Genomic DNA, 56200 nt, shown 5'->3' on the forward strand with positions numbered 1-56200 from the left:
GATTGTGAGTGAAAACGCGCTGGTGGCGTCCCCGGAAAGCCTGGATGACGCTGAGGCCAGCACGCTTCCTTGCGCGGGGCTTACCGCATGGTTCGCGCTGGTGGAGCGCGGTCATTTACGCGCCGGGCAATCGGTGCTGGTACAAGGGACGGGCGGTGTGGCGCTATTCGCTTTGCAGATAGCAAAAGCGCACGGCGCAGAAGTTATTGTTACGTCGGGGAGTGATGAAAAACTGGCGCGGGCCAAAAAGCTGGGGGCCAGCCAGGGCATCAACCGACTGAAAGGCGACTGGGCTGAAAATACGCTGGCACTGACGCAGGATCGCGGCATCGACCATATTATCGAAACGGTGGGTGGGGAGAACCTGAGACATTCCCTGCGCGCCGTTGCCGTTCATGGGCGGATATCGGTCATTGGCGTGCTGGCCGGGACAGAAATTTCTCTGCCTGCAAGCGAGCTGTTGCTGAAATCTCCCGTCATTCAGGGGATTGGGGTTGGACACCGCCGGGCGCTGGAAGATTTTGTCCGTGCTGTTGATGTCACGGAGTTAAAACCGGTGATTGAGCATCGCTACCGCTTTGACGAGCTGGAACAGGCGCTTGAACATCTGGATCGCGGTGCGTTTGGCAAAATCGTTCTCACCCGCGAGTGAGTTCGCGTTCCCGGGATAAACGTAAAAGGGGCTTTTTGTTGCGCAAGGTAGCTCTATTTTTGTGTGCTTAATCGCGTTAGCATGAGGTAGCACTCATTTATCCCGGGGACCTCATGGCTATCAAACTCATTGCAATCGATATGGACGGCACGCTGCTGCTGCCAGACCACACTATCTCTCCTGCCGTTAAAAATGCGATCGCCGCCGCACGCGAAAAAGGCGTGAACGTGGTGCTCACCACCGGACGCCCGTATGCCGGGGTGCACAGTTACCTGAAAGAGCTGCACATGAACCAGCCTGGCGATTACTGCATCACCTATAACGGCGCGCTGGTGCAAAAGGCAGCCGATGGCAGCACGGTGGCGCAAACTGCACTGAGCTATGATGACTACCGTTTCCTGGAAAAACTCTCCCGCGACGTGGGCTCTCACTTCCACGCGCTCGATCGCAATACGCTTTACACCGCCAACCGCGATATCAGCTACTACACGGTGCACGAGTCCTACGTTGCAACCATTCCACTGGTGTTCTGCGAAGCGGAGAAAATGGACCCGGCGACCCAGTTCCTGAAAGTGATGATGATTGATGAACCTGCGGTTCTCGACAAAGCCATCTCACGCATTCCGGCTGAGGTAAAAGAGAAATACACCGTGCTGAAAAGTGCGCCGTACTTCCTCGAAATCCTTGATAAACGCGTCAATAAAGGCACGGGCGTCAAATCGCTTGCCGATGCGCTGGGCATCAAGCCTGAGGAGATCATGGCGCTGGGCGACCAGGAAAACGATATTGCGATGATCGAATATGCGGGCATGGGCGTGGCGATGGATAACGCCATCCCGTCGGTAAAAGAAGTGGCGAACTTCGTGACTAAATCTAACCTGGAAGACGGCGTTGCCTGGGCGATCGAGAAATTCGTTCTGTCGTAACAAGTGCTTTGAAAGATTAGCCCCGGTTATTAACCGGGGCTTTTTTTGGCCCTGAATTTATCAAATTGTTCTTTTTGTGATCTGGATTGTAGTACAACATTAACTGATTGTACTACATTGTCACCACGGCAAAGACGAAAGGCCTCACGTTTGTACTGCAAAAGTGAGGCGAAATTCAGCGGTCGCGGTAAAGTAGTGATGGACTTACAGAGCACAAGGACTCTCCATGACACTCAATAAAACCGATCGCATTGTCATCACGCTGGGCACTCAGATTGTGGGTGGCAAATACGTTCCCGGTTCGCCGCTGCCAGCAGAGGCGGAACTGTGCGAGGAGTTTGAAACCTCGCGCAACATCATTCGGGAAGTGTTCCGCTCGCTCATGGCGAAGCGGCTGATTGAAATGAAGCGCTATCGCGGCGCGTTTGTGGCGCCGCGTAACCAGTGGAACTACCTCGATACCGATGTTCTGCAATGGGTGCTGGAAAACGACTACGACCCACGGCTTATCGGCGCGATGAGCGAAGTCCGAAATCTGGTGGAACCGGCTATCGCCCGCTGGGCGGCTGAGCGCGCAACGTCAGGTGACCTGGCTCAGATTGAGTCGGCTTTAAATGACATGATCGCCAATAACCAGAATCGGGAGGCGTTCAACGAAGCGGACATTCGCTACCACGAAGCGGTATTGCAGTCGGTGCATAACCCGGTTTTACAGCAGCTTAGCGTGGCGATCAGCTCGCTACAGCGAGCAGTATTTGAACGTACCTGGATGGGCGATGAGGCCAACATGCCGAAAACGCTTCAGGAACATAAAGCGCTGTTCGATGCGATACGGCATCAGGACGGCGATGCGGCAGAGCAGGCGGCGCTGACCATGATCGCCAGCTCGACACGAAGGTTGAAGGAAATCACATGACATCACGCTACATCGCAATTGACTGGGGATCGACCAATCTGCGCGCCTGGCTCTACCAGGGTGAGCAGTGCCTGGAAAGCAGGCAATCAGAAGCAGGTGTGACGCGCCTGAACGGTAAATCCCCCGCAGCGGTGTTAGCAGAGGTGACACAAAACTGGCGCGACGGTACAACGCCAGTGGTGATGGCCGGAATGGTCGGCAGTAACGTGGGGTGGAAGGTCGCGCCTTACCTGTCAGTTCCGGTGCATTTCACCGCCGTTGGCGAGCAGTTAACGTCCGTTGGCGACAATGTCTGGATTATTCCCGGTTTATGCGTCTCTCGCGACGATAACCATAATGTGATGCGCGGCGAAGAGACGCAGCTGCTCGGGGCGCGCACCCTTTCTCCTTCTTCTGTCTACGTCATGCCCGGGACGCACTGCAAATGGGTCCAGGCGGATGCTGAGCAAATTCATGATTTCCGCACCGTGATGACCGGCGAACTGCACCACTTGCTGCTTAAGCATTCGCTGGTGGGGGCCGGTTTGCCGGAGCAGACCCCTTCGCCGGAAGCGTTTGCCGCCGGGCTTGAGCGCGGGATCGCATCCCTTGCCGTTTTGCCGCAACTTTTTGAGGTTCGCGCCTCGCACGTGCTGGGAAATCTTCCGCGCGAACAGGTCAGCGAATTTCTGTCCGGCCTGCTGATTGGCGCAGAAGTCGCCACTCTGAGCGACGCGTTCGCCGGGCAGCAGGCCATCACGCTCGTCGCGGGTTCATCGCTGACGTCTCGTTACCGCCAGGCGTTCCACGCTATCGGACGGGATGTTGCTGCGGTGGAAGGCGACACGGCATTTCAGGCAGGCATAAGGAGCATCGCTCATGCAGTGGCAAACTGAACTTCCCCTGATCGCGATTTTGCGCGGTATCACGCCCGGTGAGGCCTTAGCGCACGTTGGCGCGGTGATCGACGCCGGGTTCGACGCGGTGGAAATCCCGCTCAACTCCCCGGAGTGGGAAAAAAGCATTCCGGCAATTGTGAAGGCGTTTGGTGATAAGGCGCTGATTGGCGCTGGCACCGTATTACAGCCGGAGCAGGTGGATGAACTGGCGAAGATGGGCTGCAAGCTTATCGTCACACCGAATATCAACCCCGAGGTGATCCGCCGGGCGGTGGATTACGGCATGACCGTCTGCCCGGGTTGCGCCACGGCCACAGAAGCCTTTGCCGCCCTCGATGCGGGCGCACAGTCTCTCAAAATTTTCCCGTCGTCGGCCTTTGGTCCGGATTACATCAAAGCGCTGAAAGCGGTCTTACCCGCCAGCGTGCCGGTCTTTGCCGTGGGCGGCGTCACGCCGGAAAACCTGGGCCAGTGGATGAGCGCGGGCTGTGTGGGCGCGGGGCTGGGCAGCGATCTCTATCGTGCCGGTCAGCCCGTTGAGCGTACCGCACAGCAGGCGGCAGCATTTGTGAAAGCGTATCGAGAGGCAGTGCAATGAAAATAACCAAACTCACCACGTACCGTTTACCCCCGCGTTGGATGTTCCTGAAAATCGAAACCGACGAAGGCGTGGTTGGCTGGGGCGAGCCGGTGATTGAAGGCCGTGCGCGCACCGTTGAAGCCGCGGTGCACGAGCTGGGCGAATACCTGATTGGCCAGGATCCGGCGCGCATCAACGACCTGTGGCAGGTGATGTACCGCGCGGGCTTCTACCGCGGGGGGCCGATTCTGATGAGCGCCATCGCCGGTATTGATCAGGCGCTGTGGGATATCAAAGGCAAAGTGCTCAATGCCCCGGTCTGGCAATTAATGGGCGGCCTGGTGCGCGACAAAATCAAAGCCTACAGCTGGGTGGGCGGTGACCGCCCTGCGGAAGTGATCGACGGTATCCGGCAACTGCGCAACATCGGTTTTGACACCTTCAAACTCAACGGCTGCGAAGAAATGGGCGTTATCGACAACTCGCGCGCGGTAGACCGGGCGGTGAATACCGTGGCGCAAATCCGTGAAGCCTTCGGCAACGAGATTGAGTTTGGTCTGGATTTCCACGGCCGCGTCAGCGCGCCAATGGCCAAAGTGCTGATTAAAGAGCTGGAGCCGTATCGCCCGCTGTTTATCGAAGAGCCGGTGCTGGCCGAGCAGGCGGAATACTATCCGAAACTGGCTGAACAGACGCACATTCCCATCGCGGCGGGGGAACGCATGTTCTCGCGCTTCGAGTTTAAACGCGTGCTGGAAGCGGGCGGCATTGCGATCCTGCAACCGGACCTCTCCCACGCGGGCGGCATCACCGAATGCTACAAAATTGCCGGAATGGCAGAAGCCTACGATGTGGCGTTGGCGCCGCACTGTCCGCTTGGGCCGATTGCGCTGGCGGCCTGCCTGCACGTCGACTTCGTCTCCCGCAATGCGGTGTTCCAGGAACAAAGCATGGGCATTCACTATAACAAGGGCGCGGAGCTGCTCGACTTTGTGAAAAACAAAGAAGACTTCAGCATGGAAGGTGGTTTCTTTAAACCGTTAACGAAGCCGGGCCTTGGCGTGGAGATCGACGAAGCCAAAGTCATTGAGCTGAGTAAAAGTGCGCCGGACTGGCGTAACCCACTGTGGCGTCATGAAGACGGTTCCGTAGCCGAGTGGTAAATCGCCGGATGGCGCTACGCTTATCCGGCCTACTCTCTCGTAGGCCCGGTAAGCGAAGCGCCACCGGGCAAAAAAAACGTACATAGAAAAAATATAACCCTCTGTAAATTACAGGGCATGGTGAGCGGCTTCGCTATGCCCAAAATCTGGAGACAGATTGCGATGGATATTCCAGTTACTGCTGCAAAAACCGGGCGTCGTCGTTACCTGACGCTGATCATGATCTTTATTACCGTGGTCATCTGTTATGTCGACCGCGCCAACCTTGCCGTGGCATCGGCTCATATTCAGGAAGAGTTTGGCATCACCAAAGCGGAAATGGGCTACGTCTTCTCGGCGTTTGCCTGGCTGTATACGCTCTGTCAGATCCCTGGTGGCTGGTTCCTTGACCGCGTGGGTTCACGTCTGACCTACTTTATCGCTATTTTCGGCTGGTCCGTGGCGACCCTGTTCCAGGGCTTCGCGACCGGGCTGATGTCGCTGATTGGCCTGCGCGCCATCACCGGGGTGTTTGAAGCGCCGGCGTTTCCGACCAACAACCGCATGGTGACCAGCTGGTTCCCTGAACACGAACGCGCTTCCGCTGTTGGTTTTTACACCTCCGGGCAGTTTGTTGGTCTGGCGTTTCTGACGCCGCTGTTAATCTGGATCCAGGAGCTGCTGAGCTGGCACTGGGTGTTTATCGTCACCGGCGGGATCGGCATTATCTGGTCGCTCATCTGGTTTAAGGTTTATCAGCCGCCGCGCCTGACCAAAAGCATCACCAAAGCCGAACTGGACTACATCCGCGACGGCGGTGGCCTGGTGGACGGCGATGCGCCGGTGAAAAAAGAGGCGCGCCAGCCGCTGACCAGAGCGGACTGGAAGCTGGTCTTCCACCGTAAGCTGGTGGGCGTATATCTGGGCCAGTTCGCAGTGACCTCCACGCTGTGGTTCTTCCTCACCTGGTTCCCGAACTATCTGATGCAGGAGAAGGGCATTACCGCGCTGAAGGCGGGCTTTATGACCACCGTACCGTTCCTTGCGGCGTTTTTCGGCGTGCTGCTCTCGGGCTGGCTGGCGGACAAACTGGTGAAAAAAGGCTTCTCACTGGGCGTTGCGCGTAAAACGCCAATTATCTGCGGACTGCTGATCTCTACCTGCATCATGGGAGCGAACTACACCAACGATCCGGTGTGGATCATGACCCTGATGGCGGTAGCGTTCTTCGGAAACGGTTTTGCCTCCATCACCTGGTCGCTGGTGTCGTCCCTGGCGCCGATGCGTCTGATCGGCCTGACTGGTGGCGTGTTTAACTTCGTTGGCGGCCTGGGCGGGATCACCGTACCGCTGGTCATCGGTTACCTGGCGCAGGACTACGGCTTTGGTCCGGCTCTGGTGTATATCTCTGCCGTGGCGCTGATCGGGGCGCTCTCCTACATCCTGCTGGTCGGCGACGTTAAACGAGTAGGCTAATCCCTTCGGATGTTTTACCCTGATGCGATAACCGCGCATCAGGGTATTTTCATGAAACAAATCACCTTCGCTTCCCGCAACCACCAGCTCACCAACATCAACACCTGGACGCCAGACAGCCAGTGGCTTGTCTATGATGTCCGCCCGTCCGGCGCGTCGTTTACCGGTGAAACCATTGAGCGGGTCAATGTTAGTACGGGCGAGGTTGAGGCGATCTACCGTGCGACTGACGGCGCGCATGTCGGCGTGGTAACCGTTCATCCGGCGCAGGACAAATATGTTTTTATCCACGGCCCGAAAAACCCGGATGCAGACTGGCAGTATGATTTTCACCATCGTCAGGGGGTGATTGCGCACAATGGTCAGGTGAGCAATCTTGATGCGATGGATATCACCGCGCCTTACACCGCAGGCGCGCTGCGTGGCGGCAGCCACGTCCACGTTTTTAGCCCGAACGGGCAGTTCGTCAGCTTTACCTACAACGACCATGTGCTGCACGCGCGCGATCCGCAGCTGGATTTGCGTAACGTCGGGGTGGCGGCGCCTTTTGGCCCAGTAAACCCACAGGGGAACCATCCGCGGGAATATGCCGGCACCTTCTGGAGCGTACTGGTAAGCCGTACAACGCCGAACCCGAAACCGGGCAGCAATGAGGTAAACCGCGCCTATGAAGAGGGCTGGGTGGGCAACGACAGGCTGGCGTTTATCGGCGATACGGTGTCTGCGAAAGGCGAGAAAGTGCCCGAACTGTTTATTGTGGACCTCCCCAAAGACGAGCAGGGCTGGAAACGGGCGGGCGATGCGCCGTTGCAGGGAACGCCTGAAACAATGCCCGCGCCGCCTGCGGGCGTAACGCAACGTCGCTTAACCTTCACCCATCAGAAGGCGTATCCGGGGCTGGTGAACGTACCGCGCCACTGGGTGCGCAGCAATCCGCAGGGGACGCAGATTGCGTTTTTAATGCGGGACGATAACGGCGTTGTGCAGCTGTGGCTTATCTCCCCTGAGGGCGGCGAGCCGCGTCAGCTAACCCACACTGAGCGTGATATTCAGTCGGCCTTTAACTGGCATCCTTCCGGCAACGGGCTGGGATTTGTGCTTGCAGGCCGTATTGCCTGCTGCGATGCGCAGACCGGAGAGGTGACGTTTTTGACGTCCGATCACGGCAATCCGCCGTCTGCTGACGCTGTGGTGTTTTCCCCGGACGGACGATTTATTGCATGGATGGAAGAGAAGGACGGTTTCCGCCAGCTGTGGCTAACGGAAACCGCACAGAATTAGCGTGGAGGCATCTCTGCGGGCGGGATGACGGAATTGGTCGCCAGCTTTTCCTGCTCGCTTTTCTCAACGCGCGAACGCACTGAGCTGTCGGTGCGGAACATATCCCACGGCAGCAGAAGCGTATCGGCAACCGCCGTAAACGGCATATCAAGAATCGCCAGAGATTTGGTACCCCAGTTTGTCTCATCATCAGAGATCATTGCGGCACTGGCGCGCGTCCCCGGATATGTTCCTTCTTTACCGCCGGTGTGCGACATCACGCTCGAACACCCGCAAAGTAAAACAACCCCGCTGAACGACGCCAGCTTAATCAGAACATTTCTCATCATCACTCAGTCATCTTTAGTAGCACGGCATTGACCTGCAACTCAGGGTTATAGCGAGGCGCGTCCAAAATGGATAGCTCAAAACTCCCGCACTGTGGTCGTCATCGCAATTTAACCCTTTGTGCTGTGCCCCTGAGTCTATGCGACAACCAGCAAAGTGCAAAAAAATCTCACATCAACAGTCTTGAAAAGGCCGTATCCAGACCCATTTTAAGAATGTAACCCGATAACGGACACGCCTGATGGGTGTTCGGGGAAGCAGAAGCCTGTCCATGGTGGAAGGCTACATTTTCTCGCTGATTTCAGGAGCATTTATCCATGCGTAATTTCGATCTCTCTCCGCTATACCGTTCTGCCATTGGTTTCGATCGTCTGTTCAACCACTTAGAAAACAACCAGAGCCAGAGCAACGGCTATCCTCCTTACAACGTTGAACTGGTTGACGAAAACCACTATCGCATTGCGATTGCTGTTGCCGGTTTCGCAGAGAGCGAACTGGAGATCACCGCGCAGGACAATCTGCTGGTGGTGAAAGGCTCCCATACGGCCGAGCAGAAAGAACGAACCTACCTCTACCAGGGCATCGCAGAGCGCAACTTTGAGCGCAAGTTCCAGCTGGCTGAGAACATCCACGTCAAGGGCGCGAACCTGGTGAACGGCCTGCTGTTTATCGAACTGGAACGTGTGATTCCGGAAGAGAAAAAACCGCGTCGTATCGAAATCAACTAATTACGCGGGTCGCGTGAGCGGCCCACCCGAACTTGCTTGCCGTAACGGGAGCATATGCGAATCCGCAAGGGTTTGCAGGTACAACTGTGCACAAAATTAAACTGTGCCGAACTCGCTTCTCAGAAGGAGATTTAGTATGCGTAACTACGATTTATCCCCCCTGCTGCGTCAGTGGATAGGTTTTGACAAACTGGCTAACGCGCTGCAAAGCGCAACCGAACAGCAGACCTTTCCGCCGTACAACATCGAAAAAAGCGATGATAACCACTACCGCATCACGCTTGCGCTGGCCGGGTTCCGCCAGGAAGATCTCGACATCCAGCTTGAGGGTACGCGCCTGACCGTGAAAGGGTCACCGGAAAAACCAGACACCGAGACCAAATGGCTGCATCAGGGGCTTGTCACTCAGCCGTTTAGCCTGAGCTTTACCCTGGCAGACCATATGGACGTTTCTGGCGCGACGTTCACTAACGGGCTGCTGAACATTGACCTCACCCGTAACGTGCCGGAAGCCATTGCGCCTCAGCGCATCGCCATTAGCGAACGCCCGGCGTTGAACAGCTAATACACATTTTTGCCGCGAGGCAAACCTGCCGATCCTGTAGGTCGGGTAAGGCGCAGCCGCCACCCGACTCGCTCACAGATGCCATGAAGCCCTGCCCCGGCAGGGCTTTTTTGTGCGCCATCGCCCATACAACCGCCGTCAGCTCTGAGAGAATCCTTAGCATAACTATGGTTATACACAGGATGTGGATCATGAGTGATATCGCGTTAACCGTTAGCGTGTTGGCCCTTGTCGCGGTAGTGGGGCTATGGCTGGGGAATATCAAAATCCGCGGCGTCGGATTTGGCATCGGCGGAGTGCTGTTCGGCGGGATTTTTGTCGGCCATTTTGCCGACCAGCTTGGGTGGGTGCTCAGCGCCGATATGCTGCATTTCATCCAGGAGTTCGGCCTGATCCTCTTTGTGTATACCATCGGTATTCAGGTGGGGCCGGGCTTCTTCGCTTCCCTGCGCGTCTCCGGTTTACGCCTTAATCTCTTTGCCTTCGGCATCGTCGTGATGGGTGGGCTGGTTACCGCCATTCTGCATAAACTCTTCGCGATTCCGCTGCCCGTTGTGCTGGGCATCTTCTCCGGCGCCGTCACGAATACGCCCGCGCTCGGGGCGGGCCAGCAAATTCTGCGCGATCTGGGTATCCCTGCTGATGTCGTCGATCAGATGGGGATGAGCTACGCCATGGCCTATCCGTTTGGCATTTGCGGTATTTTGCTCTCGATGTGGCTGGTGCGCGTGCTGTTCCGCGTTAACGTCGAGCAGGAGGCAAAAGAGCATGAAAGCACGCTGACCAACGGCCATGCGCTCATTAAAACTATCAATATTCGCGTCGAAAACCCTAATCTGAACAATATGGCGATTCAGGATGTTCCCATTCTGAACAGCGCGACCATTATCTGTTCCCGCCTGAAACGTGATGAAACGCTGATGGTACCTTCACCGGATACCCTTATTCAGCACGGCGATCTCCTGCATCTGGTAGGGCAACCGGCGGATTTAAACAATGCCCGGCTGGTGATTGGTCAGGAGGTGGATACCTCACTCTCAACCCGTGGAACGGACATGCGCGTGGAGCGCGTGGTAGTGACCAATGAGAAGGTTTTGGGCAAGAAAATACGCGATTTGCAGGTTAAAGAGCGTTATGACGTGGTGATCTCCCGGCTTAACCGCGCCGGTGTCGAGCTGGTAGCCAGCCAGGATGCCAGCCTGCAATTCGGTGATATTCTCAACCTCGTCGGGCGTCCCTCATCCATTGATGCCGTAGCGGACATGTTAGGCAACGCCCAGCAAAAACTCCAGCAGGTGCAGATGCTGCCGGTCTTTATCGGCGTCGGGCTTGGCGTCATGCTTGGCTCCATCCCCCTGTACGTGCCCGGCTTCCCGGTAGCACTGAAGCTGGGTCTGGCAGGCGGGCCGCTCATTATGGCGCTGATCCTCGGGCGTATCGGCTCCATCGGTAAGCTCTACTGGTTTATGCCGCCGAGTGCTAACCTGGCGCTGCGGGAGTTGGGCATCGTGCTGTTTCTGGCAGTGGTGGGGCTGAAATCCGGCGGCGATTTTGTCGATACTCTGGTCAACGGCGAAGGGATGAGCTGGGTAGGATACGGCATATTTATTACCGCTATCCCACTGATAACGGTCGGATTACTGGCACGTATCTTCGCTAAAATGAACTATCTTACGCTGTGCGGCATGCTGGCCGGTTCCATGACCGATCCGCCCGCGCTGGCGTTCGCCAACAACCTGCACGCCACCAGCGGCGCGGCGGCATTGTCCTACGCCACGGTTTATCCGCTGGTGATGTTTCTGCGCATCATCACCCCGCAGCTACTGGCGGTGCTGTTCTGGGGGATGGGCTAACAAGTCTTCCGGGTGGATACGCCGTAAATGGTAGTCCACCTGGTAATCGCTGGTGTTCCGGAACATCACGGAATAATTGAGGAACTCGCCGCTGTCGCTGTAGGAAAGGGAGGTGATGCGCAGCAGCGGCGTCTGTTCCGGCACATTCATATAACCGGCCAGCTGTTTTATCTGCCAGCACCGGCGTCAGGCTCTCGTAGTTGCCGCTGATGGTGATCCCGCATTCCTTCTCGATGTAATCAAACTTAGACCCTTCGAGATGCGCCAGGGAAAGATTGCGGAACAGCTTCACCGGCATAAAGCTGTCCTCCAGCATCAGCGGTTTTCCGTCCACGTAACGCACCCGCCTTGAAAAATAGATCCGCTCATCAACCTGAATCCGCAGCTGGCTGGCGATGGCGGGCGGCGCGGGCATCACTTCAAACTGCAACACCTTGCTCTGCACTTCTTTCCCCTGCTGGCGCAGCACCTCCACCAGCCCGGTCAGATTAGTCGTTTCATGATGAACGTCTTTGCGCGCCACGAACGTCCCGCTGCCGTGTCGACGTTCAACCAGCCCCCAGCTTACCAGCAGATCCAGCGCCTTGCGGATGGTCATCCGGGCTACGCCAAACTCCTTTGCCAGCGCTTTTTCTCCGGGTAACGGACTGCCAATGTTGTAGTCCGAGGAATTCAGCCGCAGCCGTAGCCGATCGGCAATTGATTTGTAGATCACCAGTAGACCTCTCTGCGCACATCATGGCGTGGATTACGTCTTAACTTGTCTATGTTTAGTTTAAAAAGTAGACCTGATTGGTCAAATTAAAACCATGAATGCGATCACGAATCGCAGCGGCATACCATGTTGCTGCATCAGTAAGTTCTTATGCTCACCTCAGGCCAGTAAAAAACCATAAAGGCCTCTATCCCCTACAGGTTGTTTCATGAGGATTTAAAAATGCTCAGTCAAATACAACGTTTTGGCGGCGCCATGTTCACCCCGGTTTTGCTGTTTCCCTTTGCCGGGATCGTGGTTGGGATCGCCATCATGCTTCGCAATCCGCTGTTTGTCGGTGAGGCCTTAACCGCGCCGGATAATCTGTTCGCGCAAATTGTTCACATCATCGAAGAGGGCGGCTGGGCGGTGTTCCGTAATATGCCGCTGATTTTTGCTGTCGGCTTACCGATTGGCCTGGCAAAGCAGGCGCAGGGCCGCGCCTGTCTGGCGGTGCTGATTAGCTTCCTGACCTGGAACTACTTTATCAACGCGATGGGGATGACCTGGGGTCACTTCTTTGGCGTCGACTTCTCTGCTGAACCCACTGCCGGCAGCGGGCTGGCGATGATTGCCGGAATCAAAACGCTTGATACCAGCATCATCGGGGCGATTATCATTTCCGGGCTCGTCACCGCCATCCACAATCGATTTTTCGACAAGCCGTTGCCGGTCTTTCTGGGGATTTTCCAGGGCACCTCGTTTGTCGTTATCCTCGCGTTCTTCGTCATGATCCCCTGCGCCTGGCTGACGCTGCTGGGATGGCCGAAAGTGCAGATGGGCATTGAGTCGTTGCAGGCCTTTCTACGTACCGCTGGCGCGCTGGGCGTATGGGTTTATACCTTCCTGGAACGCATTCTGATCCCAACCGGATTGCACCACTTTGTCTACGGCCCGTTTATCTTCGGCCCGGCTGCGGTAGAAGGCGGCATTCAGGTCTACTGGGCACAGCACCTTCAGGAATTCAGCCAGAGCACTGTGCCGTTGAAAACGCTGTTCCCGGAGGGCGGATTCGCGCTGCACGGCAACTCTAAGGTGTTTGGCTCAGTCGGTATTGCGCTGGCTATCTGGTATACCGCGTCGCCGGAGAACCGCGTCAAAGTGGCAGGTCTGCTGATCCCGGCCACGCTTACCGCCGTGCTGGTGGGCATTACCGAACCGCTGGAGTTCACCTTCCTGTTTATCTCGCCGTTGCTGTTTGCCATCCACGCCGTGCTGGCCGCAACGATGGCGACGGTGATGTATACCTTCGGGGTGGTGGGGAACATGGGGGGCGGTCTGCTGGACCAGTTCCTGCCGCAAAACTGGATCCCGATGTTCCATAACCACGCCTCGACGGTATTCACCCAGATTGGCATCGGCCTCTGCTTCACCGCTCTCTATTTCGTGGTCTTCAGAACGCTTATCGAACGTCTGAATCTCAAAACGCCGGGCCGGGAAGAGAGCGAAATCAAACTCTACAACAAAGCCGACTATAAGGCCGCGCGCGGGCAAACCACCGCCCCGGCGGCAGCCAGCCAGCAGGTCGGGCAGGCTGCTGGGTTCTTACAGGCGCTCGGCGGCGCAGCAAACATCGAAAGTATCAATAACTGCGCCACCCGCTTGCGTATCGCCCTGGTGGATATGACGAAAACCCAAAGCGACGACGTCTTCAAAGCCCTGGGCGCACACGGTGTGGTGCGGCGCGGCAACGGCATACAGGTGATTGTCGGTCTGCACGTTCCTCAGGTGCGCGACCAGCTGGAATCGCTGATGAAAACCCCTTTAACAAACGAACAAACCACTCTGACAGAGGCTATATCATGAAAAAATTCTCAGTTGTTATTGCAGGCGGCGGCAGTACATTCACGCCTGGTATCGTCCTGATGCTGTTAGCCAACCGTGACCGTTTCCCACTGCGTGCGCTGAAGTTCTATGACAATGACGGAGCACGTCAGGAGATCATCGCCGAGGCGTGCAAAATCATCCTTAAGGAGCAGGCGCCGGAGATTGAATTTAGTTACACCACCGATCCTGAAGCGGCCTTTACCGATGTGGATTTCGTGATGGCGCATATTCGCGTGGGCAAATACCCCATGCGTGAAAAAGATGAAAAAATCCCGCTGCGCCACGGCGTGCTGGGCCAGGAAACGTGCGGGCCGGGCGGCATCTCCTACGGCATGCGCTCCATCGGCGGCGTGCTGGAGTTGGTGGATTACATGGAGCAGTACTCCCCGAACGCGTGGATGCTGAACTACTCCAACCCGGCGGCGATTGTCGCGGAAGCCACGCGCCGCCTGCGTCCGAACGCGAAAATTCTCAACATCTGCGACATGCCGATCGGCATTGAAGGACGTATGGCGCAAATCGTCGGTCTGAAAGACCGCAAAGAGATGCGCGTGCGCTACTACGGTCTGAACCACTTCGGCTGGTGGACGTCGATTGAAGATCTGAATGGCAACGATCTGATGCCGAAACTGCGCGAATACGTGGCGAAAAACGGTTATGTTCCGCCTTCGGAAGATGCGCATACTGAAGCGAGCTGGAATGATACTTTCGCCAAGGCTAAAGACGTACAGGCGCTGGATCCGGACACCATGCCGAACACCTACCTGAAGTATTACCTGTTCCCGGACTATGTGGTCGCCCATTCCAACCCGGAGCGTACCCGCGCCAATGAAGTGATGGATCACCGTGAGAAGCATGTATTCAGTTCATGCCGGGCGATTATCGAAGCCGGTCATTCTTCTGCCGGTGAACTGGAAATCGACGAACATGCGTCGTACATCGTCGATCTGGCGACCGCGATCGCCTTTAATACCCAGGAACGTATGCTGCTGATTGTGCCTAACAATGGGGCTATCCATAATTTTGACGCCGACGCGATGGTAGAAATTCCGTGTCTGGTCGGCCACAACGGACCGGAGCCGCTGACCGTGGGTGATATTCCGCACTTCCAGAAAGGGCTCATGAGCCAGCAGGTGGCGGTGGAAAAACTGGTGGTGGACGCCTGGGAGCAGCGCTCGTATCAGAAACTATGGCAGGCGATTACCCTGTCGAAAACCGTACCGAGCGCGTCGGTGGCGAAGGCGATTCTGGACGATCTGATTGAAGCCAACAAAGAGTACTGGCCGGAACTGCATTAATTTTCCTGACCGGCATCGCCAGATGCCGGTCTCCTTGTCCTGGCTGAATTACGCTATGCTGAAGCCTGCATGCAGCACGACAAGGAACCTTCATGAACATTTCCCGCCTCGGTGAAGCACCGGACTACCGCTTCTCACTGGCTAACGAACGCACATTCTTAGCGTGGATCCGCACCGCCCTGGGCTTTCTGGCCGCAGGTGTCGGTCTTGATCAGCTCGCCCCCGATTTTGCCACCCCGTTGATTCGCGAAGTGCTGGCCCTGCTGCTGTGCCTGATTGCCGGTGTGCTGGCGATTTATGGCTATCTGCGCTGGCTTAGAAATGAAAAGGCGATGCGTCTGAAGCAGGATCTCCCCTACACGCGCGGCTTGCTCATCATTAGTACGATTTTGCTGATGGTTGCGGGCGTAGTGATGTTACTGGTGTTGTATGCCGGATAGCCGCAAAGCGCGGCGGGAAGCGGACCCCGGGCTTCAGCCGGAGCGAACCTCGCTGGCCTGGCTGCGCACGCTACTGGGGTATGGCGCGCTGATCGCTCTTGCCATTAAGCACAACTGGCACCGCACGGGGGCGCCATTCTGGATCTCCATTGTTGTGCTGGCGCTGGTAGCCGTCATTTTATGGCGCTACACCCGCAGCCGTAACCTGATGGACGTGGCGCAGAACGACTTTGCGCAGCCGAAAGCGGTGCGGGATAAGTTCCTGATTGCGTTGGCTGTGCTGTCTCTGTCTTTACTCTTTGCAGTTACTCACATTCAGCAAATTATGAGCTTATAAGCCCGGTGGCGGCTACGCCTTACCGGGCCTACAACTGCCGCGAACCGTAGGCCGGGTAAGGCGTAGCCGCCACCCGGCATAATTACTTCCCTTTAGCTAAATACTTCGCCATCTCATCCTCCGGCACCATGCCGCCGCCGGTCGCCCACACCAGGTGGGTAACGTTCTCATCGGCATCGACGCGCAGCGGCCCGGCCATCCCCGCCAGCGCCGACGGCTCCAGGCGAATCCCTTCCTCCTGCGCCAGCCAGCCGAGCATGTCGTACATGCTTTGATCGGAGAGGGTATAGAACCCGTCGAGCAGGCGCTCCATCGCGCGGCCCACGAAGCCGGACGCACGCCCTACCGCCAGACCGTCCGCCGCCGTCACGTTATCAATGCCCAGATCCTGCACCGCAATCTCATCGTGCAGCCCGGTATAAACGCCCAGCAGCATACATGGTGAGTGCGTTGGCTCCGCGAAGAAGCAGTGGACGTTATCGCCAAAGGCCAGCTTCAGGCCAAACGCCACGCCGCCGGGGCCACCGCCGACGCCGCACGGCAGGTAGACGTACAGGGGATGATCGGCATCCACCACGCGGCCCTGCTCGGCAAACTGCGCCTTCAGGCGCTCGCCAGCAACCGCATAGCCCAGGAACAGCGTACGGGAGTTTTCATCGTCAATGAAGAAACAGTTCGGATCGCTTTCCGCCGCTTTGCGTCCCTGCTCCACCGCCACGCCGTAATCCTGCTCATATTCCACGACGATCACGCCGTGGCTGCGCAGTTTGGCTTTCTTCCACTCGCGGGCGTCGGCGGACATATGCACCGTCACCTTAAAGCCAATGCGGGCGCTCATAATGCCGATGGACATCCCCAGGTTGCCGGTTGAGCCCACCGCGATGCTGTACTGGCTGAAGAAGTTCTTAAAGCGCGGCTCCAGCAGAACGCTGTAGTCGTCTTCAAGGCTCAGCAACCCGGCGTCCAGCGCCAGTTTCTCCGCATGAGTCAGCACCTCATAGATGCCGCCGCGCGCTTTGATCGAGCCGGAAATCGGCAGATGGCTGTCTTTTTTCAGCAGCAGCGTGCCTGGAATGGCCTTACCGGACTCTTTCTCCAGCCGCGCCTGCATCGCCGGGATCGCGACCAGGTCGGATTCGATAATCCCGCCCGTTGCCGCCGTTTCCGGGAACGCTTTCGCCAGATACGGCGCGAAGCGTTTCAGGCGCGCGTGCGCGTCGTCCACGTCGGCTTTGGTCAGCCCGACATACGGCAATCCTTCCGCCAGCGTCGTGGTGCGCGGGTTAAGCCAGGTGGTTTCTTTCAGGGCAATCAGATCCTCAACCAGAGGAAACTGTGCGGTTAAAGTAGTGATAGTTGCGTTTTCCATAATACGTCTCTTCGCGCTCAGATAATGAAAGAAAGCAGGAATGTGCTGCCAAGTGCAAGCACCGAGGCGATAAACGTCGCCGTCGTATAGTATTTGAAGGTCTCGTTCAGGGTCGCGCCGCAGTATTGCTTCACCAGCCAGAAGAGAGAATCGGTCACGATCGTGCAGCCAATAGCGCCGGACCCGATGGCAATGGTGATGATCTCCGGGCTTACGTTCGGGTAGAGCGGCAGCATCGGCGCCACTATCGCCGTGGCACCCATCATCGCTACCGTTGCCGAACCGACGGCGGCGTGCAGCACCAGTGCCACCAGCCAGGCGAGAAGGATAGGGTGCATATGCAGGTTCGAGAGAATATGCGCCAGCGTCTCCGCCAGACCGCTAGTTTTAAGGATGGCGTTGAACGCGCCGCCCGCGCCGATAATCAGCAAAATGTTGGCGATAGAGCCAAAGCCGTGCTCCGTATGGGTCAGCATTGCGCCCATGCCCATGTGCTGGCGGATCCCCAGCAGGTAGTAGGCAAAAAACACGGCGATAAACATCGCGGTGATGGGGTTGCCGATAAACTCCAGCAGGGTATACAGCGAGCCTTCTTTTGCCATGTTCAGCTCGGCAATGGTTTTCACCAGCATCAGGGCAATCGGCAGCAGCACGGTGAACAGCGTGGCGCTCAGCGACGGCAGCGTGTGTTCTTCCCGCACCTTCAGGTCTGAAAATTCCGCCGGAACCGGCTTATAGGGCAGACGATCGCCGAGCAGCTTCAGGAACAGCGGGCCGCCAACCAGAGACGCCATCAGGCCCACCATCAGACCGTAGACAATCACCGTCCCGACGTCCGCCCCTAATTTATTGGTGACAAACAGCGCGGCCGGATGCGGAGGCACCACGCAGTGCACTGCCATTAGTGCGGTACAGAGCGGAATGGCCAGCTTGAGCAGCGACGTGTTGGTCTTTTTGGCGATGGAAAACGCCAGCGGGATCAGCAGTACCACGCCCACTTCCACAAACAGCGTAATGCCGCAGATCAGGCCGACCAGGACCATAATCACGTCCGCCGACAGCCAGCGGCAGCGCTGCAACGTAATCCCGATGCGCTCTGCCGCGCCGGAGACTTCCATCATTTTGCCGAGAATAGTGCCAAGACCGATAACCGCCGCCAGGAAGCCCAGCGTACCGCCAATCCCGCTCTCAATGGCGTTCACCATATCCAGCGGGCTCATCCCCATCATCGCGCCGACGAAAAAGCTTGCCAGCAGCAGCGCGAGGAACGGGTGAAACTTCAGTTTTACGATGGTTAAAACAATCAATACGATGCTGACAAGCAGCGTTGCCACAACCCAGACCTGAGATCCCATATCTCACCTCACCCTTATGTCATCTGGGGGTATTGGACGAAAAAACGGCGTGGGCTGACAAACGATATAAATTGGCGTTCAGATGAGCCAGATTGGATCAACTGAGTGACTGTGTTCTAAAAAGCGCACTTAACTCGTATTAGGTTCACATAAATTCATTCTTGAGCGGTATGCTGAACGCAGAAATTACGTGTGGGAATTGTGATGACCGATGCGAATGAAGGCAGAAACCGGCTTTTAAACGGCTGGCAGCTGTCGAAAATGTACACCTTTGAAGTGGCCGCCCGGCATGAGTCCTTCGCGCTGGCGGCGGCGGAGCTGTCGCTCAGCCCCAGCGCGGTGAGCCACCGCATAAACCTGCTGGAAGAGGAGCTGGGCATTCAGCTGTTTGTCCGCTCACACCGTAAAGTGGAGCTGACGCAGGAAGGCAAGCGCGTTTACTGGACGCTGAAATCGTCCCTCGACACCCTGAATCAGGAGATCCTGGATATTAAAAACCAGGCGCTGTCAGGTACGCTAACGGTGTACTCCCGGCCGTCGATCGCCCAGTGCTGGCTGGTGCCGATGCTGGGGGATTTTACCCGCCGCTACCCGTCGATTTCACTTACTATTCTGACTGGTAATGATTACGTCAACATGCAGCGAACCGGCATCGATCTGGCGCTCTATTTCGACGATACGCCGCCAAACCACCTTTCTCATCACTTTTTGATGGATGAAGAGATTTTGCCCGTCTGCTCGCCGGCGTATGCCCGGGAGCATGAACTGCTGAAAAACCCCCATAACCTCAGCCACTGCACGTTACTGCACGACCGTCAGGCCTGGAGCAATGATTCCGGTACGGATGAGTGGCTGAGCTGGGCGCAGCATTACGCGGCGAATATGCCGTTATCATCGGGTATTGGCTTCGATCGCTCTGATTTAGCCATTATCGCGGCCATGAATAATGTGGGGGTAGCGATGGGGAGAAAGCGGCTGGTGCAAAAACGTCTCGAACGAGGGGAGTTGATCGCACCCTTTGATGGGAAAACTCTCAAGTGCCATCAGCATTATTACGTCTCAACGCTTCCCGGCCGTCAGTGGCCGAAAATTGACGCCTTTATCGGCTGGCTAAGAGAGCTGGCGGGTTGAAGAATTATTACGCTTTCGCTCTACACCAAATGTGAAAAAGCGTGCTAAATACAGGTAATGCTTTTGATTTATCCAGGGTAAACCGTGTTAAAGCCTTTTATTGCCACTGCGATCTTACTCTCTTCCGGCTGGGCGATTGCCGCTGAGCCGCCGCTGACGGCTGCCCGTTACGCGCAGATGCTGGGCGTCGGAATGGATGTCGACTGGGCACGCACCGAGCGCGGTATCCGCGAGTTCGACCCGCTGGTGGTCCGTGATTTTCAGGTGAAAGGCATACACCATGTCCGTATTCGGGTGGCGGGCGAACCGACGGAAGCGCGGCTGATTCACCTGCGTAAGCTGGTGGAGGCCTGCGAGCAATACGGCGTCATCCCCATCATCGCTTATCAGGCCGATGAATATAAAAACGACCCGAAAGCGGATACCGAAAAAGAGGTGATTAACTGGTGGATTGCCGTGGCGCACTATTTTGGTCAGCGCTCGCCGTTGCTGGGCTTTGACCTGATCTACGAACCGGCGGACAAGCTCAACCACAACGTTGCTTCGCTCAACCGGGTGTATGAGAAAGCGATCAAAGACATTCACGCCATTGATGCCAGCCGCATGATTTTTATCGCCCCTCGTCTGCGCGCCGCGCCGGAGGATTTATCCAGCCTGAAGCTGCCCGCGCACAGCCAGAATTACCTGCTGGCGGAGTGGCATATTTTCCCCTGGGGCCCGCTGAAAACGAACGGTAAATACCCGTGGACGTCCGGAACTGCGGCTGAGAAAGCGGCTATCCGTAACCGAATCAACGCCGCGCTGCACTGGCAACAAAAAACCGGGCATGTGAGCTGGGTTGGCGGTTGGGGGGTGGGCGAATCGAAAAGCCTGACGCCAACCGCCTCGCAGATGGCGTTTGCCACGTTTATGGCGTGCGAGCTGCAACAGGCCAACATCCCGTATGCGATAAACGCCGATGTTCAGTTTTATGACGGGGAAGAGGGGGCGTGGCGGCCTGCCCCAGAGCGGCTATTGCAGGCGATGATTGCGCCCGTCTGTGAAAAGCCCGGCGAGAAGCCGGGCCATCATGCGGTTAAACCGGCTGTTCGTGATGCGAGACACGCGACGCCAGCGGCAGCCAGCACAGCAAAATCAGCAGCCCCATCAGGGTCATCAGCAAGCCTAAACTCGCCTGCCCGGTCTGCGGCATCATAGCCGAAAGCCAGGCCAGCGCGCCGGAACCGATGTTCTGCAAACCGCCCACCAGCGCGCCTGCCGTGCCTGCGAGGAACGGGAACGGCTCCATCGCGCCGCTGGTGGCGAGGGGAAACAGCATGCCCGCGCCGAAGAAGAACAGCGCCGCCGGGATGAGCAACGTCCAGACCGACATCACGTCAAACAGCCCCGGGATCCACATCATCAGCCCGGCCAGCAGACAGCTGATCACCGACTGCCACATCAGCGTGGAGAAACGCTTGTTCGGACGTCCGGCGAACCATGCGCCGAAGAACGCCGCTGGGATCGGCAGAATAAACAGAATACTCACCACCATGCTGCTCAGGCCAAGGCCTGCGCCCAGCAGCACGCCGGAACAGGCTTCAAACACCGCAATTCCCGCCAGGCCGCCGATTAGCATCAACAGATAACAGGTAAAGGACCCATTACCGAACAGCGTTTTGTAGCTGGCGATGAGCTTCGTGCGCGGCGCGTCTTTTGGGCGGGTTTCCGGCATCCAGCGCGCCATGCTGAAGGTGACAATAATGCACAGCACCAGCAGGAAGGCGTAACAGGCGCGCCAGGACCAGACGGTGTCCAGCAGACCCCCAATCAGCGGGGCCAGTAGCGGGCTGACCAGAATACCCATATTTAACAGACTGTTGGCGTGACGAAGCTGTGTGCCCTGGTACATATCACGCGGCAGGGTACGCGCCATAACCCCGCCAACGCCGGTGCCCACGCCCTGGAGGGCGCTGGCGGCAATCAGGACGGTCAGGCTGTGCGTGGTAATGGCAATCACCGTTGCTACCATGAAAATGCTCATGCCCACCAGAATGACCGGACGACGCCCGACGCGATCGGACAGGGGACCATAAACCAGCTGTGAAACGCCATAGGTCAGCAGATAGGCTGCCATCACGCTCTGGACTGCACCTTCGCGGACGCTCAGATCTTTTGCCATATCGGCAATCGCCGGAATGTAGATGGTTTGTGCCATCTGCCCGACGGCCACCAGTAACACCAGCATCAACAATAAGTTCACGTTCCGTTGCTTTTTCATGTCGCTGAATACTTTTGCCAAAAGAGATAAATAAAGAATAAGTGACTACGCATTCCCATAAATGCGCGAGGAATCTACCACAGAGAGATGACAATTTAAGCATTACTGTGATGAATGACAGAAGACGTGAAGGCAGGATTTGTAAACAAGATCGGCAACTAATGTTGCCAGCGAATTACGCCAGGCGCAGCAGGACCGCACCGGCAGCAATACCCAGTGCCGCCGCGATGCGCAGGCCGGCAACCTTCTCTTTTAAAAGCACAAATGCGATTAATGCGCCGAAGAGAATAGAGGTTTCACGCAGTGCCGCGACCACAGCCAGCGGTGCCTGGGTCATCGCCCAGAGTGCCAGACCGTAAGATCCCATCGTCCCGACACCGCCGAGCAGCCCTTTTTTCCAGTGCAGGCGCAGGTAGCTGGACGCTTCGCGACGCCGCGCCACCATTGCCCAGCTCAGCAGGCAGAAACCGTTCATGAAGAAGGTCCAGAGCGTATAGCCCAGCGCAGTGTCCGAGAGTCGCACACCGGTGCCGTCCACCAGGGTATACCCGGCGATAAAACAGGCGTTCAGCAGCGCCAGCCAGATCCCCTTGCGTGACTGCATGCGGCCGTTCATCGCCATGGCCAGAATCGAAAGACAAATGACCCCAATGCCGGACCAGGCAAGCCAGGAGAGATGATCCCCGAGCACCAATACGCTGATCAGCGCCACCAGCAGAGGGGCCGTCCCGCGCATAAGGGGGTAGGTCTGGCTCATGTCGGAGACCTGATAGGTCTTCGCTACCAGCACGGTGTACACCACCTGTAACGCACAGGAGACGAACAAATATGGCCAGCTTGCGGCAGTTGGCTGAGGAGAGAAGGGCAGTAAAATCAGGGCAATAAGCGCGGCTGAACCGCTGACTCCGATCGCCGAGTAGAGTTTATCCGTTCCGGCTTTAACGATGGCGTTCCAGCTGGCATGCAGCAGTGCGGCGAACAGTAAAATGCAGAAAACGGTAATGGTCATGGCGTATCGGTTGGTGAAATGTCATCCAACTGTAACATTCACCCGTCGATGCTGCCAGCCGCTTACACTGCGCAAAAAAGGCGGTGCGTCACCCGGGGTTCGTCTGACACCAGCCTGAAGCCCGCCCGATGGTAAAATCCGTACGCGGTTTCCGGCGCATGGGTATTAAGAAAATCAAACCAGATGCTGGCATCCGCCATCACCACGGTCAAAAGCTGTTTGCCTATGCCCTGCCCACGGCACTTCTCGCTGACGTAGAGATGACGAATACGTCCGGCGCGCGGCTGCTGGCTGAACGGATCGCGATTAAGGCCGCACACGCCCACCAGCCTGCCGTTAAGAAACGCCCCCAGCAGTTTTTCACCCGGCGCGTTAAAGCGGTTTTCACCCCGCTGCCAGTTCTCTTCCAGCCTGCGCAGCATATTGAAATTCAACGCGATACTCTCCGCCTTCAGGGCGATATACCCGGGTTCATCGGGCGTGACAGGCTCAATTAACAGACGCGACATAGCATTCCCTCGTTATTAAAGAGGGGCGGTTGCCCGCCCCTCTCAGGTGCGACTTGAACCTGAATCACCGAACGTATTTCAGGACAGCATCAAGCAGTTGCAATACAGCAACAATGAGTTTGAGGACAAGTATGACCATATCCACGACGCTCATACGCGTCTCCTTTTGGTTAAAAGGAGCACGATGCTGGCGTACCTTTCCGCCGCCTGTGGCCAGCACCTGGATTGACGTAACACAGTGTGCTCACTTCAGGGGTTAAGGCACTGACGGCACCACCCGTTTCAGCCAGGACTTCGTTGCGCCGGTAAACTGCGGCCCCCTCGCTCACTGCGAACACCCTCAGTATAGATAAATACTGTATGTATGAACAGTATTTTATGGACAAAATTTGGAAGGCGATCCATACTCAAAAACGTCAAAATCCGTGCCGGAATTGCGCGTTCGTCTTCGATCGCGTATACTTTTCGCGTTGACGTAACACAGTGTGTTCTGCGGCAACCAACCGCAAAACCCTGATAAAAACCTCGCTTAGGCGGGGTTTTTTGTTTTCTGACGAAGTGAAAATAGTACCCTTCGTTGACTTATTGGCAACAGGTGTTATCGTTGCCATAATGGCAATGGACGCGGCAGGCAAGCAGGATGCATTTAATCTCAATGAAGGCAATTTTGGATGCGGTAAGCCAGTTCCCGCAACACAGAGAAGAGCTTCTCTTTTTAGGACGAGTTATTGAAAAGAGCCACTGCCCGACGCCCGCTGCACTGAGAAAACTTTTCCCAACGCTGGATAACTTCAAGTATCTTGATAAGCATTATGTTATTGATATTGCAAATAACAATCTCAGAGTAGTGGCTCTCATCTTCTTTGAAAGCCAAAAGTTTTATGTGCGCCATGTTTTTACTCATAAGGAATATGACCGTTTTACGGAGAAACATCGCACTAAGGGGAAGAAATGATGATCGTCGCTGATGCAATGAAAGCTACGCACGCCCTTGTTGCGGCCGTTCCTTTACTGGGTGAACAGCCGAGCGAGAAAGATTATAAGGATGCGCTTGAGCTGGTTGAGTATCTCCTTATGAACGAGCCCAATAGCCCCTTGCTGGATATTGTGTGCGCCAGAATTAGCCGTTACGAAGCTAATCGGCCAGAGATAGTCGCATTACGCAAGGAGATGGAGTCCGTTCCCGTCGGAATTGCAGTTTTAAGAACCTTGATGGATCAATACAATCTGACGATATCGGATTTTAAGGATGAAATTGGTAGTAAATCGATGGTTTCACGGGTTCTGAATGGTCAGAGACAGCTTACCCTGAACCATATTAAAAAGCTGGCTGCCAGATTTGGGGTATCACCTGCGTTATTTATTGAGTGAGTAAAAACCCTTTATTGAGTGTCACCACCCAACAAACGAAACGTGATCCCTGACGCATTTTTGCGCAGATGAAAATATTTCCATTGTCACATCCGAAAACCTGTGTTTGTATAAATTCAATCAATGATTCCAAACACAGGTCCCCAATGACTTCATCCATCTTCACTTCGACCCTACTAAAAACTGCGCAACCTGCCGCAGTGGTCGTCGTGCGTGTGGTGGTGGTCGTCGGCAATGCGCCGTAGGGACTGGATCAACACACGAATCCAAAACCCCGCCGGCGCAAACCGGGCGGGGTTTTTCGTTTAGGACCCTCCCCGGAAGGCTGGCTCAGAAGAAAAGGACTGGAGCATGGCAAGTTCGGGCACAACATCCACCAAGACGCGTTTTACAGGCGCGCAGCTGATTGTTCATTTACTGGAACGACAGGGCATCACCACCGTTGCGGGCATCCCGGGTGGGACCGTACTGCCGCTGTATGATGCGTTAAGCCAAAGCACACAGATCCGCCACGTGCTGGCGCGCCACGAGCAGGGCGCAGGCTTTATCGCCCAGGGCATGGCGCGTACCCAGGGTAAACCGGCGGTCTGTATGGCCTGTAGCGGGCCGGGCGCCACTAACCTGGTGACCGCCATCGCCGACGCGCGCCTCGACTCCATCCCGCTGATCTGCATTACCGGCCAGGTACCGTCCTCGATGATCGGCACCGATGCGTTCCAGGAAGTCGATACCTACGGCATCTCTATCCCCATCACCAAACATAACTATTTAGTTCGCGATATCAGCGAGCTGCCTCAGGTGATCAGCGATGCGTTTCGCATTGCCCAGTCTGGCCGCCCGGGCCCGGTGTGGATAGACATTCCTAAGGATGTCCAGACCGCAGAAATTGAAATCGACGTTCTGCCGGAGCCGGGTGACCGTGCCCCCGCGCCAGAATTCAGCGCTGAGAGCGTGCGCGATGCGGCGGCGATGATCAACGCCGCCAAACGCCCGGTGCTCTATCTGGGCGGCGGGACGATCAACGCCGCGGATGAAATCCGCCAGTTCGCTGAAAAAGCTAATTTGCCCACCACCATGACCCTGATGGCGCTGGGTATGCTGCCAAAAGCGCACCCGCTCTCTCTCGGCATGCTGGGCATGCACGGCGCGCGCAGCACCAACTACATCCTGCAAGAGGCGGATTTGCTGATAGTTATGGGGGCGCGTTTTGATGACCGGGCGATTGGCAAAACCGAGCAGTTCTGCCCGAACGCCAAAATCATTCACGTGGATATCGACCGCGCCGAGTTGGGTAAAATCAAGCAGCCGCACGTGGCGATCCAGGGCGACGTGGCCGAGGTGCTGGCGCAGCTGATCCCGCAGACGGAGGCAACCGACCGCGCCGACTGGCGCCAGCTGGTGGCCGATCTGCAACGGGAGTTCCCGGGCGCTATCCCAACCGAGAGCGACCCGCTGAGCCACTATGGTCTTATCAACGCCGTTGCCGCCTGCGTGGATGACAGCGCGATTATCACCACCGACGTCGGCCAGCATCAGATGTGGACCGCCCAGGCGTATCCGCTGAACCGTCCGCGCCAGTGGCTGACCTCCGGCGGCCTTGGCACCATGGGCTTCGGCCTGCCAGCAGCGGTTGGCGCGGCGCTCGCCAACCCGGACCGCAAGGTGATCTGCTTCTCCGGTGACGGCAGCCTGATGATGAATATTCAGGAGATGGCGACGGCGGCCGAAAACCAGTTAGACGTCAAAATCATTCTGATGAACAACGAGGCGCTGGGTCTGGTACACCAGCAGCAGAGCCTGTTCTACAAGCAGGGCGTGTTTGCGGCGACCTATCCGGGGATGATCAACTTTATGCAGATTGCCGCTGGTTTTGGCCTGCACACCTGCGATCTGAACGCCGAAGAAGATGCCCACGCGGCGTTGCAGGATGCGATTTCTCGCCCTGGCCCGGCGCTGATCCACGTGCGTATCGACCCTGAACAAAAAGTGTATCCGATGGTGCCGCCGGGTGCGGCCAATACTGAGATGGTGGGGGAATAAGCCATGCAGAAACAATGTGATAACGTCATTCTGGAACTCACCGTCCGCAACCACCCAGGCGTCATGACCCACGTCTGTGGGCTCTTTGCCCGTCGGGCGTTTAACGTGGAAGGCATTCTGTGCCTGCCGATTCAGGGCAGCGAGCACAGCCGCATCTGGCTACTGGTGAACGACGACCAGCGTCTGGAGCAGATGATGGCGCAGATCGACAAGCTGGAGGACGTCACCAAAGTGGCACGCAACCAGTCCGATCCCACCATGTTTAACAAAATTGCGGTGTTTTTTGAGTAAATCACTTAAGGTAAGAGGCTTTTGCCGGATGGCGCTGCGCTTATCCGGCCTGCAAGGACGTTACACGTAGGCCGGATAAGGCGTTTGCGCCGCCATCCGGCGCGTTCACGCATCAGGATCAAACCATGACCACCATCGCCCTTATCGACGACCACCTTATCGTTCGCTCCGGCTTTGCCCAGCTTTTAAACCTCGAACCGGATTTTCAGGTCGTGGCCGAGTTTGGCTCAGGACGCGAGGCGCTGGCGGGTCTGCCGGGACGCGGGGTGCAGGTCTGTATCTGCGATATCTCAATGCCGGACCTCTCCGGGCTGGAGCTGTTAAGCCAGCTGCCGAAAGGGATGGCGACGATTATGCTCTCGGTCCACGACAGCCCGGCGCTGGTCGAGCAGGCGCTCAACGCGGGGGCGCGCGGGTTTCTCTCTAAACGCTGTAGCCCGGACGAGCTGATTGCCGCCGTGCGTACCGTCTCCACCGGCGGCTGCTACCTGACGCCGGATATTGCCATCAAGCTGGCGGCGGGACGGCAGGATCCGCTCACCAGACGCGAGCGCCAGGTGGCAGAGAAACTTGCCCAGGGCATGTCGGTGAAAGAGATTGCCGTAGAGCTGGGGCTGTCGCCAAAGACCGTTCACGTTCATCGCGCCAACCTGATGGAAAAACTCAACGTCAGTAACGATGTCGAGCTGGCGCGCCGTATGTTTGACAGCTGGCAATGAACTCCCTGTTTTCGCGGCTGATCGCCGTTGTTGCCAGCTTTTTCATCTTCTCCGCCGCGTGGTTCTGCCTGTGGAGTATCAGCCTGCATCTTGTCGAGCGCCCGGAGCTGGCGGTGCTGCTGTTCCCCTTTGGCCTGCGGCTGGGGCTGATGCTGCAATGCCCGCGCGGCTACTGGCCGGTGCTGCTGGGCGCAGAGTGGCTGATGCTGATCTGGCTGGCGCAGGAAGTGGCGTTGGCGCATCTGCCTTTATTGATGACCGGAAGCCTGCTCACGCTTATCCCGGTCGCCCTGATTTCCCGCTACCGTCACCAGCGCGACTGGCGCACGCTGCTGCGTCAGGGTGCGGCGCTGATTGCCGCCGCGCTGTTGCAGTCCCTGCCGTGGCTGGGTGAAAAGGAGGTGCTTAACGCCCTGCTGTTGACCCTCACCGGCGGCCTGACGCTGGCCCCGACCTGCCTGGTTTTCTGGCATTACCTTACCAGCACCGTCTGGCAGCCGCTCGGCCCGGCACTGGTCTCCCAGCCGGTGAACTGGCGCGCCCGGCACCTGATCTGGTATCTGCTGCTGTTTGTGGTGAGCCTGTGGTTGCAGCTTGGTCTGCCCGCTGAATTATCACGCTTCACGCCGTTTTGTCTGGCGCTGCCGATCATCGCCCTTGCCTGGCATTACGGCTGGCAGGGCGCATTGATCGCCACGCTGATGAACGCCATCGCGCTGATTGCCAGCCAGACCTGGCACGATCACCCGGTAGATCTGCTGCTCTCGCTGCTGGCCCAGAGCCTGACCGGGCTGCTGCTCGGCGCGGGCATACAGCGCCTGCGCGAGCTGAACCAGTCTCTGCAAGCCGAGCTGGCGCGCAACCGCCGTCTGGCGGAGCGTCTGCTGGAGACGGAAGAGAGCGTGCGCCAGGAGGTTGCTCGCGAGCTGCACGATGACATCGGCCAAACCATCACCGCCATCCGCACCCAGGCGGGCATTGTTCAGCGCCTGGCGGCAGAAAACGCGGGCGTGAAGCAGGGCGGGGCGCATATCGAACAGCTTTCGCTGGGCGTCTATGATTCCGTTCGTCGCCTGTTAGGGCGGCTGCGCCCGCGCCAGCTTGACGATCTCTCGCTCGAGCAGGCAATACGCTCTCTGATGCGCGAGATGGAGCTGGAGAGCCGCGGAATTGTCAGCCATCTCGACTGGCGCATCAATGAAGCTACCCTGAGCGAAGGCCAGCGCGTGACCCTTTTCCGCGTCTGCCAGGAAGGGCTGAACAACATCGTCAAACACGCCAGCGCCAGCGCGGTAACGATCCAGGGCTGGCAGCAGGACGAGCGCCTGATGCTGGTGATTGAAGACGACGGCTGCGGCCTGCCGCCGGGCTCCGGCCAGCAGGGGTTTGGCCTGGCGGGCATGCGCGAGCGCGTAAAGGCGCTGGGCGGCACGCTGACGATCTCCTGCACCCACGGGACGCGCGTCAGCGTCAGTTTGCCGTTAAGGACACACCATGTTTAAAACCCCCGCCAGCGCCGCCCCGCTAAGCAACAAAGCGGAAATCGATGCCCGCTATCGCTACTGGCGTCGCCATATCCTGATTACCATCTGGCTCGGCTACGCGCTGTTCTACTTCACCCGCAAAAGCTTCAACGCCGCCGCGCCGGAAATTCTCGCCAGCGGCGTGATGACGCGCACCGATATTGGCCTGCTGGCGACGCTGTTTTACATCACCTACGGCCTGTCGAAGTTCTTCTCCGGCATCGTCAGCGACCGCTCCAACGCGCGTTATTTTATGGGCGTCGGGCTGATCGCCACCGGGGTGGTGAACATCCTGTTTGGCTTCTCCACCTCGCTGTGGGCCTTTGCCCTGCTGTGGGCGCTGAACGCCTTTTTCCAGGGCTGGGGCGCGCCGGTCTGCGCCCGCCTGCTCACCGCCTGGTACTCACGCAACGAGCGCGGCGGCTGGTGGGCGATATGGAATACCGCGCATAACGTCGGCGGGGCGCTGATCCCGATGGTGGTCGGCGCGGCGGCGCTGCACTACGGCTGGCGCGCGGGGATGATGATTGCCGGTGGCCTCGCGATTGTCGCCGGACTGTTCCTCTGCTGGCGCCTGCGCGACAGGCCGCAAACCGTCGGCCTTCCACCGGTGGGCGACTGGCGGCACGACGAGATGGAGATCGCCCAGCAGCAGGAAGGGGCCGGGCTGTCCCGCCAGGAGATCCTCACCAAATACGTGCTGAAAAACCCGTACATCTGGCTGCTGTCGCTCTGCTACGTGCTGGTCTACGTGGTGCGCGCGGCGATCAACGACTGGGGCAATCTGTACATGTCCGAAACTCTCGGCGTGGACCTGGTGACCGCCAACTCGGCGGTGACGATGTTCGAGCTGGGCGGGTTTATCGGCGCGCTGGTGGCGGGCTGGGGCTCGGACAAGCTGTTCAACGGTAACCGCGGGCCGATGAACCTGATTTTTGCTGCCGGGATCTTACTCTCCGTCGGCTCGCTGTGGCTGATGCCGTTCGCCAGCTACGTGATGCAGGCGGCGTGCTTCTTCACCATCGGTTTTTTCGTCTTTGGCCCGCAGATGCTGATCGGCATGGCGGCGGCGGAGTGTTCCCACAAAGAGGCGGCAGGCGCGGCGACGGGCTTTGTCGGGCTGTTTGCCTACCTTGGCGCATCGCTCTCCGGCTGGCCGCTGGCGCGGGTGATCGACGTCTGGCACTGGAGCGGGTTCTTCGCGGTGATCGCCATCGCGGCGGGCATCTCCGCCCTGCTGTTGCTGCCGTTTTTGCACGCGCAGGCACCGCGCGAAGCGTGACGCGCCTCACCTTTTGCTGCCGAGACGCGCAAAACTAAGAAATTTTCCCGGTTTCACCTGGACGCTGTCTCAGGCATCTCTCCTGGCTGGTTTTTACAATGCTGCAAAAATCAGCTCAGGAGTAACTCAGTCATGCTGGCCTTCTTAAATCAGGTGCGCAAGCCGACCCTGGATCTGCCGCTCGACGTGCGGCGCAAGATGTGGTTCAAACCGTTCATGCAGTCCTATCTGGTGGTCTTCATCGGCTACCTGACCATGTACCTGATCCGCAAAAACTTTAACATCGCGCAGAACGACATGATCTCAACCTACGGGCTGAGCATGACGCAGCTGGGGATGATTGGCCTGGGCTTCTCCATCACCTACGGCGTGGGGAAAACGGTTGTGTCCTACTACGCGGACGGCAAAAATACCAAGCAGTTCCTGCCGTTTATGCTGATCCTCTCCGCCATCTGTATGCTCGGCTTTAGCGCCAGCATGGGCGCGGGCTCCGTCAGCCTGTTCCTGATGATCGCCTTCTACGCCCTGAGCGGTTTCTTCCAGAGCACCGGCGGGTCGTGCAGCTACTCCACCATCACCAAATGGACGCCGCGCCGCAAGCGGGGTTCGTACCTCGGCATGTGGAACATCTCCCACAACCTCGGCGGAGCGGGCGCGGCCGGCGTGGCGCTGTTCGGTGCGAACTACCTGTTCGACGGCCACGTGATTGGCATGTTTATCTTCCCGTCGATTATCGCCCTGATTGTCGGCTTTATCGGCCTGCGCTACGGCAGCGATTCCCCGGAATCCTACGGCCTCGGCAAAGCTGAAGAGCTGTTCGGGGAGGAGATCAGCGAGGAGGACAAAGAGACCGAAGAAAACGAGATGTCCAAATGGCAGATCTTTGTTGAGTACGTGCTGAAAAACAAAGTGATCTGGCTGCTCTGCTTCTCGAACATCTTCCTGTACGTGGTGCGTATCGGTATCGACCAGTGGTCCACCGTGTATGCCTTCCAGGAGCTGAAGCTCTCGAAAGAGGTGGCGATTCAGGGCTTCACCCTGTTCGAAGTAGGCGCGCTGGTCGGTACCCTGCTGTGGGGCTGGCTCTCGGACCTCGCCAACGGCCGTCGCGCGCTGGTGGCCTGCGTCGCGCTGGCGCTGATTATCGCCACGCTCGGCGTTTACCAGCACGCCAGCAACCAGTACGTTTACCTGGCGTCGCTGTTTGCGCTCGGCTTCCTGGTGTTCGGTCCGCAACTGCTGATCGGCGTGGCGGCGGTTGGCTTTGTGCCGAAAAAAGCGATCGGCGCAGCCGATGGGATTAAGGGCACCTTCGCTTACCTGATCGGCGACAGCTTCGCCAAGCTCGGTCTGGGCATGATCGCCGACGGCACGCCAATTTTCGGCCTCACCGGCTGGGCGGGCACCTTTGCCGCGCTGGATGCGGCAGCGATTGGCTGTATCGTCCTGATGGCGATGGTTGCGGTGCTGGAAGAGCGTAAGATCCGCCGCGAGAATCGTGCGCAGAAATTAAAAGTAGCCTGAGTGTGCAGGTAACTTCTTTGCCCGGTGTGTGATGCCGGGCTTTTTTATTTTTCACGGCCTGCCTTTTACCTTTACCCCGCTTTACACACCCGCTCCCCCGTATGCTCTACAGTTTTTTTTGCTGCCGCTTTTCGTGCAGCCTTAGCCCTTTTTGCTAACGGAGAGCTTGCATGTTGACCCGACGATTGTCCTGCCTGGCGCTGTTGATGGCGCTGGCCTCCCCCGCAATGGCCGCGAATGCCCCCACCTACGGCGAGAAGCTGGAAGGTTTTGACTACGGCTGGCCGGTAAAACACTTTACCTTTACCTCGCAGAACCAGCCTCTGGATATGGCTTACCTGGACGTGAAGCCGGAAAAACCCAACGGCCGCACCGTGGTGCTGATGCACGGCAAAAACTTCTGCGCCGGTACCTGGGACGGCACGATCCGCGCGCTTTCAGCCAGCGGGTATCGCGTGATCGCACCCGACCAGATCGGCTTCTGCAAATCCACCAAGCCGGAGCATTATCAGTACACCTTCCAGCAGCTGGCGGATAACACCCACGCGCTGCTGAAAACGCTGGGCGTCGATCGCGTGACGGTCATCGGCCATTCGACCGGCGGCATGCTGGCGACCCGCTACGCGCTGATGTGGCCGCAGCAGGTGGAGCAGCTGGTGATGGTGAACCCAATAGGGCTTGAAGACTGGAAAGCGCGCGGCGTGCCGCATATTACGGTCGACCAGTGGTACCAGCGCGAGTTGAAAATCAGCGCCGACGGCATTCGTCAGTACGAGAAAAACACCTACTACGCCGGGGAGTGGAAGCCGGAGTACGAGCGCTGGGTCACCATGCTCGCCGGGCTGAACAACGGGCCGGGCAAAGCGCGCGTGGCGTGGAACTCGGCGCTGCTCTACGACATGATTTATACCCAGCCGGTCGTCTATGAATTTAACGAGCTGAAGATGCCGGTATTATTGATGATCGGCACGAAGGACAACACCGCCATCGGGAAAGATCTCGCCCCACCGGAGATCCGCAAGACGCTCGGCAATTACGCGGTGCTGGGTAAAGAGACGGCGAAGCGCATTCCGCACGCGACGCTGGTTGAATTTAACGACATGGGCCACGCGCCGCAGATGCAGGATCCTGCCCGCTTCCACGAGGCGCTGCTGAAAGGGCTTCAGGCGCGCTGACTGGTCTCCAGCAACAGCCCGCGCAGCCACGCCTGCGCGAGGTTGCGGTGCGTTCTGCCGTGCCAGGCCATGCTTTTGGTAAAACCGGGCACGGGAACCGGCGTCTCGCAGACGAACATCCCCGTCTGCTTTTCCGCTATGCGTGATGGCACAACGGCAATCATATCGCTGAGGGCCAGCACGTCCGGCAGGACTAAAAAGTTACTCACCGATAAGCCAACATGCCGCGTTCGGCCAGTTTTCTCCAGCGCGCCATCCGTTACGCCGCGAAAACCGTCGCCCTCGTAAGAGACCAGCACATGCTCCAGGGCGCAAAACCGGTCTAACGTCATGGGCTGTCCGGCATCCGGATGGTCGGCACGCATCATGCAAACGTACCGTTCATCATAAAGCGCCCGGCTGTGAAGCTCATCTGGCGTGGTGTGCGGGGTGATCAGCGCCACGTCGACAGAGCCTTGTTCGAGCTGGCTGACCAGACGGTCGGATTCCACAGGTACCACGCGCACGCGAATCCCCGGCGCCTGCACCTTAAGCGCAGCGATAAACGGCACGACGACCGCGCGCAGGGCGTAGTCGGTCGCGGCAAGCGTGAAGGTGAACGTTGCGGTGAGCGGATCAAAGGCGATCGGCTGAAGCAGCTCGTCGATATCTGCCAGAATGCGTTTGACGGGAGCCGCCATCGCTTCCGCCCGGGTGGTAGGCACGATGCCGTGCGGCGCGCGGATAAACAGCGGGTCTTCAAAGTAATCCCGCAGGCGGTTAAGCATGCCGCTTACCGCTGGTTGGGTCAGGGCAAGACGCGCCGCCGCGCGGGTGACGCTGCGTTCGTCCAGCAGGGCATCCAGCGTTTTCAGCAGGTTAAGATCCAGCGTGCGCAGATCCGCTTTCATGACGTTTTTCCACCTCTTTTCCGTTTACTATTATGGCGCTGCCCGCTGTTGACGCACTGCGTTTCCCGCTATGATGGGCGGCTAGTCTAAGGAGAACGCATGGTCTGGATAATGCTGGCAACGCTTGCCGTGGTGTTTGTGGTTGGATTTCGTGTCCTGACCTCAGACTCCCGCCGCGCCATCAAACGTTTAAGCGAGCGGCTGGGGATCACCCCGCTGCCGGTCGAGTCGATGATTGACCAGTTCGGTAAAACGCCGGGCAATGAGTTTATCCGCTATCTTGAACGCCCCGACGAGGCGCATCTGCTAAATGCCGCTCAGGTGCTGCTGATCTGGCAGGTCTGCATCGTCGACGCCAGCGAAGAGAATCTGCATACCTGGCACCGCATGCTGCGTAAAGCCCGTCTGGCCGCGCCGATCACCGACGCGCAAATCCGCCTCGCGCTCGGCTTTATGCGCGAGATAGAGCCTGACCCGCAGGAGCTTAACGCCTTCCAGCTGCGCTACAACCAGCTTTTCCTGCCGGAAGAGGGCGTGTTTTACCTGCACTGATATCACGAAACGTGATGAAGAGTATAAAGCATCGTCATTAGATTTATATCACCCGCAGGCGCACCATCACCTTATCAACTAACCGATGAGGTGAACCATGAAACAATCCGCCATTATCTGGCCGAACGACTACCTGCCCGGCACCACCGATAACTTTGCATCCAACGAAATCATCGTCGCCGGGCTGAGCGCAAAAGAGATTTGGGCGCAGCTTAACGACACCATCCTGTGGCCGAACTACTACAGCAACGCCGAAGATATCCGTTTTCACGACGGCAGCGGCCCGGCGCTGAGCGCCAACGCCCGCTTTCGCTTCACCACCTTCGGCTTCCCGGTTGAAGCGCAGGTGACGGAGTATGTTCCGCCCGTGGAGGGCGAAGCCGCGCGTATCGCGTGGCACGGCTGGGTAGAAGGGGATGCGAATTCGCGTCTGGACGTGATCCACGCCTGGCTGTTTGAAGACCTGCCGGGAAACCGCGTGCGCATTCTGACTCAGGAGTCGCAGAAAGGCGTGCCGGCGCAGGAATTAGCGCGCACCGTGCCGAACCCAATGATTAACGGGCATCAGGAGTGGATCGTGGGATTAGCGAATGCCGCTCTTAAGGCTCGCGGGTAATTTTGCCCGGTGGCGCTTTGCTTACCGGGCCTACAAGCCCGTAGGCCGGCGCAAGCGCAGCGCCGCCCGGCATTAAAAAACGACAAAAGTTGTCGAAACGTTAAATTCGTCACACTTTTGATGATAAACTGCGCGACTTTTCCGCACGTTTTTATCTTCAGGTGATGCCATGACAGAACATACCCAGCCCACGACTACACCGCAGGCCAAAGAGGTTTCACGCCCCAACTGGTCGGCGGTTTTCTCCGTGGCATTTTGCGTCGCCTGCCTGATCACCGTCGAGTTCCTGCCGGTCAGCCTGCTGACGCCGATGGCGCAGGATCTGGGCATTTCCGAGGGCGTGGCGGGGCAGTCCGTGACCGTCACCGCGTTTGTGGCGATGTTCGCCAGCCTGTTTATCACGCAGGCGATCGGCACCATTGACCGTCGCAAAGTGGTTATTCTGTTCAGCGTGCTGCTGACGCTCTCCTGCCTGCTGGTCTCTTTCGCTGAAAGCTTCACCCTGCTGCTGCTCGGCCGTGCCTGCCTGGGGCTGGGATTAGGCGGCTTCTGGGCGATGTCCGCCTCGCTGACCATGCGCCTGGTGCCCGCGCGTACGGTGCCAAAAGCCTTGTCCGTTATCTTCGGTGCGGTCTCGATCGCGCTGGTGATCGCCGCGCCGCTGGGCAGTTTCCTCGGTGGAATTATCGGCTGGCGCAACGTCTTTAACGCGGCGGCGGTGATGGGCGTGCTGTGCATTATCTGGGTGTGGAAGGCGCTGCCGTCCCTTCCGGGGGAAGCGGCGCACCACAAACAGAACATGTTCGCGCTGCTGAAGCGCCCCGGCGTGCTGGCGGGGATGACCGCCATCTTCATGGCCTTTGCCGGGCAGTTTGCTTTCTTCACCTATATCCGCCCGGTGTATATGACCATGGCGGGCTTTGACGTGGACGGCCTGACGCTGGTGCTCCTGAGCTTCGGGATCGCCAGTTTTGTCGGCACCTCGCTGTCGTCCCAGTTCCTGAAGCGCTCCCTGAAGGTGGCGCTGGCGGGTGCCCCGCTGGTGCTGGCGATCAGCGCCGCGGCGCTGGTGTTGTGGGGCAGCGATAAGTGGGTGGCTTCGGCGATCGCGATTATCTGGGGCTTTGCCTTTGCGCTGGTGCCGGTGGGCTGGTCGACGTGGATCACCCGCTCGCTTGCCGATCAGGCGGAAAAAGCCGGGTCGATTCAGGTGGCGGTGATCCAGCTGGCGAATACCTGCGGCGCGGCGGTGGGCGGCGTAGCGCTCGACCACCTGGGGCTGACCTCGCCGCTGGTAATTTCCGGCACGCTGATGCTGCTGACCGCGCTGCTGGTGGCGGGGAAGGTTAAGGCGAAGTAGTGCTTTTCTCCCTCTCCCGTGGGAGAGGGTTGGGGTGAGGGCATCAGGCTACGCCGATGTCTGAACCCGTCTTCTCGAATCCATCGAAATCAACACCACCGACGACACAATCAGCAGCGTCCCCAGCCAGTCCGGCAGGGTGAATGCCACCCCCAGCAACACCACCGACAGCAGCGCGCTGCTCAGCGGCTCGGCGCAGCTCAGAATGCTCGCCTTCGGCCCGCCGATCATCTGTGCGCCTTTCAGATACAGGCTGAACGTCAGCGCGGTGCCTATCACCACCAGGTAGAAAAACGCCAGCAGCAGGCCGCCGTCGATCACGAAGGTGGTGCCGCGTCCGGCGTAGAACGGCGTCAGCATTAATCCCGCAATCAACATACTCCAGCCGACAATCGGCAGCGTGCCGTAGCGGGCGATAAGCGTCGACGGGTACGTCGTATAAAACGCCGCGGCAAACGCCGAGGCGATACCGAAGAACAGCGCGGCCGGCGAGATGGAGAGCGACGTCGGGTCGCCGTGGGTTACCAGCAGGAAGGTACCCACAAGCGACGTGAAAATCGCGGATAAGACAAATATGCCGGGACGCGTTTTCCGCGCCAGCGCAAACCATGCCACGATAATGGTCGGCGACAGAAACTGGAGCACGGTGGCCGTCGCGGCGTTGGATTTTTCAATTGTCAGCAGGAAGGTGAGCTGCACGGTAAGCGCGCCAGCCAGCGAGAAAAACAGCAGGCTGAGGGCGTCTTTGCGGTTTTTGACGACCGAGAAAATCTTGTCGCCGTGAACGAAGGAGAGCGTCAGCAGGATCACGCCGGTAAACAGCAGACGAACCATGGTCAGGTAAGGCGAAGAGATGTGGCTTTTCTCCATAATGTACTGCGCGCAAACCCCGGAACTGCCCCATAAAACGGCGGCGATCAGGACGTTGAGCATCCCTTTGCGTGTGGAACCCATGTTCTCCCCTGTTATGTTGGTTTTTTTGTAGCATAACATGGGATCTTGCCGGGTGGCGCTACGCTTACCCGGCCTACAAAACCTTGTAGGCCCGTGCAAGCGCAGCGCCGCCGGGCGAAACAAACGACGCTGTACTAGAACCACGCCTCCCACATCGCGCCGACGTTGAAGTCGTCCAGCGTTTCATCTTTGGTGTTGTTCACGCGCGCGGTACGTTCGTTATCCACCTTGCCGCCGGTCACGTAGAAGCGCAGCATCGGACGGAACTCCGGCCCCATGGCGATAGACATGTTCTGCGACAGGGTCAGCTTCCAGCCCTTGTTGTCGCCGCCGTTGTCGTAATCCACGTGCTGCCAGCCCGCTTCCAGCCAGGTGGAGTGAACGTCGTTCCACCAGTGCATCGGGCGCACGATGGCGTTGTAGTTCTTGCGGTTGTCGGTCTTATCGCGGCTGTTGTCGTAGTCATGGAAGGCGAGGAGGTACTCCACCTGCGTCGCCTGGGTGAATTTGTACAGCCCTTCGAAGCTGGCGTAGACCGTGGTCAGATCCTCGGTTTTGTTGAACACGCTGTTGTCCGCGTTATCGGAGTAGCGGGCAATCACCTTGTTCACGCCGCTGTCGTTGGTGTGGCTCAGCACCACGCCGCCCTGCCAGGCGTTCAGACGTTCGTCGCTCTCAACGGCTTTGGAGTCAAAGCCGTAGTTGGCGTACAGCTCCAGATCCAGCGGACCGAGCTTCATACCGTGGATTTTAGACGTCGCGGCGTAGTTGCCTTTGTCGCCCGTGCCGGACCCGCCGGTACAGGTGATGCGCGACGGGTTGGCTTCGTCTTCCATCACTTCTGGGCTACAGGATTCCACCGCTGCCACGGCGGCCACGTCAAACTGCACGCCGCCGATATCGAAGTTCTTCACCCCGGCGCCCTGACCGTCGTGGTTCATCCAGAAGTAATCGTTGATGCCCTGCTGCGGACGCTGGTGGAAGTCGCGACCCGCCCAGAAGTAGGCGTTCGGGTTGGAGGCCATAATGTTGGTCACGCCCGCGTAGGCTTTCTTGAGGTTAACTTCGTCGCCCCAGTGGTCGATCATCACGTTGATGTCCCAGATGGCGCCGTTTTCGCCCTTGAAGGCTTTAGAGAGCTGGAACTCGCCGCCGTTGCCTTCGTTACCCAGACGACCAATAGCGGACGCGCCGTTGTAGGAGCCGTCCACCGCCACGTATTTCTGATCGGCAGCCTGGAAGTGCGCGCCGTAGCGGGCGTAGCCGGTAAATTTAACCCCGAACGGGATCGCCATATCCGGAGATTGCGCCGCGCTCTGCGGCTCGGTCACCACGTCCGCTTTTTTCGCGACCGCCGCATCCATTTTGGCCTGACGTTCGGCCAGGGCTTTATCCACCGCTTTTGCCACAATGGCGTCGATTTGCTCCTGAGTGAATTCCTGAGCGAGAACGGAAATTGGGCAAAGCGCGGCGATAACCGCCATGGTTAATGGAAGTTTTTTAATCGTATTCATGGTTATCTCAATATAGTTTAATTTTATTCAGACAATAACCATCCCGCTCCGATCTGACAGAGTATGTCGCTATCATCAGAGCAAGTGGATCTCTATTTAGGGTACAGAGGTATTACAGTAATTATTTCGCCATAGACTATCTCTGATATAAATGAATAATTTCTTCGGATAACTCGCGCGCTAATAAGGAATTCATTAAATGATCCTGGGCGTGCACCATAATTAAGGTCATCGGCTGGCGGGCTTCGCCCGCATCCTGCTCGATCAGTTTGGTCTGCATCTTGTGCGCCTGGCGCGCGTAGCCGTCGGCTTCGCGCAGCAGGCTTTTGGCCTCATCAAGGTTGCCCTGACGCGCCGCGTGCAGGGCTTCAAAGCACAGGCTGCGGGACTGGCCAGCGTTGACGATAATTTCCATTACGGCTTCTTCTAGTGCGATCATCATCATTACTCTTTATCAAAACTATTATTTAAGGCGGTGGCGGCAAACCACTCTCCGCTTTTTTTAATGGTGCGCTGCTGCGTCTCTACATCGAGCTGAATAAAACCGTAGCGGTTTTTATACGCATTACACCACGACCAGTTATCAATAAACGTCCACATATGATAGCCAAGGCAATTGCAGCCTTCGCTAATACCTTTGTGCAGCCACGATAAATGCTCAGAAATAAAATCGATGCGGTATTGATCGTTAATCTGGCCGTTTTCAATAAAGCGCTGCTCGTTTTCGACGCCCATGCCGTTTTCCGAAATAAAGCAGCGAGGGTTGCCGTAATTATCGCGCAGGTTAACCAGAATATCGTAAATACCCGGCGCGTAGATTTCCCAGCCGCGGTACGGGTTCATCTTACGGCCCGGCATCTCGTAATTATCAAAGAACCACTCCGGCATAAACGGCGCCTGCGGGTTCACCGCGCTGTCGCGACACTTCACGCGACGCGGCTGATAGTAGTTAACGCCGAGCAGGTCGATTTTCCCTTCCGCAATCAGGAAACCGTCTTCCGGCTTGCAGGCGGGCAGCTGATCGTAAGATTTCAGCAATGCCACCAGGTCCGCCGGATACTCCCCGCGCAGCACCGGGTCGAGGAAGCTGCGGTTAAACATCAGGTCCGCTATGTGCGCCGCCTTCACGTCCGCCGGGTTCCGGGAGCGCGGGTACGACGGCGTCAGGTTGAGCACGATGCCGATCTCACCCGCGTAGTGTCCGGCGCGGTAAGCCTGAACGGCCTTCGCATGGGCCAGCACGGTGTGATACGCCACGGTGGCTGCCCGACGAAAATCCACCACGTTCGGGTAGTGGAAGTCGTACAGATAACCGCCTTCCACCGGAACAATCGGCTCATTGAAGGTAAACCAGTGCAGCACGCGATCGCCGAACAGCTCGAAGCAAATCTGCGTATAGCGGGCGTACGCGTCCACCACGTCACGGTTTTCCCAGCCGCCAATCTCCTGCATCGCCATCGGCATGTCGAAATGGAACAGGGTGATAAACGGCGTGATGCCCTGCTCGTTTAGCTCATCAATGACCTGATTGTAAAAATCGACCGCGTCCGGGCTCACTTCACCGATACCGTCGGGGATCAGGCGCGCCCAGCTAATCGATGTGCGAAAGCTGTTGTGGTTCAGCTGCTTTAACAGCTGAATGTCCGTTTTCCAGTGCTGATAAAACGTGGAGGTGTGCTGCGGCCCCACGCCGTTGTGAAAACGGTTCGGCTCGCGGGCAAACCAGTAATCCCACGTGGTTTCACCCTCTCGTGTCCCTTCCGTCTGGAGAGCGGAGCTTGCGCTGCCCCACCAGAAGTTATCGGGAAATGCGTATTTCATGACTCTTCCTCTTTGACTTAATTGCTGGCGGCTTCAGCGTTACCGACGGTCGCCTGAGCTTTCTGCTCTTCGTTTTTGATGAGCGTACGCTCATAGGCACGCAGGAACGGCAGGTACATCAGCGCGGACATCACCATACAGACCAGGCACATCACCACCGGGCTGAGCGCCCAGTTCGCCGCCCACGACGCACCAATCGGCGCGGGGGTGGTCCACGGGGTTAACGAAACCACCTGAGCCAGCCAGCCGAGTTTGGTTGCGCCGTACGCCAGGCAGGCGTTGACCAGCGGAACAAACACGAACGGGATAAACAGCATCGGGTTCATGATGATCGGTGCGCCGAACAAAATCGGTTCGTTGATGTTAAAGAAGCTTGGCACCACGCCCATTTTGCCGATGGTGCGCAGGTGGGTAACGCGGCTACGCAGCAGCAGGAACGCCAGCGGCAGGGTGGAGCCTACTCCGCCAATCAGCAGGTAGTGATCCCAGAAACCTTGCAGATAAACGTGCGGCAGCGCCGCGCCCGCCGCCAGCGCCGCCTGGTTTGCAGAGAGGTTCGCCATCCAGAACGGGTTCATGATGCCGGTGACAATCAGCGACCCGTGGATACCAGCGAACCAGAAGATCTGGCACAGCAGCACGGAGAGCAGAATGGCGGGCAGCGAGTCAGACGCCGACACCAGCGGCTCCAGCAGGTGCATAATCGCCTGCGGGATGATCATCCCGGTCTGCGCTTCAATGAACAGGTTCAGCGGGTGCAGCGTTCCGATCACCACCATCACCGGGATCAGGATCTCAAACGAACGCGCCACGCCGGTCGGCACTTCCTTCGGCAGGCGGATGGTGACGTTGTTCTGTTTCAGCCACGCATAGACGCGAGTGGAGTAGATCGCGGTGATAAGCGCAGTGAAGATCCCCTGACCGGAGAGATACTGGGTCGAAATTTTGCCATCGGCATAGGGCGCGGCGACCAGCAGGAAGGCCATAAAGGCCAGCAGGCCGGACATCACCGGATCGAGGTTAAACTGACGCCCCAGGCTTGCCCCAATCCCCACCGAGATGAAGAAGGTCATCACGCCCATGCTGAGGTTAAACGGCAGCATCAGCTGTTCGCGGTAGGTCTCGGAGAAATCCAGCCAGCCGCGGGCGAAGCTGTTGGTGGTATCCGCCGAAAACGGCGGGAAGATAAACACCAGCATAAACGAGCCGATGATCATAAACGGCAGCGCAGCGGTAAAGCCGTCGCGGATGGCAATCACATACTTTTGCTGACCGAGCTTCGCGGCCAGCGGCGTAATTGACTGCTCAATCACCGCGACCATGGATTGATATAACGAACTCATGTGAACACCTTTTAGTGTGCCGCTTCGATGAGCGACAGAGCATAGTCCAGTACTTTATCGCCACGCTGCATGCCGTAATCCATCATGTCGATGGGCTGCACCGGAATGCCTTGCGTCGCTGCCTTGTCTGAGAGCGTCTTTAACATGTATTTCACTTGCGGTCCGAGAAGCACCACCTGATAGTGCGGAAACTGCGTATCAAATTCGGATACGCCATACGCATCTATCTTCACGGGCAAGCCCCGTTCTTTTGCAACATCGATCATTTTGCTGACCAGCAGGCTGGTGGACATCCCGGCAGAGCAGCACAGCATAATCTTGAACATCGACAACCATCCTCAAAATGTAAAAAGTTATTGCGAGGATAATTGGACATGATACGGAAACCGGTTTCCATTTATAAAAGACAGAAGTGTGACAACCATCAAGATCACTTACTTATGAGGCTAATTAACCGGATGTGGGTCACATAATTTGGCTGTTTTGGCATCAAATTGAGTGGAAACGGAAAATCGGTTTCCATGGAAAACGGAAACGGATATACTCCGTTCTGGCTATAATGTGAGCCGTAGCGGTGATGGAAATTACAGACGCCAGTTGCGTCTGACAGGGGAGAGAGATGTCTACAATCAACGATGTATCGCGTCTGGCCGGGGTGTCCAAAGCCACGGTATCACGGGTGTTGAGCGGGTCGCGTGGCGTTAAAGAAGCCAGCCGCCAGGCTGTTCTGAAAGCGGTGGATGAGCTGAACTATCGTCCCAACGTGATCGCCCAGTCGCTGCTCAGCCAGTCGACGGGCTGCATTGGGGTGATTTGCGCGCAGGAAAACATTAACCAGACCACCGGTTACCTGTACGCGCTGGAAAAACACCTCAGCCAGCATCAAAAACATCTGCTGCTGCGCTTTGCACACACAAAAACAGAAGTGATGAACGCCCTTGAAGAACTCTCCTGCGGCTTATGTGATGACATTCTGGTGATTGGCGCGCGTTTCCCGCTGGACGTGGACATGGACAACGTGATTCTGGTCGACTGTATGGAAGCCGATAACGCCAACAGCATTCAGTTCGATCACGCGTTCGCGGCTGAAACGGCCTGTAACTATCTCACCAGCCAGGGGCGTCGCCAGATAGCGCTGATCCACCCGCACGGCAGCGGCTTTGCCGATCAGGTGCTGCTGGGCTACAAACACGCGCTGGAGAAAAACTTCCTGCCCTTTAATCGCAACCTCGTGTTTATGGACGCGACTTCATCGTCCGTTGCGCTTCAGGAATTACTCAACAACGCGTCCACACTGAACTTCAACGCGCTGCTGGTGGCGGATGAGCAGGAAGCCCAGCGGGTGATCCCGCAGTTACAGGCGTTTAATAAATCGGTACCGGAAGACATCATGGTTTTCAGCCTCGGCGGTTCGCTGCATCTGCCGGGTATTCCGGTGATCCCGGCCATTGAGTATTCCATGGACGCCATGGCGGCGCGCATCGTGAGCTGGCTGACAGAGAAAACGCAGATGCTCGGGTCCTACGTTCTGCGCGGTGATTTGATTATTCCGGATGTGCGGAAGCGTTAAACGTGTGATGTAGGCCGGGTAAGCGCAGCGCCACCCGGCGCTCAACCCTCAGTAATCTTCCATACAATCCACCTGACTTACTGCATCCCAGTAGGCGTCCAGGTTGTCACGCTTCACGGCGGTGATGGCGTTTTTGATCAGCAGCTGATTGGCCTCAGACGACAAAATCATCGCCTGCCAGGCCTTATCGCTCTGCTTTTTCTGCGGGGTACAGGTTTTCTTCACATCTTTCAGGACCTGCTGTTTTATCTGGGCCTCTTTCTCCGGAGCGCTCTTCTCCTGCGCGTGAACAAACGCAGCGAAAATCAGGCAAACGAGCAGGCAAACCAGGTGTGCAGATTTCATCGAAACCTCCTTTGAAAGTCACATGCTTCCCCTGAAATATATCGTTACATTCATCAACGCGATTCAAGCCAAAAGTATGAATTTACGCATTCTGCGTGCGAGATCCGATCGCCAGTGCAATGCCATAGCTTACTAACACCGCGAGACTCATTTTCAGCATCGTTTCTCCGCCGATACCGGCAAGAGGCGCTGCGATCCCGCCGAATAAAAACATCAGCATGCCCAGAATGGCTGACGCTGTGCCGGACTCCTTCGCGTCGACTGCGCTCATCGCTTCTGAACCCGCAATGGTGCTGATCCCGCTGTTAAATGCGACGGTGAAAAAGAGTGCAATCAGTGCCGGAACGGAAAGCTGCATCCACGCAAAGAGCAACGTCAGCCCCGCGCAGGTTACGGCCAACACCAGACCTATTTGCATTAACCCTTCCGCCGGGTGTCGGCGTGCCAGACGGGAGAAAATCAGCGCTGAGACGATCAGGCCGATACCGTTCACACCGAACAGCAGGCTGAACTGCATGGCGCTCAGGCCATACTCGTTTTGCATCACAAAGGAGGATGCCCCGATATAGGCGAACAGCCCCGCCAGCATGAAGGCCTGGATCAGGCAGTAGCGCATAAAGCGACGATTTTTAAGTACCGTCCTGGCGGTTTGCGTCAGCGATCCCCCGCCCTGTTTCTCTGTGAGGGACTCGCGGATAAAAAGCTGGCTGGCGATCAGCAGCGCCAGACCCGCCCCTGCCATTACCCAGAACAGCATCCGCCAGTCGAAATGCGACGCGATATAGCCACCGAGTACCGGGGACACCACGGGCGCGATGCCGTTGACCGTCATCAGTAGGGCAAAAAACTGCGTTAGCATCGTGCCATGATAGTTATCACGGGCGATGGAGCGGGCAAGTACGGAGCCGCCCGCCCCGGCAACGCCCTGCACAAATCGCCAGCCGATCAGGGCGTAAATATTCTGCGTGCTGGCACAAAGCACTGAAGCCAGTACAAACAGCAAAAGTGAGAACAGCAGCGGCGTTTTACGTCCGATGCGATCGCTTAGCGGGCCGAAAAAAAGTTGTCCCAGCCCCAGGCCAATCAGCGCCGAGGTAAGAGAAAGCTGCGTCAGCGTTGTGGAGGTGTTGAGCTGGGTGGCGATCTCCGGCAGCGCCGGAAGATAAAAATCGGAACACAGCGGCCCGATCGCCGTCAGCAGGCCAAGGATGGCCGCGAAAGAAAAAGAGAGTTTTGCCATAGGTATTTACTCTGATGGCCGGGCAGCGTTGCGCCGCCCGGCAGTGATGTTACTGAATCCCGCCGCCCAGCGACTGCCACAGCGTGATGCGGTTTTCCAGGTCGGTTTGCTGCAAGGCAATCAGTGATTCCTGCGCCGACCACAGCGACCGCTGCGCGGTGAGCACCGTCAGATAATCGCCCGCGCCAGCCTTGTAACTGCGCGTCGCCACATCCAGCGTTTTTTGCTCCGCCGCCACGTATTCACGCTGGGCATCAAGCTGTTCACTCAACGTTTCGCGCCGCGCCAGCGCGTCGGCCACGTCCTTGAACGCGCTCTGGATGGTTTTCTCATAGGTCGCAATTAACCCTTTTTTCTCGGCTTCCGCATAGCGTAGCTGCGCCATATTGTTGCCGCCGCTGAACAGCGGCAGGGTGATGGAAGGTGCAAACGACCAGACCTTCATCCCGTGGCTGAACAGGGACGACAGCGAATCGCTGCCGACGCCCGCGCTGGCGGTGAGCGAGATGGTCGGGAAGAAGTTGGCGCGCGCCGCGCCGATGTTGGCGTTGGCGCTCAGCAGGTTATGTTCCGCCTCCTGAATGTCCGGACGACGCAGCAGCGCGCTGGAGCTGACGCCCGCCGGGATCAGCGTGATGGCGTTGTCGCTCAGGCTCTCCAGCGTGCCGGGCAGCAGGTTCTCGGGCACCGTATCGCCCGCCAGCAGGTTGAGAGCGTTTTTGTCCTGCATCACCAGCGTCTGGTAGCTCGCCACGCTGGCGCGCGCCTGCTGGTAAACCGCCATCGCTTCACTGACGTCCGTTGCCGCTGCCACGCCCACTTCCTGCTGGCGCTTCACAATCTTGAGTGAGTTTGCGGCGCTCTCCAGGGTGGACTTCGCCAGCGCCAGATTGCTGTTATCCGCCGCCAGCGTCACCCAGGCCGTGGTCAGCTCGCTGACCATCGTCAGGCGCGTGTTCTGCGCGGTGAATTCGCTGGCAAGCCAGGTTTCACGCGCGGCGCGCGACAGGCTCTGGTTGCGGCCAAACAGATCCAGCTCGAAGCTGGAGACCGCGCCGTTGGCTTCGTCACTTGTCGCGACGCCGCTCGCCAGCGTGCGGCTGCGGGTGTGGCTCAGTTCCGCGTCCACCGTCGGGAACAGGGACGAGCGCGTCTCGCCATACTGGGCACGGGCGGCGTCGATATCCGCTATCGCTTTTTGCACGTCGCGGTTGCTGTTGAGCGCCATCGTCACCACGCTTTTCAACCGCGCATCATTCATCACCTGCTGCCACTGGCTCACCACGGCGTTGGCTTCGCCGTGCGCGCCGGGCAGGGTGGCCGGAACGGGCGCGTCCGGGCGCTGATACGTGGGATCTAATGACACACAGCCTGCGCTCAGCAGGGCTAACGCTAAAACAGTTTCACGAAACATTATGACCTCCGGTTTGCGTGCTTACCGGAGAACAGACGTTTCACCAGTACAAAGAATAAAGGAACAAAGAAGATGGCCAGCAGCGTCGCGGCCAGCGTCCCGCCGATAATGCCGGTACCGATCGCCACGCGGCTGTTGGCCCCGGCGCCGGTGGCAATCGCCAGCGGCGTCACGCCTGCGATAAACGCCAGCGAGGTCATGATAATCGGACGCAGACGCGTCTGGGCGGCCCGCAGGGCGGCGCGCGTCAGGGAGTAGCCTTCGGCGACTTTGGCTTCGGCAAACTCGACAATCAGAATGGCATTCTTCGACGACAGACCGATGGTGGTCAGCAGCGCCACCTGGAAGTAGACGTCGTTGCTCAGGCCACGCAGGGAGGCGGCAATGGCCGCGCCCAGCACCCCAAGCGGGATCACGAGGATGACCGAAATGGGCACCGACCAGCTCTCATACAGCGCCGCCAGGCACAGGAACACCACGAGGATGGAGAGGGCATAGAGGCTCATCGCCTGACCGCTCGCTAGTTTTTCCTGCAACGACAAACCGCTCCATGCCCAGGTGCTGCCGGACGGCAGGTTATTCGCCAGTTGCTCCATTTTGCTCATCGCCGTACCGGAGCTGGCGCCGCTGGCGTTCTCGCCCTGAATTTCATACGCCGCCGAGCCGTTGTAGCGCACCAGGCTTTCCGGGCCATACTCCCAGCGGGTGGTGGCGAAGGCGGAGAACGGGGTCATGGTGCTGTCGCTGCCGCGCACATACCATTTGTTAAGATCCGACGGCACCGCGCGATAGTCACTGTCGCCCTGGATGTAGACCTTTTTCACACGGCCACGGTCAATGAAGTCGTTCACGTAGGTGCCGCCCCAGGCGCTGGAGAGGGTGTCGGTAACATCGCTCAGGGAGAGCCCCAGCGACACGGCTTTGTTGTTATCGATATCCACCTGAAGCTGCGGCATCTGCGGCAGATCGTTGGCGCGCACGGCGTGCAGCGAGTTGTCCTGGTTGGCTTCGCCAATCAGCTGGTTACGCAGTTTCAGCAGCGCGTCGCGGTCGGTGCCGCCGCTGGCCATCAGCTCAAAGGTAAAGCCGTTGCTCTGGCCTAAACCATCCACCGCCGGGGGCGTCATGGCGAAAATTGTGGCATCCCGAATGGTGCTCAGCTCCTGCGTGGCGCGCAGGGCAATGGCCTGGGCGGTGTTTTCCTCGCCTTTGCGCTCTGACCAGTTTTTCAGGGAGACGAACGCCATCCCGGCGTTCTGGCCGCTGCCACTGAAGCTGAAGCCTTCAATGGTGAAGATCACGTCGGTATTGGCTTTCTCTTTGGTGAGGAACCACTCGCGTACCTGGCGGCTTACCTCGGCGGTACGCACCGCGGTTGCGCCGGCAGGCAGGGTGTACTGCACCATGATTTCACCCTGGTCTTCGGTTGGCAGGAAGCTGCCCGGCAGTTTTAGCATGGCGAACCCCATCGCGCCGCAGAGCAGGGCGTAGATCACCAGCATGCCACCGGAACGGCGCAGGGCGCGCAGCACCTTGTTCTGATAGCCGTGCTCGGTCTTACTGTAGAAGCGGTTAAACGCGCCGAAGAAACCTTTTTTGTGCGGAGCGGTGTGATTCAGGATCGAGCCGCACAGCGCGGGCGTCAGGGTCAGCGCCACCACCACGGAGAGGAACATCGCCGAAATAATGGTGACCGAGAACTGACGGTAAATCACCCCGGTGGAGCCGCCGAAAAAGGCCATCGGCAGGAATACCGCAGAGAGCACCAGCGCAATGGCGATCAGCGCGCCGGAAATTTCGCCCATCGATTTTTCGGTCGCTTCCCGGGCGGGCAGCCCTTCGTCGCGCATAATACGCTCGACGTTTTCCACCACCACGATGGCGTCATCCACCAGAAGCCCTATCGCCAGCACCATCGCAAACAGCGTCAGGGTGTTGATGGAGTAACCGAACAGCGCCAGCACGCCGAAGGTGCCCAGCAGCACCACCGGCACCGCCAGCGCCGGGATCAGCGTCGCGCGGATGTTTTGCAGGAACAGGTACATCACCACCACCACGAGGATAATGGCTTCGAACAGCGTCTGAATCACGTCCTCAACGGAGATCTTGATGAACTCGGTGCTGTCTTTCGGGTAGGCCACATCGTAGCCTTCCGGCATCGACTTTTTGAACTCGGCGATCTTATCTTTTACCGCCGTGGCGGTGTTAAGCGCGTTGGCGCCCGGTGAGAGCATCACCGCCATACCCGCCGCCGGGTGGCCGTTCAGCTTCGCGGTGGCGGTGTAATCTTCGCTGCCCATCTCCACGCGCGCGACGTCGCTGATGCGCACCACCGCACCGTTGGACTGGCTCTTGACGATGATCTTTTTGAACTCATCGACCGTTTGCAGACGCGACTGAGCGCGGACGGTGGCGGTCAGCTGTTGGGCGTTCGACGAGGGCAGTGCGCCGATTTTACCGGCGGAAACCTGCACGTTCTGCGCTTCAATCGCGCTCTGCACGTCGGAGGGCATCAGCGAGTACGACGCCAGCTTCGCCGGGTCGAGCCAGATGCGCATCGCGTATTCTGCACCGAACACCTGTAGGCTACCGACGCCATCCACGCGCGCCAGCGGATCCTGCATATTACTCACCAGCCAGTCGGCGATATCCGAGCTGCTGGCGGTGTCGGTTTTGTCATATACGCCCATGATCAGCAGGAAGTTGCTCTGGGATTTTTCGACGGTGATCCCGGACTGCTGCACCTCGGTCGGCAGGCGCGATTCCGCCTGCTGGACTTTGTTCTGCACCTGTACCTGAGCGGTGTCCGGATCGGTTCCCTGTTCAAACGTGACGTTAATACTCACCGACCCGTCCGAGCTGCTGGTGGAGGTGAAGTAGAGCAGGTTATCCAGCCCGGTGAGCTGCTGCTCGATCACCTGCGTCACGCTGTTTTCCAGCGTCTGTGCGGAGGCACCGGTATAGGTGGCGGAGATTTTGATCGACGGCGGAGCCACGTCCGGGTACTGCGCAACGGGCAGCGTGCGGATCGCCAGCATTCCGGCGAGCATGATGAGAATGGCGATAACCCAGGCAAAGACCGGGCGACGCACGAAGAAACGGGAAAACATCAGGCGTTTCCTCCGTTGGTTTTCATCTCTTCAGCTTTCACTTCCTGCCCGGCGGTGACTTTATCGGTGCCTTCCACAATCAGCTTATCGCCCGCCTTCAAACCGCTCAGCACCAGCCATTTGTCGCCGTAGGTGTCACCCGTCTCCAGCTGACGCTGTTCGACCTTGTTGCTGGCGTTCACCACCAGCGCGGTGGCGGTGCCTTTGGCGTCGCGAGTGATGCCCTGCTGCGGGGCGAGGATCGCGTCATTCATGATGCCTTCATCCACTCTGGCGCGGACGAACATGCCCGGCAGAAGCTGATGCTGCGGGTTCGGGAAGACGGCGCGCAGGGTAACTGAGCCGGTAGACTCATCCACCGCCACTTCGGTCAGCGCCAGGCGGCCTTTTTCGCTGTAGCTGCTGCCGTCTTCGAGAATCAACGACACGTTCAGCGTATCGCTGTTGCTGGCGAGGGTTTGCTTGCGTAAACGCAGCAGATCGGCGCTGGAACGGGTTAAATCGACGTACATACTGTCCAGCCCGCGAATGGTGGCCAGCGCGGTATCCTGCTGGGCGGTCACCAGCGCGCCGGGGGTCACAGAGGAGATGCCGATACGTCCGGCAATCGGCGCGGTGACGGTGGTCCAGTTGAGGTTAATGCGGGCGCTTTCCAGCGCGGCTTTCTTTGACTCGACGCTGGCCTTGTCCTGCGCGCAGGTGGACTTCGCGTCTTCCGCATCCTGACGTGATACGCCGTCGTCCTTCACCAGCTGCGCATAACGCCGGGCTTTCTGGCAGTCGGCCTGCACCAGCGCCTGCGCCTGTTTCAGTGCGGCGGCGGCTTCATCATACGCGGCGCGGTAGCTGGAAGGATCGATCTGATACAGCGCTTGCCCGGCCTTGACCGTATCGCCTTCGGTGAACAGGCGCTTCTGGATAATGCCACCTACCTGGGGGCGCACTTCGGCGCTCATTGCGGCGGCGGTGCGACCGGTCAGCTCGCTGACGACGGACACCGGCTGGCTCATGAGTGTGACAATCCCCACTTCCGGAAGAGGACGTTGAGGAGCAGATGTTTGCGCATTATCGCACCCTGTCAGGAGGAGTAATGCCGCGATGGAGGTTGTTATGGTTTTCATAATCTTTTTCCAGGGTGAACGAAGCCTGCCCTGTTAATCGCTTAACAGGGAGGAGGGCTAATTAAAAGCACAGCGATCCCGCATCTCTGGCTGAGCCAGAAATGAAAAAAGGGAAATTACTTATTTCCGCTAATTATTCACATGCGATTACTTCGCAGAGAAAATCATATTTAAAATATTCTGGTATATAGGCTCTAATTGTTCTGACGGTACTTTTAAAGGCGTGAGTCGACGGTAAATCGTGCCTTCGATCATCACGGCGGTAATCTCCACGCAGCAGCGAATATGCTCATCGCTCAGGTGAGGGAACTGCTTTTTCAGGTGCTCACAGGCGTTGGCGAACATGCGGGCTTCGGCTTCGATCAGCATGTTTGCCACCAGCGGATTGCGCGTGGCCTCTGCGGACATTTCGAGCATCAGCGCGTCATCGTCTTCGTTAAGCGTCTGGCGCCAGGCAAGCGCCTGCGGCATCCCTTCAACCAGGGTTTTGCCCTGCATCTCTTCAATACGTGAGTCGATAATGCGCCGGATCATCTCTTCAATAATCGCGTCTTTGTTACTGAAATAGCGATAGATTTGTCCGACGCTGAGCCTGGCTTCGCTGGCGATCTGCGACATGCTGGCAGCGTGAAACCCGCTGGCGCGAAAGCAGCGGCGCGCGGCGGTAATGATTTCGTCCTGCCGCAGTTTTTGTCGTTCTTCCAGCTTTGTACTCATTGTCGGCTACCGTAAAAAGTGAGAATGATCGTTCTCATTATACGTTTTCGGAGACTATTGGAAAGGCTTTTTTTATTTACATATTGAATGAATATTTCCAGGTATAAACAATGGAGAAAATAAGGAGTTTTTATGAAGGTTAAGCTGTGAGATATTCAGATTGCGCTGAAAATAAGGAGAGAATTATGCATCTGAGCATTACAGATAATGTCACAGCCGAAGAAAAAGAAGAATTATTAACGGGGCTAAGAGCCTATAACGCGCAGTTTTTAGATCTGTCGACATTTGGCGGCGATATTGGCGTATATATGCGAGACGACAATGGCGTCATGCTGGGCGGGTTAATCGGCGTACGGAAAGGCGACTGGCTGAACATCGACTATCTGTGGGTCAGCGACAGCGTGCGGGGAACGGGCGTGGGAAGCCAGCTTATCAAAACGGCTGAAGAGGGGGCCCGTCGCAAAGGCTGTCGTCACGCGCTGGTGGATACGGTCAGCTTCCAGGCGCGCCCGTTCTATGAAAAGCAGGGTTATCAGGTGCAGATGTCCTTGCAGGATTACCCTTATCAGGGAATGCAGAGACACTATCTGTCCAAAAATCTTTAACCGCCGATCCCGGTGCCTATCACGGCTAACACGTGGCGCACCACGATCTCCGGCGAGAGGGCGTTAAGCCTCTCGTCATTGCGCATGCGGGAGAACGGCACCAGCACCAGGCTCAGCAGCGTAGTGAACAGCAGTTCGGGGGCCAGCGCCGGATTCAGCTTTCCTTCCTGCTGCCAGCCTTTGATGGTTGCCAGCGTGGTGTGATATTTCTCATCGCCAAAGCGTGCCTGCAAATGGGTGCGCAGTACCGGCATCTCGCCAATCACCTCCTGCATCCACAGCGGGGCAAACCAGCGATACTTTTCCGCCAGTTCGGCCAGCACCCTGACCATTTCCGTCAGGGCATCCACCGGCGAATCCCGGTTGTCGGCGAAAATCGCCCCGATCCGCTCGCGTAACGGCAGGAAGCGCTCCTCAATCATCGCATCCAGTAACTGTTCTCTGGAGTTGAAGTAGTAGTGCAGCATGGCGGGCGTCACGCCTGCTTCGCGGGCAATAGCGTTCAACGACGTATTGGCGATCCCCTGGCGGGAAAAGAGGTTCAGGGCGATGTCCAGCAGCTGTTCACGGCTGGCGGTAACGCGCTTGCCGCCGCGTGGCCGACCGGGGCGGCGGGGTTCAGAATTGTCCTTTTGTGCTGGCATGGTCACCGTATCTCTTGATCTTATTCATCACTTCCACAAATATTAATTATACGATTAATTAATTTCAAGTGATGTCTTATGGAGTCCTACGTAATGACTCAACCTGCGAAAAAGGCGCCGTCGATTAAGCTGCTGTTCAGCGCACTCCTGCTGGTGATGCTGCTCTCGGCGCTGGATCAGACCATTGTCTCCACCGCGCTGCCGACCATCGTCGGTGAGCTGGGCGGGCTGGATAAGCTCTCGTGGGTGGTAACGGCCTATATCCTCAGTTCGACCATCGTGGTGCCGCTGTACGGCAAATTCGGCGATCTGTTTGGCCGAAAAATCGTTCTGCAAATCGCGATTGTGCTGTTTCTTGTAGGGTCCGCGCTGTGCGGTCTGGCGCAGAACATGACCCAGCTGGTGCTGATGCGCGCCCTGCAAGGGCTGGGGGGCGGCGGTCTGATGGTGATCAGCATGGCTGCCGTGGCGGACGTGATCCCGCCTGCCGATCGGGGTCGCTATCAGGGGTTGTTTGGCGGCGTGTTTGGCCTGGCGACGGTGATAGGGCCGCTGATCGGCGGGTTTATCGTTCAGCACGCATCCTGGCGCTGGATTTTCTACATCAACCTGCCGCTGGGGCTGTTTGCCCTGCTGGTGATTGGCGCGGTTTTCCACGGCAGCGCGCGGCGCAGCAAGCATGAGATTGACTACCTGGGGGCGATTTACCTCAGCATGGCGTTGCTGTGCATCATTCTGTTTACCACCGAGGGCGGGACGATCCGCCAATGGAGCGACCCGCAGCTGTGGTGCATTCTGGCCTTCGGCCTGACGGGGATCGCCGGGTTTATCTACGAAGAGCGGCTGGCGTGGGAGCCGATTATCCCGCTGTCGCTCTTCCGCGACCGCAGCTTCCTGCTCTGTAGCCTGATCGGTTTTATTATCGGCATGTCGCTGTTTGGCTCCGTCACTTTCCTGCCGCTCTATTTACAGGTGGTAAAAGACGCCACGCCGACGCAGGCCGGTTTGCAGCTGATCCCCCTGATGGGGGGGCTGTTGCTCACCTCCATTATCAGCGGGCGCATCATCAGCCGTACCGGGAAATATCGTCTGTTCCCGATCCTCGGCACGCTGCTCGGCGTGGTGGGGATGGTATTACTGACGCGCATTTCAATCACCTCCCCAACCTGGCAGCTGTACCTGTTTACCGGCGTGCTGGGCATGGGGCTGGGACTGGTGATGCAGGTGCTGGTGCTGGCGGTGCAGAACAGCGTGTCAGCCGATCAATACGGCGTCGCGACGTCTGGGGTGACGCTGTTCCGTTCCATTGGCGGGGCGATTGGCGTTGCGCTGTTTGGCGCGGTGTTCACCCATATTCTGCAATCAGGCCTGATCGACAGGCTGCCGGAAGGGGCGGAACTGCCGCGCGAACTTAATCCCGTTGCCATACACCATCTGCCTGATGCCCTGCGTCTGGACTATCTGGATGCGTTCGGCTCGGCGATCCATGCGGTATTCATGCTGGCGGCGGGGATTATGGTGCTGGCGTTTGTGCTGTCGTGGTTTTTGCGCGAAGCGCCGCTGCGTCGGCAGGCGTGAGGGAAGCGGTTCTGCTTGCGCCTGGACTACCGTAGCCTGATGCCCATCGCCCGGTGGCGCTACGCTTACCGGGCCTACACTTCCCCCGTCACGTAGGCCGGGTGAGCGCAGCGCCACCCGGCAACAGGCCGCATATAACTTAACCGTCTTACTGATTCCTTTTCGTTTTTTAGCCTGCCGTCTCGTTGTCGATATAGTCTTCAAAACGTCTATCAAAAGGAACTGTCTCGTGAAACTTCGATTGGGTGCGCTTCTCCTGACTGGCCTGCTGCTCGCGGGCTGTGATCAGGGCGGCAATGATGCCAGACACATTAAAGTCGGCGTGATCAATGGCGCTGAGCAGGACGTGGCGGAAGTCGCCAAAAAGGTGGCAAAGGAGAAATACGGTCTGGATGTTGAGCTGGTGGGCTTTAGCGGCTCGCTGCTGCCCAACGATGCCACCAACCAGGGCGAACTGGACGCCAACGTCTTCCAGCATCGCCCGTTCCTCGCAGAAGATAACAAGGCGCACAATTACAAGCTGGTCGCCGTGGCCAATACCTTCGTCTTCCCGATGGCGGGTTACTCCCGAAAGATTAAATCGGTCTCTGAGCTGAAGGACGGCGCAACCATTGCGATTCCAAACGATCCCACCAACCTTGGCCGCGCGCTGTTGCTGCTGCAAAAAGAGAAGCTGATTACCCTTAAACCGGATGTTGGCCTGCTGCCAACGGCGCTGGATATTACCGCGAACCCGAAAAACTTACAGATTATGGAGCTGGAAGGGGCGCAGCTGCCGCGCGTGCTGGACGATCCGAAAGTGGATGTGGCCATCATCAGTACCACCTATCTCCAGCAAACGGGGCTTTCTCCGGTACACGACAGCGTCTTTATCGAAGACAAAAACTCACCCTACGTGAATATTGTGGTCACGCGTGAAGAGAACAAAGACGCCGAAAACGTGAAGGAATTTATCCAGTCCTATCAGTCGCCGGAAGTGGCGAAAGCGGCGGAGACCATTTTTAACGGTGGCGCGGTGCCGGGCTGGTAAGCCCCGGTAAAAAGGCCAGCGCTCCGCTGGCCGTCAAAGCGTTACGCGGGCATCGGTTCGGCTTTCGGGCCACAGAAAACCCTGACCAGACTGTGCGCCGGACGCGCGGGCGCGCGCCAGATCCCGCGAGTTTTCGATGCCTTCTATAAGAATTGATTGCGCGATACCTGCCCTGACCTCCTGTACAAACGGGGCAAGCGGCGCGCGCTCGCGCAGCGCTGAGCGGTCAATTTTCACC

General features: G+C 57.8%; 55 protein-coding genes, 2 pseudogenes and 1 other annotated feature (2 of these 58 only partly in view). Of the genes and pseudogenes, 34 read left to right on the forward strand and 23 right to left on the reverse strand.

What is annotated here, in order from left to right:
- From ACWKXX_RS12290 to ACWKXX_RS12325, 8 genes are all read left to right on the forward strand, one after another.
- A protein-coding gene (locus ACWKXX_RS12290) for a zinc-dependent alcohol dehydrogenase family protein (RefSeq protein ID WP_017694027.1) crosses the window boundary here: on the forward strand, window positions 1-652 show its 3' portion. 374 nt of this gene lie to the left of the window's left edge; only the last 652 of its 1026 coding nucleotides appear in the window; its start codon lies beyond the left edge, outside the window; its stop codon occupies window positions 650-652.
- Window positions 653-765: 113 nt separating this feature from the next.
- Window positions 766-1578 (forward strand): sugar-phosphatase, encoded by an 813-nt coding sequence (gene yidA, locus ACWKXX_RS12295; protein WP_023295661.1) that lies wholly within the window; start codon window positions 766-768, stop codon window positions 1576-1578.
- 226 nt (window positions 1579-1804) lie between these two features.
- Window positions 1805-2494, forward strand: a complete 690-nt coding sequence (dgoR, locus tag ACWKXX_RS12300; RefSeq protein WP_003861109.1) for a D-galactonate utilization transcriptional regulator DgoR — start codon at window positions 1805-1807, stop codon at window positions 2492-2494.
- Entirely contained in the window at window positions 2491-3369 is an 879-nt protein-coding gene (locus ACWKXX_RS12305; RefSeq protein ID WP_023295662.1) for a 2-dehydro-3-deoxygalactonokinase, read from the forward strand. Before dgoR ends, ACWKXX_RS12305 begins: the two co-directional genes overlap by 4 nt.
- Window positions 3353-3970: a 2-dehydro-3-deoxy-6-phosphogalactonate aldolase gene (locus tag ACWKXX_RS12310; RefSeq protein ID WP_023295663.1), complete on the forward strand. Its 618-nt coding sequence runs from the start codon at window positions 3353-3355 to the stop codon at window positions 3968-3970. The genes ACWKXX_RS12305 and ACWKXX_RS12310 overlap by 17 nt, the downstream gene beginning before the upstream one ends.
- Window positions 3967-5115, forward strand: coding sequence for a galactonate dehydratase (gene dgoD, locus ACWKXX_RS12315; protein WP_003861103.1), 1149 nt, complete (start codon window positions 3967-3969; stop codon window positions 5113-5115). The genes ACWKXX_RS12310 and dgoD overlap by 4 nt, the downstream gene beginning before the upstream one ends.
- A gap of 117 nt (window positions 5116-5232) precedes the next feature.
- Window positions 5233-6570, forward strand: a complete 1338-nt coding sequence (locus tag ACWKXX_RS12320) for an MFS transporter (RefSeq protein ID WP_261665862.1) — start codon at window positions 5233-5235, stop codon at window positions 6568-6570.
- A 51-nt stretch (window positions 6571-6621) separates the two neighbouring features.
- The gene (locus ACWKXX_RS12325) at window positions 6622-7851 is read left to right on the forward strand and encodes a DUF3748 domain-containing protein (RefSeq protein ID WP_023302819.1); all 1230 of its coding nucleotides are present in this window, start codon (window positions 6622-6624) and stop codon (window positions 7849-7851) included.
- Here the strand turns inward: ACWKXX_RS12325 and ACWKXX_RS12330 are convergent.
- Window positions 7848-8180: a YceK/YidQ family lipoprotein gene (locus ACWKXX_RS12330; RefSeq protein WP_017383693.1), complete on the reverse strand. Its 333-nt coding sequence runs from the start codon at window positions 8178-8180 to the stop codon at window positions 7848-7850. The two genes, ACWKXX_RS12325 and ACWKXX_RS12330, sit on opposite strands and share 4 nt — an antisense overlap.
- A 247-nt stretch (window positions 8181-8427) precedes the next feature.
- Window positions 8428-8502 (forward strand) — a sequence feature (ROSE (Repression Of Heat Shock gene Expression) occurs in the 5'-region of heat shock genes and acts as an RNA thermometer to modulate expression.).
- Here ACWKXX_RS12330 and ibpA point away from each other — a divergent pair.
- The 3 genes from ibpA (at window position 8496) to ACWKXX_RS12345 (ending at window position 11324) form a co-directional block, all read left to right on the forward strand.
- A complete protein-coding gene (ibpA, locus tag ACWKXX_RS12335; protein WP_006177605.1) occupies window positions 8496-8906 on the forward strand; it encodes a small heat shock chaperone IbpA in 411 nt (136 codons plus the stop codon). It overlaps the preceding feature by 7 nt.
- 136 nt (window positions 8907-9042) lie before the next feature.
- Window positions 9043-9471: a small heat shock chaperone IbpB gene (gene ibpB, locus ACWKXX_RS12340; protein WP_017383692.1), complete on the forward strand. Its 429-nt coding sequence runs from the start codon at window positions 9043-9045 to the stop codon at window positions 9469-9471.
- 191 nt (window positions 9472-9662) lie between these two features.
- The gene (locus ACWKXX_RS12345) at window positions 9663-11324 is read left to right on the forward strand and encodes a putative transporter (protein WP_045345027.1); all 1662 of its coding nucleotides are present in this window, start codon (window positions 9663-9665) and stop codon (window positions 11322-11324) included.
- On the opposite strand, the pseudogene ACWKXX_RS12350 reads toward ACWKXX_RS12345, so the two are convergent.
- Window positions 11292-12039: pseudogene (locus tag ACWKXX_RS12350) on the reverse strand (GntR family transcriptional regulator). The gene ACWKXX_RS12345 and the pseudogene ACWKXX_RS12350 overlap by 33 nt on opposite strands.
- A 222-nt stretch (window positions 12040-12261) precedes the next feature.
- Between ACWKXX_RS12350 and ACWKXX_RS12355 the strand changes: the two are divergent.
- From ACWKXX_RS12355 to ACWKXX_RS12370, 4 genes are all read left to right on the forward strand, one after another.
- Complete coding sequence (locus ACWKXX_RS12355) at window positions 12262-13884, forward strand: alpha-glucoside-specific PTS transporter subunit IIBC (RefSeq protein ID WP_015570124.1); 1623 nt, start codon at window positions 12262-12264, stop codon at window positions 13882-13884.
- On the forward strand, window positions 13881-15203 hold the full coding sequence (locus ACWKXX_RS12360) for a 6-phospho-alpha-glucosidase (RefSeq protein ID WP_015570123.1): 1323 nt from the start codon (window positions 13881-13883) through the stop codon (window positions 15201-15203). The genes ACWKXX_RS12355 and ACWKXX_RS12360 overlap by 4 nt, the downstream gene beginning before the upstream one ends.
- A 92-nt stretch (window positions 15204-15295) precedes the next feature.
- Window positions 15296-15643 carry a YidH family protein gene (locus ACWKXX_RS12365; protein WP_003861080.1) on the forward strand — a complete coding sequence of 116 codons (348 nt, stop codon included), beginning with the start codon at window positions 15296-15298 and terminating at the stop codon, window positions 15641-15643.
- Window positions 15633-15980 carry a DUF202 domain-containing protein gene (locus ACWKXX_RS12370; RefSeq protein ID WP_017383689.1) on the forward strand — a complete coding sequence of 116 codons (348 nt, stop codon included), beginning with the start codon at window positions 15633-15635 and terminating at the stop codon, window positions 15978-15980. Before ACWKXX_RS12365 ends, ACWKXX_RS12370 begins: the two co-directional genes overlap by 11 nt.
- Before the next feature lie 82 nt (window positions 15981-16062).
- On the opposite strand, the gene dsdA is transcribed toward ACWKXX_RS12370, so the two are convergent.
- Together dsdA and dsdX are read right to left on the reverse strand one after the other, a co-directional pair.
- Window positions 16063-17349, reverse strand: a complete 1287-nt coding sequence (dsdA, locus tag ACWKXX_RS12375; protein ID WP_023295667.1) for a D-serine ammonia-lyase — start codon at window positions 17347-17349, stop codon at window positions 16063-16065.
- 17 nt (window positions 17350-17366) lie between these two features.
- On the reverse strand, window positions 17367-18704 hold the full coding sequence (gene dsdX / locus ACWKXX_RS12380) for a D-serine transporter DsdX (RefSeq protein ID WP_023295668.1): 1338 nt from the start codon (window positions 18702-18704) through the stop codon (window positions 17367-17369).
- 204 nt (window positions 18705-18908) lie between these two features.
- Here dsdX and dsdC point away from each other — a divergent pair, with 204 nt between their 5' ends.
- Window positions 18909-19835 carry a DNA-binding transcriptional regulator DsdC gene (dsdC, locus tag ACWKXX_RS12385; RefSeq protein ID WP_023302824.1) on the forward strand — a complete coding sequence of 309 codons (927 nt, stop codon included), beginning with the start codon at window positions 18909-18911 and terminating at the stop codon, window positions 19833-19835.
- 84 nt (window positions 19836-19919) lie between these two features.
- Window positions 19920-21005, forward strand: a pseudogene (locus ACWKXX_RS12390) (cellulase family glycosylhydrolase); the annotation flags it as partial.
- Here the strand turns inward: ACWKXX_RS12390 and emrD are convergent.
- From emrD to tisB, 4 genes are all read right to left on the reverse strand, one after another.
- Window positions 20911-22095 (reverse strand): multidrug efflux MFS transporter EmrD, encoded by a 1185-nt coding sequence (gene emrD / locus ACWKXX_RS12395; protein WP_015570118.1) that lies wholly within the window; start codon window positions 22093-22095, stop codon window positions 20911-20913. The pseudogene ACWKXX_RS12390 and the gene emrD overlap by 95 nt on opposite strands.
- A gap of 175 nt (window positions 22096-22270) precedes the next feature.
- Window positions 22271-23104 carry a DMT family transporter gene (locus ACWKXX_RS12400; RefSeq protein WP_015570117.1) on the reverse strand — a complete coding sequence of 278 codons (834 nt, stop codon included), beginning with the start codon at window positions 23102-23104 and terminating at the stop codon, window positions 22271-22273.
- Window positions 23105-23166: 62 nt separating this feature from the next.
- Window positions 23167-23613 (reverse strand): GNAT family N-acetyltransferase, encoded by a 447-nt coding sequence (locus ACWKXX_RS12405; protein WP_003861064.1) that lies wholly within the window; start codon window positions 23611-23613, stop codon window positions 23167-23169.
- Window positions 23614-23677: 64 nt separating this feature from the next.
- Window positions 23678-23767, reverse strand: coding sequence for a type I toxin-antitoxin system toxin TisB (gene tisB, locus ACWKXX_RS12410; protein WP_017383683.1), 90 nt, complete (start codon window positions 23765-23767; stop codon window positions 23678-23680).
- Window positions 23768-24253: 486 nt separating this feature from the next.
- Here tisB and ACWKXX_RS12415 point away from each other — a divergent pair, with 486 nt between their 5' ends.
- The 10 genes from ACWKXX_RS12415 to ACWKXX_RS12460 all read left to right on the forward strand — a co-directional run bounded on the left by ACWKXX_RS12415 (window position 24254) and on the right by ACWKXX_RS12460 (window position 33538).
- Window positions 24254-24568, forward strand: a complete 315-nt coding sequence (locus tag ACWKXX_RS12415) for a type II toxin-antitoxin system HigB family toxin (RefSeq protein WP_023302825.1) — start codon at window positions 24254-24256, stop codon at window positions 24566-24568.
- Window positions 24565-24984 carry a helix-turn-helix domain-containing protein gene (locus ACWKXX_RS12420; protein ID WP_023323924.1) on the forward strand — a complete coding sequence of 140 codons (420 nt, stop codon included), beginning with the start codon at window positions 24565-24567 and terminating at the stop codon, window positions 24982-24984. The genes ACWKXX_RS12415 and ACWKXX_RS12420 overlap by 4 nt, the downstream gene beginning before the upstream one ends.
- A gap of 146 nt (window positions 24985-25130) precedes the next feature.
- Window positions 25131-25229 (forward strand): ilvB operon leader peptide IvbL, encoded by a 99-nt coding sequence (gene ivbL, locus ACWKXX_RS12425; protein WP_057979964.1) that lies wholly within the window; start codon window positions 25131-25133, stop codon window positions 25227-25229.
- 106 nt (window positions 25230-25335) lie between these two features.
- The gene (gene ilvB / locus ACWKXX_RS12430; protein ID WP_032672176.1) at window positions 25336-27024 is read left to right on the forward strand and encodes an acetolactate synthase large subunit; all 1689 of its coding nucleotides are present in this window, start codon (window positions 25336-25338) and stop codon (window positions 27022-27024) included.
- Between the two features lie 3 nt (window positions 27025-27027).
- Window positions 27028-27315, forward strand: a complete 288-nt coding sequence (gene ilvN / locus ACWKXX_RS12435) for an acetolactate synthase small subunit (protein WP_015570113.1) — start codon at window positions 27028-27030, stop codon at window positions 27313-27315.
- Window positions 27316-27440: 125 nt separating this feature from the next.
- The gene (uhpA, locus tag ACWKXX_RS12440; protein ID WP_003861054.1) at window positions 27441-28034 is read left to right on the forward strand and encodes a transcriptional regulator UhpA; all 594 of its coding nucleotides are present in this window, start codon (window positions 27441-27443) and stop codon (window positions 28032-28034) included.
- Window positions 28031-29536 (forward strand): signal transduction histidine-protein kinase/phosphatase UhpB, encoded by a 1506-nt coding sequence (gene uhpB, locus ACWKXX_RS12445; RefSeq protein WP_047056921.1) that lies wholly within the window; start codon window positions 28031-28033, stop codon window positions 29534-29536. Before uhpA ends, uhpB begins: the two co-directional genes overlap by 4 nt.
- Window positions 29529-30839 carry an MFS transporter gene (gene uhpC / locus ACWKXX_RS12450; RefSeq protein WP_017383677.1) on the forward strand — a complete coding sequence of 437 codons (1311 nt, stop codon included), beginning with the start codon at window positions 29529-29531 and terminating at the stop codon, window positions 30837-30839. The genes uhpB and uhpC overlap by 8 nt, the downstream gene beginning before the upstream one ends.
- A gap of 132 nt (window positions 30840-30971) precedes the next feature.
- Window positions 30972-32363 carry a hexose-6-phosphate:phosphate antiporter gene (gene uhpT / locus ACWKXX_RS12455; RefSeq protein WP_006808805.1) on the forward strand — a complete coding sequence of 464 codons (1392 nt, stop codon included), beginning with the start codon at window positions 30972-30974 and terminating at the stop codon, window positions 32361-32363.
- A 170-nt stretch (window positions 32364-32533) separates the two neighbouring features.
- On the forward strand, window positions 32534-33538 hold the full coding sequence (locus tag ACWKXX_RS12460; RefSeq protein WP_261665861.1) for an alpha/beta fold hydrolase: 1005 nt from the start codon (window positions 32534-32536) through the stop codon (window positions 33536-33538).
- On the opposite strand, the gene ACWKXX_RS12465 is transcribed toward ACWKXX_RS12460, so the two are convergent.
- Window positions 33526-34428, reverse strand: a complete 903-nt coding sequence (locus tag ACWKXX_RS12465; RefSeq protein WP_015570111.1) for a LysR family transcriptional regulator — start codon at window positions 34426-34428, stop codon at window positions 33526-33528. The two genes, ACWKXX_RS12460 and ACWKXX_RS12465, sit on opposite strands and share 13 nt — an antisense overlap.
- A gap of 99 nt (window positions 34429-34527) precedes the next feature.
- On the opposite strand from ACWKXX_RS12465, the gene ACWKXX_RS12470 reads away from it, so the two are divergent.
- The 3 genes from ACWKXX_RS12470 to nepI all read left to right on the forward strand — a co-directional run bounded on the left by ACWKXX_RS12470 (window position 34528) and on the right by nepI (window position 36956).
- Window positions 34528-34980 (forward strand): DUF1198 domain-containing protein, encoded by a 453-nt coding sequence (locus ACWKXX_RS12470; RefSeq protein ID WP_045329530.1) that lies wholly within the window; start codon window positions 34528-34530, stop codon window positions 34978-34980.
- Between the two features lie 97 nt (window positions 34981-35077).
- Window positions 35078-35596, forward strand: a complete 519-nt coding sequence (locus ACWKXX_RS12475) for an SRPBCC domain-containing protein (RefSeq protein WP_232961583.1) — start codon at window positions 35078-35080, stop codon at window positions 35594-35596.
- Window positions 35597-35765: 169 nt separating this feature from the next.
- Window positions 35766-36956, forward strand: a complete 1191-nt coding sequence (gene nepI, locus ACWKXX_RS12480) for a purine ribonucleoside efflux pump NepI (protein ID WP_023302830.1) — start codon at window positions 35766-35768, stop codon at window positions 36954-36956.
- A 48-nt stretch (window positions 36957-37004) separates the two neighbouring features.
- On the opposite strand, the gene ACWKXX_RS12485 is transcribed toward nepI, so the two are convergent.
- From ACWKXX_RS12485 to ACWKXX_RS12510, 6 genes are all read right to left on the reverse strand, one after another.
- A complete protein-coding gene (locus tag ACWKXX_RS12485) occupies window positions 37005-37910 on the reverse strand; it encodes an EamA family transporter (RefSeq protein WP_017383673.1) in 906 nt (301 codons plus the stop codon).
- Window positions 37911-38044: 134 nt separating this feature from the next.
- Window positions 38045-39424, reverse strand: coding sequence for a carbohydrate porin (locus ACWKXX_RS12490; protein WP_040117018.1), 1380 nt, complete (start codon window positions 39422-39424; stop codon window positions 38045-38047).
- Between the two features lie 136 nt (window positions 39425-39560).
- Entirely contained in the window at window positions 39561-39863 is a 303-nt protein-coding gene (locus tag ACWKXX_RS12495) for a PTS lactose/cellobiose transporter subunit IIA (RefSeq protein WP_014168006.1), read from the reverse strand.
- 5 nt (window positions 39864-39868) lie between these two features.
- Window positions 39869-41245 carry a glycoside hydrolase family 1 protein gene (locus tag ACWKXX_RS12500; protein WP_261665860.1) on the reverse strand — a complete coding sequence of 459 codons (1377 nt, stop codon included), beginning with the start codon at window positions 41243-41245 and terminating at the stop codon, window positions 39869-39871.
- 17 nt (window positions 41246-41262) lie between these two features.
- Window positions 41263-42588, reverse strand: a complete 1326-nt coding sequence (locus tag ACWKXX_RS12505; RefSeq protein WP_023302832.1) for a PTS sugar transporter subunit IIC — start codon at window positions 42586-42588, stop codon at window positions 41263-41265.
- Between the two features lie 11 nt (window positions 42589-42599).
- Entirely contained in the window at window positions 42600-42914 is a 315-nt protein-coding gene (locus ACWKXX_RS12510) for a PTS sugar transporter subunit IIB (RefSeq protein WP_003861034.1), read from the reverse strand.
- 293 nt (window positions 42915-43207) lie between these two features.
- Between ACWKXX_RS12510 and ACWKXX_RS12515 the strand changes: the two genes are divergently transcribed.
- Complete coding sequence (locus tag ACWKXX_RS12515) at window positions 43208-44158, forward strand: LacI family DNA-binding transcriptional regulator (RefSeq protein WP_003861033.1); 951 nt, start codon at window positions 43208-43210, stop codon at window positions 44156-44158.
- 48 nt (window positions 44159-44206) lie between these two features.
- Here ACWKXX_RS12515 and ACWKXX_RS12520 read toward each other — a convergent pair whose 3' ends face one another.
- The 6 genes from ACWKXX_RS12520 to ACWKXX_RS12545 all read right to left on the reverse strand — a co-directional run bounded on the left by ACWKXX_RS12520 (window position 44207) and on the right by ACWKXX_RS12545 (window position 52105).
- Window positions 44207-44503: a YicS family protein gene (locus ACWKXX_RS12520; protein ID WP_003861030.1), complete on the reverse strand. Its 297-nt coding sequence runs from the start codon at window positions 44501-44503 to the stop codon at window positions 44207-44209.
- An 82-nt stretch (window positions 44504-44585) separates the two neighbouring features.
- Complete coding sequence (locus tag ACWKXX_RS12525) at window positions 44586-45743, reverse strand: multidrug effflux MFS transporter (RefSeq protein WP_032646699.1); 1158 nt, start codon at window positions 45741-45743, stop codon at window positions 44586-44588.
- A gap of 49 nt (window positions 45744-45792) precedes the next feature.
- Window positions 45793-47157, reverse strand: a complete 1365-nt coding sequence (locus ACWKXX_RS12530) for an efflux transporter outer membrane subunit (protein WP_023302835.1) — start codon at window positions 47155-47157, stop codon at window positions 45793-45795.
- Window positions 47157-50267 carry an efflux RND transporter permease subunit gene (locus ACWKXX_RS12535; protein WP_261665859.1) on the reverse strand — a complete coding sequence of 1037 codons (3111 nt, stop codon included), beginning with the start codon at window positions 50265-50267 and terminating at the stop codon, window positions 47157-47159. The genes ACWKXX_RS12530 and ACWKXX_RS12535 overlap by 1 nt, the downstream gene beginning before the upstream one ends.
- Window positions 50267-51388, reverse strand: a complete 1122-nt coding sequence (locus ACWKXX_RS12540) for an efflux RND transporter periplasmic adaptor subunit (RefSeq protein WP_017383665.1) — start codon at window positions 51386-51388, stop codon at window positions 50267-50269. The genes ACWKXX_RS12535 and ACWKXX_RS12540 overlap by 1 nt, the downstream gene beginning before the upstream one ends.
- 147 nt (window positions 51389-51535) lie before the next feature.
- Window positions 51536-52105 carry a TetR/AcrR family transcriptional regulator gene (locus tag ACWKXX_RS12545; protein WP_000104919.1) on the reverse strand — a complete coding sequence of 190 codons (570 nt, stop codon included), beginning with the start codon at window positions 52103-52105 and terminating at the stop codon, window positions 51536-51538.
- A gap of 185 nt (window positions 52106-52290) precedes the next feature.
- Here ACWKXX_RS12545 and ACWKXX_RS12550 point away from each other — a divergent pair, with 185 nt between their 5' ends.
- Window positions 52291-52710 carry a GNAT family N-acetyltransferase gene (locus ACWKXX_RS12550; protein WP_261665858.1) on the forward strand — a complete coding sequence of 140 codons (420 nt, stop codon included), beginning with the start codon at window positions 52291-52293 and terminating at the stop codon, window positions 52708-52710.
- Here ACWKXX_RS12550 and ACWKXX_RS12555 read toward each other — a convergent pair.
- Window positions 52707-53354 carry a TetR/AcrR family transcriptional regulator gene (locus ACWKXX_RS12555; RefSeq protein WP_032103773.1) on the reverse strand — a complete coding sequence of 216 codons (648 nt, stop codon included), beginning with the start codon at window positions 53352-53354 and terminating at the stop codon, window positions 52707-52709. The genes ACWKXX_RS12550 and ACWKXX_RS12555 overlap by 4 nt on opposite strands.
- A gap of 78 nt (window positions 53355-53432) precedes the next feature.
- Between ACWKXX_RS12555 and ACWKXX_RS12560 the strand changes: the two genes are divergently transcribed.
- A complete protein-coding gene (locus ACWKXX_RS12560) occupies window positions 53433-54932 on the forward strand; it encodes an MDR family MFS transporter (RefSeq protein WP_063136754.1) in 1500 nt (499 codons plus the stop codon).
- Window positions 54933-55161: 229 nt separating this feature from the next.
- The gene (gene nlpA / locus ACWKXX_RS12565; protein ID WP_020480549.1) at window positions 55162-55962 is read left to right on the forward strand and encodes a lipoprotein NlpA; all 801 of its coding nucleotides are present in this window, start codon (window positions 55162-55164) and stop codon (window positions 55960-55962) included.
- A 33-nt stretch (window positions 55963-55995) separates the two neighbouring features.
- Here nlpA and ACWKXX_RS12570 read toward each other — a convergent pair whose 3' ends face one another.
- Window positions 55996-56200 carry the final stretch of an EAL domain-containing protein gene (locus ACWKXX_RS12570; RefSeq protein WP_015570094.1) on the reverse strand. The gene runs 476 nt beyond the window's last position, so 205 of the gene's 681 nt are visible here — the last part of the coding sequence; the start codon falls outside the window, past its right edge; the stop codon is at window positions 55996-55998.

The organism is Enterobacter sp. UPMP2061, assembly GCF_053709615.1.

Coding starts and splice junctions, on each gene's coding strand:
- yidA (WP_023295661.1), top strand. CDS start 766: ATGGCTATCAAACTCATTGCAATCGATATGGACGGCACGCTGCTGCTG.
- dgoR (WP_003861109.1), top strand. CDS start 1,805: ATGACACTCAATAAAACCGATCGCATTGTCATCACGCTGGGCACTCAG.
- ACWKXX_RS12305 (WP_023295662.1), top strand. CDS start 2,491: ATGACATCACGCTACATCGCAATTGACTGGGGATCGACCAATCTGCGC.
- ACWKXX_RS12310 (WP_023295663.1), top strand. CDS start 3,353: ATGCAGTGGCAAACTGAACTTCCCCTGATCGCGATTTTGCGCGGTATC.
- dgoD (WP_003861103.1), top strand. CDS start 3,967: ATGAAAATAACCAAACTCACCACGTACCGTTTACCCCCGCGTTGGATG.
- ACWKXX_RS12320 (WP_261665862.1), top strand. CDS start 5,233: ATGGTGAGCGGCTTCGCTATGCCCAAAATCTGGAGACAGATTGCGATG.
- ACWKXX_RS12325 (WP_023302819.1), top strand. CDS start 6,622: ATGAAACAAATCACCTTCGCTTCCCGCAACCACCAGCTCACCAACATC.
- ACWKXX_RS12330 (WP_017383693.1), bottom strand. CDS start 8,180: ATGATGAGAAATGTTCTGATTAAGCTGGCGTCGTTCAGCGGGGTTGTT.
- ibpA (WP_006177605.1), top strand. CDS start 8,496: ATGCGTAATTTCGATCTCTCTCCGCTATACCGTTCTGCCATTGGTTTC.
- ibpB (WP_017383692.1), top strand. CDS start 9,043: ATGCGTAACTACGATTTATCCCCCCTGCTGCGTCAGTGGATAGGTTTT.
- ACWKXX_RS12345 (WP_045345027.1), top strand. CDS start 9,663: ATGAGTGATATCGCGTTAACCGTTAGCGTGTTGGCCCTTGTCGCGGTA.
- ACWKXX_RS12355 (WP_015570124.1), top strand. CDS start 12,262: ATGCTCAGTCAAATACAACGTTTTGGCGGCGCCATGTTCACCCCGGTT.
- ACWKXX_RS12360 (WP_015570123.1), top strand. CDS start 13,881: ATGAAAAAATTCTCAGTTGTTATTGCAGGCGGCGGCAGTACATTCACG.
- ACWKXX_RS12365 (WP_003861080.1), top strand. CDS start 15,296: ATGAACATTTCCCGCCTCGGTGAAGCACCGGACTACCGCTTCTCACTG.
- ACWKXX_RS12370 (WP_017383689.1), top strand. CDS start 15,633: ATGCCGGATAGCCGCAAAGCGCGGCGGGAAGCGGACCCCGGGCTTCAG.
- dsdA (WP_023295667.1), bottom strand. CDS start 17,349: ATGGAAAACGCAACTATCACTACTTTAACCGCACAGTTTCCTCTGGTT.
- dsdX (WP_023295668.1), bottom strand. CDS start 18,704: ATGGGATCTCAGGTCTGGGTTGTGGCAACGCTGCTTGTCAGCATCGTA.
- dsdC (WP_023302824.1), top strand. CDS start 18,909: ATGACCGATGCGAATGAAGGCAGAAACCGGCTTTTAAACGGCTGGCAG.
- emrD (WP_015570118.1), bottom strand. CDS start 22,095: ATGAAAAAGCAACGGAACGTGAACTTATTGTTGATGCTGGTGTTACTG.
- ACWKXX_RS12400 (WP_015570117.1), bottom strand. CDS start 23,104: ATGACCATTACCGTTTTCTGCATTTTACTGTTCGCCGCACTGCTGCAT.
- ACWKXX_RS12405 (WP_003861064.1), bottom strand. CDS start 23,613: ATGTCGCGTCTGTTAATTGAGCCTGTCACGCCCGATGAACCCGGGTAT.
- tisB (WP_017383683.1), bottom strand. CDS start 23,767: ATGAGCGTCGTGGATATGGTCATACTTGTCCTCAAACTCATTGTTGCT.
- ACWKXX_RS12415 (WP_023302825.1), top strand. CDS start 24,254: ATGCATTTAATCTCAATGAAGGCAATTTTGGATGCGGTAAGCCAGTTC.
- ACWKXX_RS12420 (WP_023323924.1), top strand. CDS start 24,565: ATGATGATCGTCGCTGATGCAATGAAAGCTACGCACGCCCTTGTTGCG.
- ivbL (WP_057979964.1), top strand. CDS start 25,131: ATGACTTCATCCATCTTCACTTCGACCCTACTAAAAACTGCGCAACCT.
- ilvB (WP_032672176.1), top strand. CDS start 25,336: ATGGCAAGTTCGGGCACAACATCCACCAAGACGCGTTTTACAGGCGCG.
- ilvN (WP_015570113.1), top strand. CDS start 27,028: ATGCAGAAACAATGTGATAACGTCATTCTGGAACTCACCGTCCGCAAC.
- uhpA (WP_003861054.1), top strand. CDS start 27,441: ATGACCACCATCGCCCTTATCGACGACCACCTTATCGTTCGCTCCGGC.
- uhpB (WP_047056921.1), top strand. CDS start 28,031: ATGAACTCCCTGTTTTCGCGGCTGATCGCCGTTGTTGCCAGCTTTTTC.
- uhpC (WP_017383677.1), top strand. CDS start 29,529: ATGTTTAAAACCCCCGCCAGCGCCGCCCCGCTAAGCAACAAAGCGGAA.
- uhpT (WP_006808805.1), top strand. CDS start 30,972: ATGCTGGCCTTCTTAAATCAGGTGCGCAAGCCGACCCTGGATCTGCCG.
- ACWKXX_RS12460 (WP_261665861.1), top strand. CDS start 32,534: ATGTTGACCCGACGATTGTCCTGCCTGGCGCTGTTGATGGCGCTGGCC.
- ACWKXX_RS12465 (WP_015570111.1), bottom strand. CDS start 34,428: ATGAAAGCGGATCTGCGCACGCTGGATCTTAACCTGCTGAAAACGCTG.
- ACWKXX_RS12470 (WP_045329530.1), top strand. CDS start 34,528: ATGGTCTGGATAATGCTGGCAACGCTTGCCGTGGTGTTTGTGGTTGGA.
- ACWKXX_RS12475 (WP_232961583.1), top strand. CDS start 35,078: ATGAAACAATCCGCCATTATCTGGCCGAACGACTACCTGCCCGGCACC.
- nepI (WP_023302830.1), top strand. CDS start 35,766: ATGACAGAACATACCCAGCCCACGACTACACCGCAGGCCAAAGAGGTT.
- ACWKXX_RS12485 (WP_017383673.1), bottom strand. CDS start 37,910: ATGGGTTCCACACGCAAAGGGATGCTCAACGTCCTGATCGCCGCCGTT.
- ACWKXX_RS12490 (WP_040117018.1), bottom strand. CDS start 39,424: ATGAATACGATTAAAAAACTTCCATTAACCATGGCGGTTATCGCCGCG.
- ACWKXX_RS12495 (WP_014168006.1), bottom strand. CDS start 39,863: ATGATCGCACTAGAAGAAGCCGTAATGGAAATTATCGTCAACGCTGGC.
- ACWKXX_RS12500 (WP_261665860.1), bottom strand. CDS start 41,245: ATGAAATACGCATTTCCCGATAACTTCTGGTGGGGCAGCGCAAGCTCC.
- ACWKXX_RS12505 (WP_023302832.1), bottom strand. CDS start 42,588: ATGAGTTCGTTATATCAATCCATGGTCGCGGTGATTGAGCAGTCAATT.
- ACWKXX_RS12510 (WP_003861034.1), bottom strand. CDS start 42,914: ATGTTCAAGATTATGCTGTGCTGCTCTGCCGGGATGTCCACCAGCCTG.
- ACWKXX_RS12515 (WP_003861033.1), top strand. CDS start 43,208: ATGTCTACAATCAACGATGTATCGCGTCTGGCCGGGGTGTCCAAAGCC.
- ACWKXX_RS12520 (WP_003861030.1), bottom strand. CDS start 44,503: ATGAAATCTGCACACCTGGTTTGCCTGCTCGTTTGCCTGATTTTCGCT.
- ACWKXX_RS12525 (WP_032646699.1), bottom strand. CDS start 45,743: ATGGCAAAACTCTCTTTTTCTTTCGCGGCCATCCTTGGCCTGCTGACG.
- ACWKXX_RS12530 (WP_023302835.1), bottom strand. CDS start 47,157: ATGTTTCGTGAAACTGTTTTAGCGTTAGCCCTGCTGAGCGCAGGCTGT.
- ACWKXX_RS12535 (WP_261665859.1), bottom strand. CDS start 50,267: ATGTTTTCCCGTTTCTTCGTGCGTCGCCCGGTCTTTGCCTGGGTTATC.
- ACWKXX_RS12540 (WP_017383665.1), bottom strand. CDS start 51,388: ATGAAAACCATAACAACCTCCATCGCGGCATTACTCCTCCTGACAGGG.
- ACWKXX_RS12545 (WP_000104919.1), bottom strand. CDS start 52,105: ATGAGTACAAAGCTGGAAGAACGACAAAAACTGCGGCAGGACGAAATC.
- ACWKXX_RS12550 (WP_261665858.1), top strand. CDS start 52,291: ATGCATCTGAGCATTACAGATAATGTCACAGCCGAAGAAAAAGAAGAA.
- ACWKXX_RS12555 (WP_032103773.1), bottom strand. CDS start 53,354: ATGCCAGCACAAAAGGACAATTCTGAACCCCGCCGCCCCGGTCGGCCA.
- ACWKXX_RS12560 (WP_063136754.1), top strand. CDS start 53,433: ATGGAGTCCTACGTAATGACTCAACCTGCGAAAAAGGCGCCGTCGATT.